The organism is Metabacillus mesotrionivorans (genome assembly GCF_052171315.1).
GTDB lineage: Bacteria > Bacillota > Bacilli > Bacillales > Bacillaceae > Bacillus_P.
Window position 1 is genome coordinate 1 of the sequence record NZ_JBQMFF010000015.1, and the last position, 54,786, is coordinate 54,786.

Consider the following 54,786-nt stretch of genomic DNA (forward strand, 5'->3'; position numbering starts at 1 on the left):
TTTTCCAGTAAACATTCTAACCAAATTAACCTACGATGTTACGAGTAAGGAGCTAGTTTCGTTCATGATAACTCGCTGCGCTTGCGGGGTCTCCAGTGCCCTCTTCATCCCCTAGAAAAGCGGAAGCGCCCGTTTTGCTCCGGCAGTCAGATAAGAAATCACCCGAAAAGTCCGGGTCCCGCCTTTTTGGGGGATTTTGTTCTGACAGAGGAGCCTGAGCGCTGCAGCTGGACAAGGAGTCAAGTGCCTTCCGCTGCAGTCCACTGGTGCTTTACGTTTAAATTCATAGAAGAGCCTGATTAAAAAGGAAGGTAAGAACACGGCATGGAGGCAAAAATCTCAACTTCCATTAGTACTTTCATTGTCTTGCTTTCGCAAAACATTTTGGATAAAAGAAGCTTTATTCTCTGTATAAGCCACTCTGTCAAACCGGTATTTATTTGCAAGGTACACTTTCAGGTCATGATATTTTCTTGCATCATCAGGATTTTCCCTTAAGTAATCTCTAAATAAAAGCTGATTCTTCCAGTGTTCTCCTTCAAATTCATAAAAATGCAAGTGGTGTGTACCTGCTCTCCACTGGCCTTTTCTAAAAAAACGTCTTTCGGGAAACTCTTTATGGTAAACAAATTCATATTCTATTTGTTTTAAAGGTTCTATAAATTCGCTGACTGTCTCAAGAATATTTACTCCGGCAGCAATATCTATGACAGGTTTGGCCCCAAGGCCCTCAACGGCTGTACTTCCAATATGTTCAATGGATTCAACCCTGTCTCTCAGTATTTCCTTTAGCTTTATCTTTTCTTGTTCGAATTGTCTTGCCCAATCTATGCTGTATTCTTCTATGACAATTTCTTTATCCACTTTTTTCTCCTTGATTACGTTACTCCATTGAACAGTACATACAAAAAAACAACCCCTTTTAAAGAGTTGCCTTTTTTAAATAATCCAATGCGTGCGAGACAGCTGATTTTCCCTGGTCGATGCAGTCGGGGATGCCGACTCCTGCATAGGAGGCACCGGCCAGGAACATGCCAGGATAGTTGTTCATGATTTTTTGTTTTACTTTATGGACTTCTTCCTGGTGGCCCACGTTGTACTGGGGCATGGCCTGTTTCCATCTTGAAACGACAGTGAATTCAGGTTTTTGATCCAATTTCATGATTTTATTCAAATCTTCCAGGACAGCTGAAATGATTTCGTGATCCGGCTGTTCTACAATGGCCTGGTCGCCTGCTTTTCCTACATATGCGCGGATAAGCGCTTTTCCTTTTGGGACGGTATGCGGCCACTTTCGGTGGGTCCATGTGCAGGCAGTGATCGTATAATCGCCGTTTCTGGAAATCACAAATCCCGTTCCGTTTCCTTCAATCGCGACAGCATCCTCAGGGAAAGCCATGGCTACCGTTGCAACAGAAGTAGAAGGCATTTCCTGCATGTACTGAAAGTTTTCCTTGTCCGGAAGCATGCCTGCAGTGTGCTGATGAGGAGTGGTCACAATTAAAGCGTCAGCTTCCATTCTCTCCCCGCTGCTTAGCTTTAAGGTATACTGAGCGCCTGATTTTTCAATGGCCTCAACTTTGATTCCTTTTAAAATCCGTGTATCTGTCAGCTTGCTTTCAGCAGCGTCAACTAAGCTTTGAAGGCCGCCTTTAACAGTTTGAAAAATGCCTTTCTTTCTTGCAGGCTCATGTTTTTGATTTGATGCAGGAAGGCCTTTTTTCATTCCCAGTATGAGGCTTCTGTGATCCTGCTCGACTTTATGGAATTGCGGGAAGGTGGACAGGAGGCTCAGCTTGTCGATATCGCCGGCATAAATTCCTGAAAGCAGCGGTTCGATCAGATTCTCAACCACTTCATTTCCAAGGCGTCTTCTGAAAAAATGCCCCAATGACTGGTCGCCCTGCTCTCTGCCTGCCGGCATGATAAAGTCGCCTGCTGCCCGCGCTTTTCCAAGAACGGAAAAAAGGCCTGTTGTGACAAACGGCATAATTTGAGTTGGTATGCCCATAACAGCACCGGCAGGGATTGGATGAAGCCGTTCTCCTACAAGTACGTATGATCTTCCCGTTGCGTTATTGACAAGCTCCGAACCCAGTCCGACGTCTCTTACAAACTGCGGGCCGCTCGTTTTCCGCTCCAGAAAAGAATCCGGTCCGCGCTCGATAATAAAGCCATCCTTATGAACCGTCTGAATCTTCCCGCCAAGCCGGGGACTTGATTCAATGAGAACCGTTTCAGCCTGCAGGTTTTGTTCGCGTATTTCTTTTTGCATGTAAAATGCCGCGGATAATCCTGTGATTCCCCCGCCAATGATGACAACTTTTTTCTTTTTGCCAGTCATTGTTTATCGCCTTCTTTTTTGTTTACTTTTGTGAATCACATATTTGAGCGGAGCTTCACTTGCTGAAACTCCGCTTCATTTCTACTTTTTCATGCCGAGTTCTTTAAGAACGACAGTTGAAAGACAGTCAATAAACTCTTTCTTTGCATTTGGCATTTCAGGACGGTAATAGTTCGCGCCCAGTTCATCTGTTATGATTTTGCATTCATAATCATTGTCATACAGAACCTCAAGGTGATCTGCTACAAATCCAACCGGAATGTATACGAATGTCCGGTACCCTTTCTGTTCAAAAAGGTCTCTTGTCAGATCCTGCACGTCAGGTCCAAGCCACGGCTCAGGCGTATTGCCCGCACTCTGCCATCCAGTTTCATAGTTCGTGATGCCTGCTGCTTTTGCAATTAGGTCTGCCGTTTCCTGCAGCTGTTCAGGGTAAGGATCTCCTGCAGCGATAATCTTTTCAGGAAGGCTGTGGGCAGATACAATAAGAACAGCCTTTTCACGTTCGTCTTCTGTCATCTGCGCATAGGTTTCTTCTACTTTTTTCGCCCAGTAATCAATAAACTTAGGCTCCTGGTACCAGCTTTCAACAGACGTAATCGCAGGTCCCCCGAGATTTTCGGCTTCCTGCTTTGCCCGTCCATTGTAGGACTTGACGCTGAATGTTGAGAAGTGGGGAGCAAGAACGATGCTGACAGCCTCTTCAATGCCGTCTTCTTTCATTTGTTTCACCGCGTCTTCAACGAATGGCTCGATGTGCTTCAGCCCAAGATACATTTTGAATACGACTTCATCCTGAACGGCATTCAAATGCTCTTCCAGTGATTTGGCCTGATCAAGCGTGATTTTAGCAAGCGGCGAAATGCCGCCGATTGCCTCGTAGCGGTCCTTTAAATCCTGCAGCATCTCAGGAGCAGGCGTGCGGCCGTGTCTGATATGTGTGTAATAGCGTTCAATGTCTTCTTCTTTATATGGTGTCCCGTATGCCATTACAAGAAGACCCATTGTTTTCTTTGTCATTTTCATACACCTCTTTTGGATTCGTTCTGATTCTTATTTTGCCATTCCCGAGGTCAGGATTCCAAATTAGATGCTCCGCGCACTCTTGGCATTTTTTGTATAGTCATGAATGAAAGCTGTCAGTCTTTTTAAAACGTCCGGATTAACAGACGGGAAAACGCCGTGTCCGAGGTTGAAAATATAGCCGTCCTGCTTCATTCCCTGGTCAAGAATATGCTTGGCGCGCTCTTCAATGACGTTCCACGGAGCAAGAAGAATAGCAGGATCAAGGTTCCCCATCAGCGTCTTCGTCAGACCCATTTCTCTTGCCTGATCAACCTGAAGTCTCCAGTCGAGTCCGACAACATCAAGCGGAAGGTCATGCCAGTCGCGTGCAAGATGGCTTGCCCCGACTCCGAACATGATCATTGGCACATTTTCTTCCTTCATTGCGGAAAAAATGCGCTCCATGACAGGTTTAATATAATAACGGTAGTCTGCTTCATTTAATGCGCCTACCCATGAATCGAAAATTTGGAACGCTTTTGCCCCTGCCTTGATTTGAGCCTTTAAGTAGACAATCGTCATTTCTGCGAGCTTGTCCATTAAAGCAAACCATGCCTTTGGTTCTGCATACATGAATGCTTTTGTTTTATTGTAGCTTTTTGACGGTCCGCCCTCAATCATGTAGCTTGCCATCGTGAAAGGAGCTCCCGCAAATCCGATCAGCGGCACGTTCAGCTGCTCCTGCGTCAAAAGCTTGATCGTATCAAGCACGTATGGAATGTCGCTTTCAGGATCAATTTCTCCAAGCTTTTCAACATCTGCGAAAGAGCGGATCGGATTGTCAATGACAGGTCCGATGCCGGACTTGATTTCTACATCTACCCCTATTGATGGAAGCGGTGTCATGATATCCTTATATAAAATTGCTGCATCTACGCCGTACTGCTCCACCGGCAATCTCGTTACATAGGCACACAGCTCAGGCTGATGCGTGATTTCAAACAGACTGTATTTCTCTTTAATCGCACGGTACTCAGGCTGCGAACGACCTGCCTGTCTCATATACCATACCGGAACGTGATCTGTTTTTTCTCCTCTGCACGCCTTAAGGAATGTATCATTAAACTGCAAATCCGTCATAAATCCTCAAATCCACCTTTCTATGTAAGCTGTTCCCCAACTAGAAACAGCGCTGCGCAGACAAACCGCGCCTTCCCTATGTTTTTGCTCCTTACACTATAACTGTTTCACAACTGGTTGTATAGATTTCACATTTAAATGTCAAAAAATTGACGTAATCAAGCAGCATGCGGAATCTGCATGCTGCTCATAGACCGGATGAAAAAAGCTCTGGTTTGACAGGATCTGATCCTTTGCCTTCCTGGTCTGTCTGCTCATTATACGGAACGACTTTGTATTCTGCGTTTGAAAAGAGATTGGAATAAGGAATCTCAAACGAATTCTCACCCTTAACAAACCCTACTAGCTTGTCTTTGCTTCCGCTTGTCTCATAAATTCTGTAGATGACGCGGTCATCTTTCTGCGCATCCCATTTTAAAGTGACGGTGAAAAGGCCAAGTGCTTTAAACGTATACCCTGCCTTTACTTCTCCCAGATTCTTCAGTCTGATCGGCTCTTCAAGATCTTCTACGCCGTCAGGCATCCGGAATGCCGCTTTCCGGCCTTTACCGGACTCATTCAGGATCTCTTTGAAAAGGCGTGTAGGATAGGAGCTTCCCTGCTTAAGATACTGCTTGCTGTCCGTGCGGTCATATCCCATCCAGAGAGCTCCGGAGACCGTCGGTGTATACCCGACAAACCATGCATCCTTTACAGCGCCCTTGACATCGGTAAAAGAAGTCGTGCCCGTTTTTCCGGCAAGCTCCCCCTCATAAGTTCCCGTACTTGCTGTCCCTTCACTCACAACCTCCTCGAGCATTCTCGTCATGTTCCAGGCGGTCTGTGCGGAAAAAATCCGTTTCTTTACGCGCTCTGGTGCCGATACTTCTTTAGCATCGCGGTCTGTAATCTTTTGGATAAAATACGGCTCACTGTATACACCGTATTGCGCAAAAGCTCTGTACGCGTTTGCCATCTGAAGAGGTGTTACTCCGTTTTTAAGTCCGCCAAGCGCAATGGAGAGGCCTTTGTCTTCAATGCTCAAGCCGGATTTTTCCAAGTATTTTTTGCTGGTTGAGACACCCATTTCATTTAATGTCCACACAGCCGGAGCATTTTTGGAGGCTGTTATCGCATCGTACATCGTAACCTCTTGATCATATTTGCGGTCGTTGTTTTTAGGCTGATAGCCATCATATGAGACAGGCTTGTCTTCAAGCAGGGAGTATGGCCCGAATTCCTCTTCCTCCATGGCAGGAGCATAAACGGCAATCGGCTTGAAAGTAGAGCCCGGCTGACGCTTTGTCGTCACGCGGTTGTACCCTTTTTGCACGTAATTCCGGCCGCCGATGGCAGCCTTGATACCGCCGGTCTTGTTGTCAATCAGCACAAATGCTCCCTCTGCGCCTTTTGTCGTTCCGGGGAAATACGCATCTTTTTGGAACAGTTCGTAGGCGGTCTTTTGCATGTCTGCATCAAGCGGCACTGTGACTGTATATCCGCCCCGCATCAGTTCTTCATTTGAGAGGTTGTACCTTTCTTCCGCTTCATCCATCACCATGTCGATATAGGAGGTAAGCCATGGAGTCTCAGATTCCTCAGAAATCGAAAGTCCGAGCGTCCTTCCCTGGGATCTGACAACTTCCTCAGCCGTCAGATAGCCCTGATCACCCATTAAAGAAAGGATGGTGTCCCTCCGTTCTTTGCTTTTTTCCGGATGAAGGACAGGAGAATAATTGGAAGGTGCTTTAGGAATTCCTGCAAGCATCGCTCCTTCTTCAACCGTCAGATCCTTTACCTCTTTATTAAAATAATAAAGCGATGCGCTCTGGATCCCGTATGCACCGTGGCCGAAATAAACCTGATTTAAATAAAGCTCAAGCAGTTTGCTTTTGCTGTATTTGTTCTCAAGGCTCATGGCAATGGCGGCTTCCTTGGCTTTCCTGAGCACAGATTTTTCAGTAGTCAAAAATGTGTTTTTTGCAAGCTGCTGGGTGATGGTGCTTCCGCCCTCCACCTTCCCGCCGGCAAGTAAATCCCTGTACAAAGCCCTTGAAATGGCTTTTAAATCGATGCCGTTATGTTCATAAAACCGTTTATCCTCAACAGCTATAAACGCTTCGCGGACATGAACGGGAATTTCTTTGATCGAGACAGGCTCCCGGTTCTGCAAATACAGTTCAGCCACCTTGCTGCCTTCAGGATCAACAAGTGTCGTCGTAGAATCCATCACAAGCTTTTTCTCATCAATGGAATAGTCTCCAATGACAAGGATGATGAGGTAAACTGCCAGGGCAATAATAGCTGTCAGCAGAGCTGCCAGAGCCGAAAGAATGACTTTTTTTCGCATTCTGTCACCTGCGTTCCGTAGATTTATACATGTTTAGTATTGTTAAAAAAAGGGTTGAATATGTAAGCAGAGGCTCATAATAGCCTTCTTTGTCCAGTCATTGTTATAATGAAACAAAAAGAGGTGTATGTAAAATGAACTTTTATGTCACATTTGGAACTCCGGAATACTTGGCAAAAACCGCCGCAGAACACGCAGATGAAAACATGCTGCTGATGCAGAATGAAGATAAGGGCATCCTACTTCATGAAAGCGAATCCGCTTCCCTTTTTAAAGAGCCTAAAAAATACGAAGTGCTTGATGGAGTGGGAAATTTCAAGACTGGCAGCTACGCCGTTTTGAACAATATTCCTGTCACTGACGAAGGCAGACCGCTTTTTGAACAGCGTTTCAAAGAGCGTGCCCGCATGATCGAAAACGAACCGGGATTTGCGGCAATCCGCGTCCTGAGACCTGTTCATGACGACACATACGTCATCTTAACTCTATGGGATAAAGAAGAATCATTTAAAGACTGGCAGCAGTCACAGTCCTACGCAAAAGCCCATAAAAAACGCGGAACAAGCGAGGGCATGGATCAAAAGCCGATTTTTCCGAGACCTTCTTACGTGACGACCTATCAGGCTGTAAAAGAATACTAAAGAGCAGCTCCTCCGTACATAGTGCGGAGGAGTTTTCATGTCTAATTGCGACACTATTTCCTTGGAAATGACACAATTCCTTCCTGTATATTTACCCATCTTTCATTTTCCGCTAACACTCACACCCGCTGATTCATGACATAACCTGTATAAAAAACCAGGCATTTATACAGGAGTGATTTCATGGGGGTTGAGTTAACACTCATTCACTGGGTTTATGTTTTGTTTATTATCAGCATTGTCGGATTTATGCTCTTCAGACGCGATACAACGATGGTCAGCATTATTGGCATTATTGTCATTTCCTTTGCAGCCAGTCAATCTGTGAGCCATTCCATTACAAGCGTATTTAACAGCTTCATATTTGCCATAACCGAGCTGCTTCCTACCATATTGGTCATCTCAATTATTGTGTCGATGAGCAGAATTTTAGAGATTACAGGAATTAATGAATCGATGGTTTCCCCGTTCACGAAGTTCATCAGAAATCCAACTCTTGCCTACTGGACCATCGGGCTGCTCATGATGGCGATTTCTTGGTTTTTTTGGCCTTCTCCCGCAGTTGCGCTGATTGGAGCCGTTCTTCTTCCGGTGGCGGTTAAAGCCGGTCTGCCGGCGCTCGGTGTTTCGATGGCCATGAATTTGTTCGGTCATGGCATAGCCCTGTCCGGAGATTTTGTCATTCAGGCAGCACCAAAACTTACCTCTGATGCAGCCGGTCTGCCGATAGGAGACGTGATTCAGGCTTCCATTCCTCTCGTGATTGTCATGGGAGCTGTAACCACCATTACGGCTTACCTGTTCCTGATGAGAGACCTGAAACGCGGCAAACCATTTCCCGCATTGACGATGCCTGTGCTGGAAGAGAAAAAAACACAGCTTCTGTCAGGCAAAATGAAACTTTTTATGGCCCTGCTGATACCTCTGCTGTTTGTCATTGACATCGTTTTAATGGCAAAGCTGAATCTTCAGGGGGGCAGCGCAACGGCTCTGATAGGTGGAACTGCTCTGGTAATTTTAATGGCCGTTTGTGTGCTTGCCCATAAAAATGCCAGTCTGGAAAAAACAACGGGTTACATGATAGAAGGGTTTCAATTTGGGTTCAAGGTTTTCGGTCCGGTCATTCCGATAGCCGCCTTTTTCTACCTGGGAGATGCGGGCTTTATCAAAATTGTAGGCGACTATCTTCCAAAGGCTTCACAGGGAATTGTCAACGACCTGGGGGTTGCACTCGCCTCTGTCGTTCCGCTCACAAAGGAGATTGGCGCCATCACCCTGACAGGCGTGGGCGTCCTGACAGGACTTGACGGCTCAGGCTTCTCAGGCATTTCCCTTGCAGGTTCCATTGCCAATCTTTTCTCTGCTGCCATTGGAACAGGTGCTGCAACGCTGACTGCTCTTGGGCAGATCACCGCCATTTGGGTAGGAGGCGGAACCCTTATTCCCTGGGCTTTAATCCCTGCAGCAGCCATATGCGGAGTTGATCCGTTTGAACTGGCCCGAAGAAACTTGCTCCCTGTGACAATCGGCCTTGTTGTGACAACTATTGTGGCGATGTTTTTGATTTAGGAAAGTGCGAACATAAAAAAAACAGGCATTCTCAACGCGAGAATGCCTGTTTTTTAAGCAGAAACGCCGCCCTTTTTCCTTTTTGCTGCAGCCAGCAGATTCTTCGCCCATTCATAAATAAGAATGGTCCCAAGTAGAAATACGAGACCGATGAAATATCCGCCAATCACATCTGTGGCATAATGCGAATTCGTAATGACGCGGCTGAGGCCAATCAGGGCCATTAAAAGAGCAACCGCGGCCCAGATTCCTTTTTTAAGAGCAGGAGACTTGATTTTTTCAATGATCATATAGGCAAAAAAACCATAAAAGATGACGCCTACCATGGCATGGCCGCTCGGAAAGCTGAACCCTTCTTCAAGATGAAGCGGTTCTGGCGGACGTTCTCTTGCGGTTATGTTTTTGAGAAATTTGTTTAAAACATCTCCAAGGTACACCGCCAATCCAATCATCAGCGGCTGAAGATAATGCCTGAATAAAAGAGTAAGAGCAATAATGGCTAATGCAAGCAGGCTGATGATGCCAGGTTTTGAAGCAAGGGTGCCTATTCCTTCAAAAAACGCAAGCATGCCCTCTGACTGCCGGATGTATTGAACATATTGAGAAGCTCCCTCATCTGCAGGTTTTATAAAAGCTGTGCTGATGAGAACGTACAGAATGAGAACTGCCAGAAGACATCCTCCCATAATAGAAATCTTTTTCACCTTTTCACACCTTTCAGATTTTAATCTTGTAATTTTCAAACAACTTCCCTAAAATTGACCTAATATCAGAATTTATTTTATCTTATGAATCATTTGGCGAATATATATTTTTTAAAAAGAAAGGATGAAGTAATTTGTTTCAGGAGATTTGTTCAGAACTTGATGCAGCCTTTGAGGAAATGGTTGAAATCAGACGCTACCTTCATATGAATCCCGAGGTTTCATTTATGGAATTCAAAACAGCAGCCTACATAGCAGAATATTATCAAAAGCTTGGCATTGAGCCCAGAACCGGAGTGGGAGGAAACGGCGTTGTAGCGGTGGTAAAAGGCGGACTGCCTGGAAAAACCATTGCCCTCCGCGCAGACTTTGATGCCCTGCCGATTCAAGACGAAAAGGATGTACCCTACAAATCGGCGGTTCCCGGTGTCACCCATGCCTGCGGACATGACGGTCATACAGCGACACTGCTCGTTTTGGCAAAAGTGCTGCACACGCACAGAGAAAATCTTGAAGGAAATGTGGTGTTTATCCACCAGCATGCAGAGGAGTACGCTCCCGGCGGTGCAAAAGCGATGATTGAGGACGGATGCCTTGATGGCGTCGATGTCATTTTCGGCACCCATCTATGGGCAAGCGAGCCTGCAGGCAAAATTCAGTACCGGACCGGACCGATTATGGCAGCTGCCGACCGGTTCCAAATTAAGGTGCAGGGAAAAGGCGGACACGGAGCGCAGCCGCAAAAAATGAAGGATGCCGTGGTCATTGGCTCCCAGCTCGTGCTGAACCTCCAGCAGATCGTCAGCCGAAAAGTGGATCCTGTTGAATCAGCCGTCGTTTCTGTGGGATCATTTATCGCAGAAAACCCGTTTAACGTGATTGCCGATTCGGCCGAATTAATCGGAACGGTTAGAACCTTTAATGAAGAAGTCCGCACTCAAATCGAGCAGGAAATTGAACGTACAGTGAAAGCCTCCTGCGACCTTTACGATGCATCCTATGAATATACGTTTGACAGAGGCTATCCGGCTGTGGTGAACCATCGCGAGGAAACAGAATTCCTTGCAAACCTTGCAGGAAACGTCCCTGGCGTGGGGGTTGTAGAAGAAAGTCCGATGCAAATGGGCGGCGAAGACTTTGCCTACTACCTGCAGCACGTAAAAGGAACCTTTTTCTTCACAGGTGCAAAACCGACCTATTCAGATACAGCCTATCCGCATCACCATCCAAAATTTGATATCGACGAAAAAGCGATGCTGATTGCAGCCAAAACCTTCAGCCTCGCCATTCTTCAATATCAGGCAGAACATGCTGCTGTGGCGGCTGGCAAGTAAAATAAACGGTGCTTCTGCACCGTTTTTTTCTTTGAATGCCTAAAACCGTATTCGAGGAAAAGACAAATATTGAATGCGAGAACCAAAAATCAGGAGGAAACTGGGAATTTTCAAGTAAACCCGTTGTTACGGCAAGTAAACAGGGCATTTTTTCTAGAAAAAGAGGCATTCCCGCAAGTAAATCATGGATGGCGGCAAGTAATACAAACTCTAGCTGCCATTAAAGGGCTTAATGCCCAAAATCGTCTTCGAGGGAAAGACAATTACTGAGTGCTAGCACTGTGAAATGGGAGGCATCTGAAATATTTCAAGTAATCCCGCTGTTACGGCAAGTAAACAAAGTATTTTTTCTAGAAAAAGAGGCATTCCCGCAAGTAAATCATGAATGCAGGCAAATAAGCGAACGCTCCCCTCGAAAAAAAGCACAATCCATTTAGATTGTGCCGAGTCTTCTCAGTCTGTAGCAATTCATGGCAGTCTCCCCGAGGTGCCTGACAAGATGATAATTGGCAACGCCTCCGACTACCGCTCCGATTCCGGGCATGACCTGCAGCAGTTTGACAAGATCGATGTGATCTCTGTATTCCTGCTGGAAGGTTTGCCAGTCGATGTCCTTAACCGTTTCCTTCCGCTCTTCCCAGTTCTCAATCAGATCGAATGTTTTTCTGCGGTGATCATCGCTTGAATAGGCAAGCTGGAAAACATAAAGCAGAAAGATCCTCTCTTCAACCTGCTTTGGGTCATATCCATAAAGTGTGGCAATTTCAAACAGACACTTCATTTTAATCCCGAGCAGTAAAGGAAAATCGGCTGCAGAAGCAAGCAGTCCGCCTGCACCTGTCCCCGCTCCCTCAACAGCAGCCGCCTTCTGAAAGGCAGAGATGGTTTGGCGCACCTTATTTTCCCGCTCTTCAAGCGAGATGCCTTCAAGCTTTTTTTCTGTCGTTGTCAAATTGGATCCGGCAAGCGTTGCTCCGACCATTTTTTTAATGCTTTCTGTAATGATCGTGTGTATTTTTGCAGGAATATGCGCGTTGATTTTGGTTTGCGTTTTTTTTGAAAGCCGCTCAAACCTGGAGGACTTTCTCAGCAATTTCTTTTTCCATTGAAAGAGATCCTCTTCAAGCTGCTGTTCATAAAGCATGTTTATCAGCTGCCTTTACTCTAATATACGCTGGCATCCATTTTAGCCAGCCTTTGTTTTACATACAGGTAAACAAATAAATAAGCAAACACGATGCCGGCTCCTAAAAGGATAATAGAAGGCATCCATTTTCCGGAAACAAGTGATACCACCGTCAGAATGAGATGCTGGAACAGAACGATACTGAAGAGCAAGTTCAGGAACTTCCCTTTTTTATGCTGCCTGTGAACGGGATACAGATCGGGCAGTGACAGCATATCAAAATGCTTATACAAACCGAGAATCTGGATGCCTGTCAAATACAGGACTAAAATAGCAATCGCAAGGACGCTGAACTGATTCGTCGGAATGATAAACAGAACGATGCTTCCGATAACGGTCAGCCTCAAAAAGATGCCGAGAAAGTCTCCGGACCGGAAAAAGGCGCGTGTGTAAAGGTAGGCGTACATATTTTCCTGTTTGTATTTAATCAGCGTAAGCAACCCGTCAAGCATCTTTCTCCGCTTGGCCTTTTTCTTAAGCTTCGGCACATCTGTAAAGAGATTGGCAATCCTGTAAAAGGACTGCTTCTTCTCAAGCTCGCGGTCAATGAGCGCTTCCCACTTGATCCCCTTTGCTGCTGTTGCTTTCTTAAAATAAAGATAGAGAACGGCCATGACGGCAAATACAACGATCGCATATAAATAAGCTTTAGATAGGATGAAATAGACGACCGCTGCATTTAAAGCAAAACGAACGGCAAGATCTGCTGCTTTGGCAGACGGTTCAGTATAAAAAGATATTCTGAAACTCATCAGCAAATTCCATGCTTTTGCAAGAAGAATCAGCAGGCACATGAACAGGTAGTCTGTTCCTGTAAAATTTTCAGCCCGGAATATCATCGGAGCGAATACAATCGCTGCAATAAAAAAGATGTACAGCTGGCTGAAAAAGCTGTAGACCGTTGCTTTTCTGAAATAGTCCGCCATTTTCACTTCAAGCGGCAGCAAAAAAACGAGATCTGCTTCCTTTAACAGCGTTCGGACGCTGGAAGCTGTGATAATCAGCGCAAACACAACGGTCAAAATCAGCAGGGCCGGAAAATCTTCAGGCATGGTTTTAAGCCATTCCTGGTAGGACAGCGCCCCTCCTGCACCTAAAAAAACAAGTACAAAAATGAGATGGTCATTGAACATATATTTTGTATAGGACTGCACTTCTTTTACATGAGCTTCAAGCCGTGTTTTCCATATCTGGTCGAGATTTTTCATTGCTGATCTTCCTTTGTCAGCTGAATATATAAGTCATCAAGCGATGCACCCTTCATCCCGAATTCATCCTGAAGCTCTGAAAGGGTGCCTTTTGCACGGATTTTGCCGTTATGTAAAATGATGAAGGAATCACAGTATCTTTCTGCTGTGGCCAGGATGTGCGTTGACATCAGAATGCCGGCTCCTTCCTGTTTCGCCTTGTTCATCATTTCAAGAAGCGCATTGATGGCAAGAGGATCAAGGCCGACAAACGGTTCGTCAATGATGTACAGTTCAGGCTCAACTAAAAAAGCGCACATAATCATGACTTTTTGCTTCATGCCTTTTGAAAAGTGGCTTGGAAACCACTTCAGCCTTTTTTCCATTCTGAATTCCTTAAGGAGCGGATCCAGACGGTTTTTGAATGTCTCGCGGCTTAATCCATATGCCATGGCCGTCAGTTCCAGATGTTCGTAAAGGGTTAATTCTTCATACAGAATCGGAGTTTCAGGAATAAAAGAGAACTGGCTGCGGTAAGCCTCAGGCTCATCCTGAAACGAAATGCCATTGATCGAGATGTCCCCTTTATGCGGTTCCATCAGCCCGATCACATGGCGTATTGTCGTGCTCTTTCCTGCACCGTTTAACCCAATCAGACCGACAATGGAATGCTTGTCAATTTCAAACGAAATATCTTTTAAAACGGGGTTTCGCGTGTAGCCTCCCGTAAGCTGGTTTACTTGTAATAAGCTCATCGTTTCGTCCCTTCGCCGTTTTCTTTTATCTTACCAAATCCGCCGGCCATTTTGCTAATTTCGCATGCATAATTGTGATTTACCTGGACATCATAATGGATGTAGAGGTGAGGAGCTGTCACAGACATTCATTCAAATGAGGTGTTTGTTAAAGACAGTTTAGTGAAGGAGTCCATGAGCTAGTTAACATCATGAATATTTCCATTTCGAGATGAGGTGTTTGCGGGCCGTTACTTTCAGTAATAGATGCTCTATATAAATTCATTTTCTGAATGAGGTGTTCGTCAAAGACAGTTATTGATTAGTTAAGACTCATTAGAGATACTCTTAACTGGGAGATGGTTGCTTTGAACCATGTTTAACAAATTCACTCTTTTTTTCCTTCATTTCCAAGCAAATGAGGGAGATGACAAAGAGATTTGCGAGCCTTGCCATTAAGCTGCGCCGGCTCTTCCTCCTCTGCAGAGCAGGGTGATCATTATGATCATCCTGTTTCTTTTTTTGCGGGTTTCTTTTTGCATTTGTGCTGCAGTGCTTTTTTTGCTTCAACCAGGGTTTATGCGGCCAAATCTTCTTAGAACACTTTCCTCCCTTTTCCAGCCAGAGTTTGTTGTAAAGCTTTTTAAGAACACTTTCCTCTCCTCTCCAGCCAAAGTTTGTGTTGCTAAACCCTTTTTAGAACACTTTCTTCCCTTCTCCAACTGGAGTTTGTGCGGCTAAACACCTTTTAGAACACTTTCTTTCCTTCTCTGACTGGAGTTTGTGCGGCTAAACACCTTTTAGAACACTTTCTTTCCTTCTCCGACTGGAGTTTGTGCGGCTAAACCTTATTAAGAACACTTTCCTCTCTTCTCCAACCGGAGTTTGTGCTGCAAAAGCAATTGAGGAACACTTCACACTCTTCCCCATTTTGAGTTTGTGCGACAGCAAATAAGAAACCCCTCCCAACTTTTGAATCCACTCAGCCAGCTATGGTACTATATGGATAAGCAAACCGTACCCACGAAAGGATGAATGGAATGAGCGGATGTATTTTCTGCAAGATCGTAAACGGGGAGATCCCGAGTGCAAAAGTTTTTGAAAATGAACATGTTGTTGCGTTTCTCGACATCAGCCAGGTCACAAAAGGCCATACTTTGGTCATTCCGAAAGTACATAAGGAAAATATTTATGAATTAACACCAGATATTGCCCGCAATGTTTTTGAAACCGTTCCTAAAATTGCAAATGCCATTAAAGAGCAGTTTCAGCCTGTAGGGATGAACATTTTAAACAATAACGGCGAAAAAGCCGGACAGTCCGTATTTCATTACCATATTCACCTGATTCCCCGCTACGGAAAAGGCGACGGTTTTGGAGCGGTCTGGAAAACCCATACGGAAGATTATACTCCTGATGACTTGAAGCAAATCGCTTCATCCATTCAGGAAGGCCTTCTATAACACCCGCTTACACAGCGGGTTTTTTCATTAGCTGAAATATTTTTTAAAAATTCCGACTCGTCTTTCTCATTTCATGTTAGGATATAAAAATAGAAATTTTAATCAATCACAGCGACAGAGTGAGGAGTGTTATTTTTCATGAAACGTACGCACAATTTTAATGCCGGACCTGCAGCCATCCCGCTTGCAGTTCTGGAAAAAGCACAAAGCGAACTTATTGATTTTAAAGGTACAGGCATGTCGGTCATGGAGCTCAGCCACAGAAGCAAACCATACGAAGATGTACATAACAAAGCTTCCGAACTGATGCGGGAGCTGATGGGCATCCCCGAAGAATATGAAGTTCTGTTCCTGCAGGGCGGAGCGAGCCTGCAATTTGCAATGATTCCGATGAATTTTCTCAAAAGCGGTTCACCTGCTCACTTTGTGATGAGCGGCGTCTGGTCTGAAAAAGCACTGGCAGAAGCGGAAAAGCTGGGAGAAACAGCAGTTATCGTTTCTTCAAAAGATCATCAATACACCTTTGTACCTGAAGAATTTGAAGATCCTTCAGAAGGAAGCTATGTCCACCTTACATCCAATAATACAATCTACGGCACACAGTGGAAGAACTTTCCGAAAACAAAACTTCCTTTAATAGCGGATATGTCAAGTGACATTATGAGCAGGAAAATTGATGTCAGCCAATTTTCCCTTATCTATGCAGGGGCGCAGAAAAACCTCGGTCCTTCAGGAGTCACAGTTGTGATCGTCAAAAAAGAATTGCTTGAGAATGCCAATCAGGACATCCCTTCCATTTTGAAATATGCGACTCACTCGAAACAGAATTCGCTTTATAATACACCGCCTACTTTTGCCATTTACATGCTTTCTTTAGTGCTTGAGTGGATCAAAGAACAGGGCGGGCTTTCAGCCATCGAAGAGCTGAACGAGCAAAAAGCACAGATCATTTATTCATGCATTGACGAAAGCGGCGGATTTTATAGGGGCCATGCGAAAAAAGAAAGCCGCTCGAACATGAACATTACCTTTACTTTGGAGAATGAAGAACTAACAAAAGCGTTTCTTAAGGAATCAAAAGAAAGAGGATTTTCGGGCTTAAACGGACACCGTTCTATTGGAGGATGCCGTGCTTCCGCTTACAACGCCGTACCTCTTGAAGCCTGCGAAGCGCTTGCAGCATTCATGTCGGAATTCCAGAAAAAACACGGATAATCTTTTTTACAAGGGAAGAAATACCTGTTATACTGTTTTTAAGTTCTCCCGCAATAAGACAGAGGTCATTATTGGGGAGGCCAAAAAAAGAGCTTAGACTGAGGAGAGTTGAGAAATGAATACAAGAGTACTAGTGGTGTTATCTTTGTTTGTCGCAATGGGTTTGGCGCTTCACGGCATTATTCCGCCGATCTTCGGAGGCATGAAGCCTGATATGATGCTGACGATGATGTTTTTAGGCATTCTGCTTTTCCCGCACATCCGCAACGTTTTCCTGCTTGGAGCAGTTACAGGGGTCCTTTCAGGCCTGACAACAAGCTTCCCCGGAGGACAGCTGCCGAATGTGATTGACAAAATTGTAACAGCCTTGGTTTTCTACGTGCTTGTACTGATGATTAAGAAATATGCTTCAACTGTAGCAGGAGCGGGCGTCTTGACAGCTGTCGGCACACTCGTATCAGGAACGGTATTCCTGACAGCAGCCTTTTTTATCGTAGGCCTGCCTGGCGGAGCTGGATTTACAGCATTATTTCTCGCAGTTGTTCTTCCTGCTGTTGCGATGAACACTGTGGCAATGGTCTTTATATACCCGATTGTGCAGACAATCCTTAAACGTTCGAAAATTGCACTTAATTAAACGAAAACCCGATCCTAAACGGTCGGGTTTTTTAAAACTTATATGGTATAAAATAAGATCCCAACTAGAAGTGCAATGGCTCCTCCGCCTGCAAGGACTGCTGCTTTTTGATGAACAATATGCTTAGGCGGATAGGAAGCGGACTGCTGAGCCAATCTCAGATAGTGAAACGATCCGGTAAACAGAAGTACGCTGAGTGCAAAAAACAGAAATATAACTCCGGCCACTCTTCCCCCTCCCCTTTCATGTCCTTACTCATACCTATGCAAAAACGGCATATGCTATGAGTAAAACAAGCGTTTATCTCCCTTAACAGAGGGTATTTAATAAGGAAAGACTTCCTTAGAGTCTATATGTACATAACAAAAAACTGGAGTGATACTTATGGCAAATGGAAAATCTTTAATGACAGGCCTGCTTGTAGGAGGCGTAATCGGAGGACTTGCGACCATCCTGACAGCACCTTCTTCCGGCAGGGACCTGCGGACTCAGTTAAAGCAAAACAAACAAAAACTCGAATCCATCCTCATACAGCTGAAAGATGACAGCATCTCCCTGAAAGACTCGGTTGTAAAGACAGCTCAAGAAAGCGCTGTCGTACTAAAGGATGTAACGGCTGATCTGCAGAAATCAATTCAGACCTGGCAGGAGGAAATTGAGCCGCATAAAGCAGAGCTTCAAAAAGAAATCAGCCAGATTGAAGAAAAAATAAAAGAGCTTGAGCAAACACTGAACAAATAGATTGTTTTTGTAGACAAACCAATATTTAAAAAAGAGCGGCAGATTTTCTCACAGGCCGTTCTTTTTTTTATGTGAGTAAAACAACGCTTTTCCGGTCTTTTTTACAATTTATTTAAAAATTTTGTAAATTTAATCTTTATTAATCTTTATTTTATTGGCATAATAGAATATAAGAGTAAAAGAGAAAAAGTAGGTGACTGGGGATGAAACGAAACGAACAGGATTATTCCATTAAAGAAGCCTTATTATTCAGCCAGAGAATCGCTCAGCTGAGCAAAGCTTTGTGGAAATCCATCGAAAAAGACTGGCAGCAATGGATAAAGCCCTATGACTTAAACATAAATGAGCACCATATTTTATGGATTGCCTATCATTTAAAGGGCGCTTCAATCTCCGAGATTGCCAAATTCGGGGTCATGCATGTTTCAACAGCCTTTAACTTTTCAAAAAAGCTTGAAGAAAGAGGCTATCTTGAGTTTTCGAAAAAGCAGAATGACAAACGGAATACGTACATTCAGCTGACAGAGCAGGGAGAAGAAATTCTTCTGAAGCTGCTTGAAGATTATGATCCAAGCAGAAATGCCGTTTTTAAAGGAGCCCTGCCCCTTCAAAACTTATACGGAAAATTCCCTGAGATTATGGAAATGATGTGCATCATTCGAAATATTTACGGGGACGATTTTATGGAGATCTTCGAGCATTCCTTTACGAACATCGAAAAGGAATTTGTTGAGGAAAACCGGAAGCTGAAAAAGCTTGCAGACCCAGAAGCTGAAACTGTTCCGGCTATTTCCGAATAATGTTTCTGAATTCACCCATCAGCGGCTCATAAAGGCCCTGTTTATGCAGGTGAATAATGGTGTCATCGACAGACAGCTTATAATTCAGCTGACCCGCAAAAAGAGTAAGAAGGCTTTCGTAATTCAGAAGCCCTTGCTCTTTTTGTTCTGCAAGCATATCTTCGAGTTCCCTGCATATACGATGGATCTCTTCAATTTCCTCTGCTGAAAGACCCGCCTTCATAACCGATACATAAAAGGGATATTTTTCTGCATCAGCCATCTTAATCAGCATCTTTTGATAATACTCCAAATTGGCCATGCGTTTTTCAAACGATTCCACTCCGTTCACTTCTTTCCTTCTGATTCGTTTCTATATTTTAAATCATTCGGACTCATTTAGGTAGGCTCATCTTTTGTAAAAGATTCCTATTTTTTATTTTAACCGTTTTCATCCGAAATTTCATATTGCAATTTCTGTTCAGGCATCGTAAAGTATGTAACGGAGCCGGACTGAGCTTCTATGTTTCAATACCAATTATGTCACAGACATGATTTTCGGACGGTGATTTTAATGAACTGCTGGAAAACCATTAATCTTTCAAAAGATTATGGATTCCATAAATTGTCTATATTAGCTGCATTCATCATGATGACTACGTTTATCGGCATCTATCTGCCATTAATGGTCGTTTTTCCATACATCCATCTTAAAGCAGATCACTTTCTCCTGCTGCTTTTGTTTGCATTCTGCGTCGTGCCCTGCCACAAACTGCTGCATGCCCTGCCGCTGTGGATGGCCGGATACCGCGTCTCACTTAAGTGCAGGCTTCAATCCTATTTACCGGTTATCTATTTAAAAACAAACTGCAATGTATCAAAAACGATGATGCTGCTGTCTCTTGCAGCGCCAATTGTGCTTGTGAACTCATCTCTTGCTGCCGGCTTGATTGCTTTTCCATCTTACCTGCATTATTTCAGTTTGGGAATCGCCTTTCATACCGGAATTTGTATAACAGACTTTATTTACATGAATCATCTGTTAAAGGCTCCCAAGGCCTGCTACATTGAAGAAGCGGACGAGAGCTTTGAAATCCTCTTCCAAAAATAAGATCATAACGTGGAGCAATGCCGAATAGGATAGGCTTGACTCCGGTTAAGGAAAGCAGCTCACTACTGAGATGCTTTTCTTTTGCTATTTATTAGGAGTCATTGCTATCTTTTTCATTGGATTTTTGGTAATGTTATATGTATCAGTGAGGAGAGGGGGAATCTCATATGATAGCTTTTTTCATTTTGTTTGCAGTGTTCATCTTATTCTATATCAATAAATTAACCAGCGCACTCTGCCTGGTAAGAGAGATTCCTGAAGACCGACAAACAAAAGTATTCCGGACAATCAATGTCCTGATCACCATCTTATTAGTTTCATCTTACATAGAAATCTTGTTTACTTAGATTTCACCATTATAAAAAGCTGTATGCAAACACCCGCATACAGCTTATACAATGATAGCTGACAGATAATCTGTCAGCTATTTTAGTTTTGGCTTACAGCCAAGCAGCACCAACAATGATCAACAAGATGAACAAAACTACGATTAACGCGAAGCCACCTCCAGCGTATCCTCCCATAATGACACCTCCTTTATACGTCGGTAAGATATACTATGCATGATCACTTTACAGCGAATAGGCGACTGTCTTTTGTTTGAAAATTTTTAGCCCTTCGCTTCCTAGTAAATATAAGAAGCACCAATAATGATCAATAAAATGAACAGAACCACCAGCAATGCAAAACCGTTTGAATATCCATATCCCATAATGAAAACCTCCCTTATCGGTGTTCCATACATCATATGGACGTTTTGACGATTTGACCTAGACGAATGCCCTGATTACCCTGGTCCTATTGCAAAACTTTTTAGTTCATGGCACAATGTGGTATAGTGTTCCAATTATTAGGCAGTCCGCTGCCTTGAGGATATTCCGCCCCTGCCTTTTTGCATGTACATACTTGTTTTCACACATAAACCCGCAGAAAAGGCGAAACATCCTTACTAAAAACAGAATCAGGAGTTGTATCAGATGAAAAGATTTGCTCTCGCATTAGCAGCAGCATCCAGTGTTTTAGCACTTGGCGCATGCAGTAACAATGATGGCGGTTCAGAAGTCATCGCTGAAACAAAAGCAGGCAACGTAACGAAGGATGAATTTTACGAAGCAATGAAAGACCGCTTTGGAAAAGATGTTCTGACAGAGCTTGTCCACGAAAAAGTATTAAGCGAAGACTACAAAGTAACGGACAAAGAAGTAGATCAGGAAATCGACAACTTAAAACAGCAATATGGCCCTCAATTTGAAGCAGTCATTCAGCAGCAAGGCGAAAAGACTGTTAAAGATATGGTAAAAGTGGACCTGCTCCGCAAAAAAGCAGCTGAAAAAGAAGTAAAAGTAACAGACGAAGACACAAAGCAATACTACGAAACACTTAAAGGCAAAGTAAAAGCAAGCCACATCCTTGTTGAAGACGAAAAAACAGCAAAAGAAATCAAATCACGTCTTGATAAAGGCGAAAAGTTTGAAGATCTTGCAAAAGAAGCATCTAAAGATCCTTCAGGACAAAACGGCGGCGACTTAGGCTGGTTTGGCGAGGGACAAATGGTTCCTGAGTTCGAAAAAGCAGCTTTCACTCTTAAAGAAGGTGAAGTAAGCGCTCCGGTCAAATCTGAATTCGGCTACCACATCATCAAAGTAACCGAAACAGTAAAACCTTACGAAGAAATGAAAAAACAGCTTGAAGCTGACGTGAAAAAACAAAAAGTAAGCCAGCCAGATGCTGTTCAGGGAGCTCTTGACAAAGCCCTGAAAGAAGCTGACGTGAAAGTGAAAGACAAAGATCTTGAAGATACATTCAAAGCTCCTGAAGCTGCTCCGGCTGAAGGTCAATAATAAAGAATTGTTACATGCCCCGAAGTGAATGCTTCGGGGTATTTTTGTTTGTATTGTTGTATCGTCGTTAAAAGCACGTGCTTACATATCCTGCAACTGCACATCCCTTCATGTTTTGTGACCTTCGCATCTTTGAACACTTAACGAAGGGCACATTCCTTCCTGTTTTGTGACCTTCACACCTTGGAACACTTCACGAAGGGCACATTCCTTCCTGTTTTGTGACATTCACACCTTTGAACACTTAACGAAGGGCCTAATCCTTCGCGTTTTGTGACCTTCACACCTTGGAACACTTAACGAAGGGCACATTCCTTGCCGTTTTGAGACCTTCACACCTTGGAACACTTCACGAAGGGCACATTCCTTCCTGTTTTGTGACATTCACACCTCGGAACACTTCACGCAGGACACAAATCTATATTTCATCACACACAAAAACAGCCGGGAACATTCGCTCCCAGCTGCTCTCTCATCATCTTCAGTTCTCTTCATCCTCATTCTTTTTCCGCGATTCGCGTTCTTTCATCATCCGTTCGATGTACACATTGCCCTCTTTTTCTATATAGGCTTCTTCAACGATTCTTTCTTTTCTCGTTGTTGAAAAAGCCATGTAGCCGCTGTATAAAATCCCAAGTACGCAGAGGTATACCCACCATGGCAGCAAAATCATGCCCTTTTTCCCCCTTTTCTTTGACAAGCCTCTTACTGCACTATATGTGAGAGCCTGGCCGATTATCCCTTTATCAAAAAAAAATTAAAAGCCCTCCTCTGAAAAAAGAGAAAGGGCTTTGTCATTATTTATGAAAGGAAGGTTTATAGAACGACCGGTTATCAAGAGCAAAAACCCGCTCCGTGTATTCGCCTGGTTTTACCCGTTCAAGCGCACGGTCAAGCATGTTCATTTTTGCATCGAGGTTATCGATGTAATGAAGAATTTCAGCTTCTTTGATCAGCGGCGGTTTAGGGCTTCCCCACTCCGCTTTTCCGTGATGGCTGAGGACCAGATGCTGAAGGATCACAACCTCTTCCCCTTCAATGCCAAGATGCTCTGCTGCTTTTGCGATTTCATTGACCATGATGGAAATATGTCCGATCAGGTTTCCTTCTACCGTATAGGTCGTTCCGATCGGGCCGGAAAGCTCTGTAACCTTGCCGAGGTCATGAAGGATGACACCTGCATACAGCAAATCTTTATCCAGACTGGGATAGAGAGATGCGATTGATTTCGCCAAATCCAGCATGGACACAACATGATAGGCAAGACCTGATACAAATTCATGATGGTTTTTCGTTGCAGCCGGATATTCCAGAAACTCGTTCTGATGCTTTTTCATTAAGTACCTTGTAATGCGCTGGATATTCGGGTTTTTCATTTCAAAGATGTACTGTGTGACTTTTTCCATCATTTCTTCCTGTCCGACCGGGGCCGTTTCAAGAAAATCCGATATTTTTACGTTATCAGCAGCGGATGCTGTGCGGATGTTGCGGATCTTCAGCTGATTGCGCCCGCGGTAATGATGAATGTCTCCATATATTTTAACAATGCTTTGCGAACTGTATGATGCTTCATCCTCAGGACCTGCATCCCAGAGCTTTGCTTCGATCTCTCCGGATTGATCCTGCAGAATAAGCGTTAAAAACGGTTTCCCGTTGCTTGCAATGCCTTTAGTGGATGTTTTAACAAGCAAAAATACGTCTGCCTGCTCTCCTACCCCGTAATGATTTATGCCTTTTGGCGTCATAATGCGGTCCCTCCCATAGTGACTCAGTATTCTGAGTATAGCATAATCAGTCTGTTTTATCTGCTGTAAACCGTGCGTCAGGAATGAGGAGACAGGCCCGCAGCCCTCTTCTTCTTTTCCAGGTCCAGAATTTCACTTTCATGAAACAGCTTTAACAAATGTTCCTGACAGGTGAAAAAGAGAATTTGATGGTGTTTAGACAGCTCTCTGAGCAGTTCCATCACCCTGCCTGTCCGTTCCCTGTCAAAATTCACAAATCCATCATCAATCAGCAGCGGCATGGCTTCAGATGTACTGATATGACATGCCAGCGCCAGCCGGATCGCGATATAAAGCTGCTCTGCTGTTGCCTGGGAAAGTTCGTGCGCTGCAAATCGGGTTCCATCTTTTCGTTCAACTGTCATGGTTTGTTCATTTTCAGGGAGAAAAACCCTCACATACCGTTCATTCGTCAGCCTGCTGAAGAAAGATTCAGCCTGCAGGAGCAAGCTTGGCAGCCTGACAGATCTGCTGTACTCTACCGTCTGGTTCAGCATATGTCTCGCAGCAGCAAGAACCGCCCATTGACGGGCAAGCTGCTTCACTTCTTCTTTTTGGAGCGCAGCCTTTTGTTTCAAGTCCGAATACAGCCCGGATTCTTCCATGTTTTTAATGTGTACTGTCAGCTCAGCAAGCTTCTTTTTAAGCTGGTTCTCTGTGTCTGCTGCAGCAATAAGCTCCTGCTCACATCTAGCCTTTTCTGCTGGATAGTCCTTTGAAAAATCGAGAGGTTCATGTGCCAGCAGGTGCTGCTTTGTCTTCAGCTGCTGCTGAATCCAGGAGGCTTTTTGTTTCACTGCTGCCAAATGCTCTGCCTCTTTCCCCTTTTCCCAAAACTCTTCTGTATTAACGGCGTCAGCAAGTGATAAAAGTTCTTTCTTTTTCTCGTCGAGCAGAATGATCTCGGCCTCAATCTTCTTAAGTTTATCTTCCGCTTCTGCTCTTTTTGCAGCAGCCGTTTCCCTCAGCCGCTTATTTTCTTCAGAATCCTTTAAAGTCTTTGAAAGGCCGTCAAGAAGGCTGCTGCACGCCGTACCGCCGATTTCAAAGGACTGTGCCAATGAAGCAACCTTTTTTTCATAAATTGTGAGTTCAGCTGAAAGTTCTTCTGCTTTTTTTTCAGCCTGTCTGAATGCCAGAATATCGTTCTGCAGATTTACAGCCGCCTGCAGGAGGTCAGGGAGGGCGAGAGGCGAAAAGGAACTGTCCATATGCAGGGCTTCAAACGCGCGCCGTGCCTGCTGATCAGCTGTATAGTATTCCTTTTCCCATTCATCAAAACTGGACACTGTCCGGTCATAAGCGCGCTCACTCTGCTTAAAAACCACTTCTTCAAGCTCGTATGATCGTCTGATTTGTTCATCCTTCCACAGCATTCCCTTTGCCGTTTCCATATCTGCGGTGTTTTCAGAGGTATGGTCCGCCGCATCCAGCTGCTTTTTTAATTCCTTTTCTTTGTTCTGAAGATGCTCTAGGAAAGACGTATCGGTTGTGCTGCTTTTCATTAAAATGAAGAAACCTGCCATGCCTAGACTCAGAAGCGCAGCCCCACTAAGCCACAGCCCCTCTGCAAACAGCCAGCCAGTGCAAAGAAGGATGATAAGAGCAAAAAACACGCCCAGCCCTTTCAGCCGGCTGTTCTTTTTTTTCACAGCATCTTTTTGCTTCTTAATTTCTGTCTGGACCTCGCGATGCTCTTCCCGAAGTTTATTCTTGTCCAAATTGGCCCGCTGCACCTCTTCAAGATTGCCTACCCGTTCCTCAAGCTGCCTTCTTTCTTCTTCCTCAAGCATTCCTTCGGCATAATCAGACAGTCTGCTTTCACTTTCTTCAAGGTTTTCCTTCACCCGTTCAAACTGCTGGTCAAGAAGGTGTTTCTTCTGCTGCAGGTGCTGATGTTTTCCTACAATTTCTCTAATTTCTTCTTTCACAGCTGCACCTGTGTTCAAATCAAGAATGCTGCTGCTGTCGATTTCATGGGAAAACAGCCGTTTTTTCTCCTCATGAATTCTGCTTTCAGCTTCTTCTTGTTTCGCCCTGGTCTGGCCATACTGAGCCCGTTTCATTTCCCAGACAGAATACTCTCCGCGCAGCCGTTCGATTTCTTCTTTATGCTCGAGAATACGTTCATCAGCCGGAACTTGTTCAATAGCCTCTGTTTGTTCGCGGATGATATTTTTCAGTGCCATATATTCAGACATGAGAGGAGATTCTCTTCCTTCAAGCTCCTCCATTCGCTTCTGGCCATTGGACGGAAAATGACTCTGTGCTTTGTCGAGTTCATTTTTGAGGGCAGCTTCTTCATGAAAAAGCGGAAGGGCTTCAACGATTTCGCCAATTCTTTTCGCTTCTGCTTCAAGCTCCCTTTTTTTCTCCGTGATCTCCCTTAATGACTGTTCTGCTGCTTCTTTTTCATTTATAAAATCACTGTAGGGTTCGAGCTGCTGCTTTGCCTTCATCACTTCGGTGTGGATATCTTTAAGGGCAGCAAGCGCTGCATTGATTTCAGGTTTTTTGCCGTTTGGCTTAAACAGCTGCTCCTGTTTTTTTGCAAGGCTCATTTCTGTCTGCAAAACAGCGTCCGTTCCAAGCAGGCCTGATGATAATAAAAATTTGCCCAAGTCGTCAGCACCGACTTTGCTTACCTGCTGAATACCATGAATATCAAAGGAATAAATGGACTGATACACCGTTTTATCAAAATAGGACAGCAGCTGCTGAAGAACATCTGCGCCGCCCGTTTCGCCATTTTCAAAATAAACCGTGACACCGCTGCCTGCTTTTCCCGGCAGCCTCTCAATTTTCACCCGTCCGTGCTGGACCGTCTCAGCCACGAGCGATCCCCCATATGCATTGACGTGCTTAGGCTCATATCTCTTTTCAAGCTGCACTTTTTGGGGGAAGCCAAACAAAATGCTCTGTATAAAGGACATGATGGTTGATTTCCCCGCTTCATTTTCACCGTAGATGACTTGAAAAGACGGAGAATCAAGCATAATCTCAGTGTGATGAAATTGTCCGTATCCGTATATGTTCAGTTGGATGATTTTCAAATGCTCCTCCGCCTCACAATCTTCTATGTTTAAAAAGTTCCTGAAAAATCAGGGTTTCTGCCTCTTTTTTGATCTGCTCTTTTTCTTCTTCCCCGAAATCCTGCATGTGTTTTCTATAAACAGGGTGATGTCTGAGCGGCTGCAAGGCATCATCAAATTGATCAAATTCCCGGATCATCTCTGTCAGGTCTTTCAGAAAATGAGAATCAAGCTGCAGGGTATCTGCGCTTGAAATTGGCATCGTTTCATTGATAACAGACGAAATCCATACAAAATTTTCTCTGTCGCTTTCTTCTTCGTTCCACTGTTCAAGCATGTCAGAGAGGACCGGTTCCTCTTTAAGGGCATGATAGAAATCAGTTGTACCGGTTAACCGGACCGTGACAACAACAGGTTCCCTGCTGCTTCTCATGTCATCCAGTCCCTGATGCAGGCGGTTCAGCATGTCCTGAAAGCTGCCGTCTGCTGAAAGCTGAAGTTCCTCCCACCTCACATCGTGAAGCTGCACAAATGAATAAGAGGTTTCCGCTTCCGTCATGGAAACGAGATAACAGCCCTTTTCACCTGTCTCCTTTCGGTTCCTGCCCTGTACATTCCCTGAATAAAGAATGGGAGGATCCTGTTCCCGAAGAGACATGCGCTTGTGTATATGCCCGAGCGCCCAGTAGTCGAATTCTTTCTGTAGCAGATCCCCTGCAGTAAACGGCGCATACGCATCATGCTCCGTATTTCCGCTGACAGAGCCATGCAGCAGGCCAATATGGAAATCTGCGCCTTTTTGTTTTTCAAAAGCTGCAGTCATGTTTTCATAGACGGCTCTCTCCGGATAGCTGCGCCCGTACAAATGAACAATCGTTCCATTCTTTTCAAACACCTTGCATTCAGCCTGCTTTTCCGAAAAGACATGTACATTTGCAGGCCAGCTTAAATCCAGCCACTTTCCGCTTAAATGATCATGATTTCCGTGAATAACGTACACGGGAATGCCGTTTTCGTCCAGCTTCTCAAACGCCTTCTTCAGCCTCAGCTGCGCTTTCAGGCTGCGGTCCTCCCCGTCGTACAAATCACCGGCAATCAGCATAAAATCAACTTTTTCATCAATTGCAAGCACCGTCAAACGGTCCAAAGCGGCAAACGTACTCTCCTTAAGCCTCTCAAAAATCGGACCTGCCAGCTGCTGCATCCCCAAAAAAGGACTGTCCACATGCAAATCAGCCGCATGAATAAATCGAATCCCCTTCATCTCGAACCTTCCTTTACTTTTCTCTTATTCTATATTGTACCATCATAGAAATACGAATGCACGTTCTGCACAGAAATGCGGAATCGCTCGTTTAACTCCGGGAAACAGCCTTTACTTGATGGTTCTTATAAGCCCGATAAGTGCCACCAACCTCTGAGTTTTTTGGATTGATGGTTCTTATCAGCCCGATAAGTGCCATCAAACCCTGAGTTTCTTGACTTGATGGTTCTTATCAGCCCCGATAAGTGCCACCAAACTCTGAGTTTCTTGGATTGATGGTTCTTATCAGCCCAATAAGTGCCACCAACCTCTGAGTTTCTTGACTTAATGGTTCTTATAAGCCCAATAAGTGCCACCAACCTCCTAGTTTTTTGGCTTGATGGTTCTTACAAACCCAATAAGTGCCACCAACCTCCTAGCTTTTTGGATTGATGGTTCTTGTAAGCTCAATAAGTGCCACCAAACCCTGAGTTTCTTGACTTAATGGTTCTTATCAGCCCGTTAAGCGCCACCAACCTTTAAGTTTTTGACCTGCCCACAAAAAAAACCAGAGCCCAACCGGCTCTGATTTCTTTTGCTTACTGATCCTTCGCAATATCCATTGCTTTTTTAATATCCTTGAAGGAGGATGACTTTCCATACATCAGCACTCCGCCTTTATACACTCTGGCACCAATGACGGCAAGAGCTGTGATTGTGGCAATCAACAGTCCGATCGACAGCGCCACTTCCCAGACAGGGACTGAAAGCATGCCGACTCTGAGAAACATGATCATCGGCGAAAATAGAGGGATAAAGGAAGTAACTGTAATGAATGTTGCCTCCGGATTACCAAGTCCGAACATGGCGATGAAAAAGGCTGCCATTATGATGAACGTCAGCGGCGAAATCATTTGCTGTACATCTTCGATTCTCGTAACGAGTGATCCGAGAAACGCAGCAAGGGTGGCAAAAAGAAAATAGCCGAGCAGGAAGAAAACCACTGCGTATACAAGAGTCCCAGCCGGTATATCCGAGAAGCTTAAGAAGCCTCCGCCTGCAAGTCCGCCGCTTTCAAGACTTTCTCTCATCGAATAGTAGCCTACCAGAATAATTAATCCAAACTGAGTCAGGCTGAGCAGTCCGATTCCAAGAAGCTTTGCAAACATCTGCTTGACCGGAGAGACGCTGCTGATCAGAATTTCCATTACTCTCGATGATTTTTCAACAGCAACCTCCATGGCAATCATGCTCGCATACAAGATGACGGCGAAATAAATAATGAAGAGAAGAACATAGACAAGTCCTCTTGCCTGATTTAATTCTTCCTCTGATTTCGCATTATCAAGAAGCGCTGTGCTTTTTACCTCTACAGGTGAAAATAACTGGTTCAGGTCCTCCTGCTCAAGGCCAAGGTTTGCCGTGCCCGCTGCAAGCTTCGTCTGCTGCAGGGCCTGTTCAAACGTGCCCGCAATACTTGAGTCCGCTATGCTTCTGGCAAAATAGGAACCTTGCGGAAAACCGTCTCCATCAAGAGTCAGAATGAAGTAGCCTTCCATCTTTTCATCAAGTACGGCTTTTTTCAGCTCATCCTCAGGCTGATCCGTTTTTTCGAGTTCCAAATTTTTATCAAGAGCAGCCGTATTCTGTTCAAAAATGCCATATAGCTGATCGCTCTCAGTCTGATCAATCACTGCTATTCTTTCAGCTTCTTGGTCTTCTTTATTAAAAAACTCAATAACAGTTTGCACGTTTGAGAGTCCGACAATCAGCAGGAGAATAATCCCTGTTGTGATTAAAAAAGATTTTGTCTTTAACTTGCTGACATACGTATGAAAAAGAATAATCCAGAACTTATTCATAGACTGCACCCGCCTTTTCAATGAAAATATCATTCAGGGACGGTTCTGCCAGTTCAAATTTCCGCACAAATCCTCTGCCGGACAGGGATGCAAAGATTTCCTGCGATATTTCCTCCCCTGTAACCTGAAGCTCTGCACCTGATGACGTCTGTCTGTATTTTGTCACGCCTTTCATATGCTGCAGATCATCCATTTCAAAATCCCCGTGAATAATGACATTCTTTTTGCCGAATGATCGTTTGATCTCCTTCAAATTTCCGTGAACAACAGGCTTTCCTCTGTGAAGGATGCACAGATGCTGGCACAGTTCCTCTACATGCTCCATCCTGTGGCTTGAGAAAACGATGGAGGTTCCCTGTTTTTTCAGATCAAGCACAGCTTCTTTCAGCAGCTCCACATTAACAGGGTCAAGACCGCTGAACGGTTCATCAAGGATCAATAGCTTTGGCCTGTGAAGAACAGCTGTTATGAATTGAATTTTCTGCTGGTTGCCTTTCGACAGGTCTTCTACTTTTTTGCCTGCATATTCAGGTACCCTGAATCGATCAAGCCATTTTTCCATTTCGGAAAGAGCTTCCTGCTTTTTCATCCCTTTTAGCCGTCCAAGGTAAATCAGCTGATCCCGCACTTTCACTTTTGGGTACAATCCCCGTTCTTCTGGCAGATATCCGATTGAATCGCTCGCATGATAGCCTATTGGTTTTCCGTCCCATGAAATATGGCCCTCTGATGGATTTAAAAGACCCAGTATCATCCTGAACGTCGTTGTTTTCCCTGCACCGTTTGCTCCAAGAAGCCCGAACATTTCACTTTCCGGAATGGCAAGCGACAAGTCGTTTACAGCTGTATGAGTCCCGAACCTTTTCGTAATGCCTTCTAGTTTTAATGTCATCCTGATTCCTCCTGTCCGTTTATGTACGTTCCGTGTCATACAAATGTTTCATCTATTGCAGGAAAAAAAGAAAAAAGTGAGAATACCTTAAAAGAAGCCTGATCAATCACAAGCAAAGGGGGCCATCATATGGGCTTGTATTACTTAACGGCATTTGGCAAAGACGGGGAAAAATTATTGGATGAAAGCTTTGAAGCAGCCACTGATCACGAAGCAAAACAAATCGGCACGCAGAAGCTCGAAGAAAAGGATGCACTGAAAAAAACGCACCGCTGCACGACCTCGAGCGGACAATTAATCCTTTTTGAAAGATAATATAAAAAATCGCTCAAATTATGAGCGATTTTTTATTTGTGTCCGAAAATCAAGCTGAGGCCTTTTACTTCCCCGTAAACTGTGGTTTTCTTTTTTCCAGGAAGGCTTTGATGCCTTCTTTATGATCTTCAGACTGGCGCATGTTGTACTGCGTTTCTTTTTCAAGTGTAAGAATTTGCTGAAGCTCCTCTTTGCCTGAGAATGAATAGATGTTTTTAGAAGCGATCATTGCTTTGACCGGTCTTTGGAGCATGCCGCCGACAAGCGTCTTTACTGTGTCCAGCAGATCCGCATCTGTCACCTGATCAACAAGACCGAGATTGAGGGCAGCATCTGCCGTCAGCTTTTCGCCGCTCCAGATTAAGTGTTTGGCTTTCGTTTCTCCAAGACGTTTCTTCATAAAATAATGGCCGCCGCCGTCAGGAACAAGGCCGATGCCGATGAAATTCATGGCAAGGACCGCGCTTGAATGTGCAACGACGTAATCTGCTGCAAGGGCAAGGCTGAAGCCCAGTCCTGCTGCAGGCCCGTGAATCGCGCTTATAGTCACTTTAGGCATCGTATGAAAGGTGGTGACTACCTCTGAAATCAGATCCATGACCTGTGAAAACCCTTCGTTATCCATTGAATTCAGCATCGTTTTAATATCTCCGCCGGCAGAAAAGCCTCTTCCGCTTCCGGAGAGAATGACGACATCCGCTTCACTTTCTGCCGCCTGTTTAAACGCCTGCAGCAATTCTTCAAGCATTTGCCCGTTCATCGCGTTTAGAACTTCCGGTCTGTTCATTTCAATTGTTGCATATCTTCCGTGCACCCCGTATGTAACTGTTTCCATGTTCATCCCCCTTGCTGATTTTTAAACCCATCCAGTTTATTATAGCTCATTCCAGACTGAATTGATATTATTTTCAGATAACTTTACATTCGCTCGATGATCGTTGCGGTTGCCATTCCATGACCGATGCAGATCGTCAGCAGTCCGTACCTTGCTTCTCTTCTGTGAAGCTCCTGAATCAGAGACGTCATCAGTTTGGCGCCCGTTGCGCCAAGAGGGTGTCCGAGTGCGATGGCGCCGCCGTTTACGTTCACTTTATCAAGATCCGCTCCAGTTTCCTTTTGCCATGCAAGTACAACTGGCGCGAACGCTTCATTGATTTCAAAAAGGTCGATATCGTTCACAGTTAATCCGCTTTTCTGCAGCACTTTTTGCGTAGCCGGGATCACTCCTTCAAGCATGTAGGTCGGATCAGATCCGACAACTGCCTGAGCGACGATCCTTGCTTTTGCTTTGAGGCCAAGCTCTTTCGCTTTTTCTGCCTCCATGAGCAATACAGCGGCTGCCCCGTCACTCATCTGGCTTGCGTTTCCGGCCGTGACCGCACCATCCTCTTTAAACACCGTTTTCAAGCCTGCTAGTGCTTCAAGTGATGTATCCGCCCGCGGTCCTTCATCCTGATCGAAGTCTATCTCTTCCCCGTCTTTATTCAGGCCCTTTAAAGGCACAATTTCAGATTGAAAGAGTCCTTTTTCTATCGCAGCGAGCGCCCGCTGATGGCTCCTTAATGCGTACTCATCAAGCTCTCTCCGTGAAATCCCATGTTTCTCTGCAATCATTTCGGCGGAGATTCCCTGATGGACAAAATGATATTTTTGATGGAGGCTCTCAGGAATGGTCTGCTCATTTCCATCGCTTAAAATCGGCACCTTTGTCATGCTTTCCACACCTCCTGCAATGACAATGTCCATATCGCCTGAACGGATTTCCTGGCATGCAAAATGGATGGCCTGCTGGCCGGAGCCGCACATCCGGTTAATTTGAACGGCCGGCACACTGACCGGGAATCCCGCATCAAGGAGAGCGAGCCGGCCAATGTTGAATCCCTGTTCAGCAATGGGAGAGACACAGCCCATCACAACATCCTCAATCAGATCTTTGGAAACGCCGGCTCTTTTCACTACTTCATCAAGCACGGCTGCAGCAAGATGAACAGGGTGTGTTTCACGCAGGGCCCCTTTTCTTTTTCCCACTGCGGTTCTGACAGCTTCAACGATGACTACGTCCCTGGTCATTTTTTCTCCCCTCCGTATGTGTAAAATCCTTTTCCGGTTTTGCGTCCGTAATGCCCCGCCTCAACAAGTTTTCTGAGCAGCTGCGGCGGAAGAAACCTGTCTCCGTAAGCATCTGCCATGCCGTTGCTTACAAACAGCATCGTATCAAGGCCGACCAGATCGGCAAGCTCAAGCGGTCCCATCGGATAATTCAGCCCAAGCCTGACTGCTTTGTCAATGTCTTCTGCACTTGCAATTCCTTCTTCATATATGCGGATGCATTCGAGCATATGGGCAGAGAGAGCCCTTGTCGTGACAAACCCCTGAGCGTCCTTAACAAGCACCGTTTCTTTCCCCGTTTCTTCAGAAAGCTGTCTGATGACTTCAATTGTTTCATCTGACGTATCCACGCCTCTTACAATTTCAATCAGTTTCATGACAGGAGCCGGATTGAACCAGTGCATGCCAATCACTTTGTCCGGCCTTTTCGTTGCGGCAGCGATTGCTGTGACGCTGAGCTCAGACGTATTTGTTGCCAGAATGACATTTGAGTCGGTACATCCATCAAGCTCGGAAAAAACGTTCTTTTTCAGCTCGAGATTTTCAGGAACAGCTTCTACAATAAGCTCTGCCTGTTTTACTGCATCTGCAAGCACCGTATACGTTTCAATGTTTGCCAGAGCTTGTGATTTCCCTTCATCCGTCAGATGTCCTGCTTTCACAAAACGGGAGAGACTCTTTTCAATGCCGGCAAGTGCTTTTCCCAGCACTTGCTCTGAAAGATCGTATAAATAAACGGTTTTCCCGGCTGCTGCAAATGCCTGGGCAATCCCGCTTCCCATCAGGCCAGAGCCAATGACGGCAATTTTTTGTATGCTCATAGAAGAATCCTCCTCTGCCTTTTATGCAAGATTCATATTTTTAACGATGATGGTTTTCATGATTTCATTTGTTCCTGCATAGATGGCGGAAACAGGTATGTCCCTGTACCTTCTTGCAATCTCGTACTCTTCCATGTAGCCGTAGCCCCCATGAAGCTGCATCACTTCAGCGGCTGTCTTTTTAGCCATGTCGGTGATCCAGTACTTGGCCATGGAAACGCGTGTGACCGCATTTTTGCCTGCAAGATGATCTTCAATGACCGAATCAAGAAATGTCCGGCCAATTTCAATTTCAGTGGCCATTTCAGCGAGCCTGAACTGAACGGTCTGAAAATCGCTGATTGATTTGCCGAACGCTTTTCTTTGCTTTGTGTAGTCTTTTGCGATGCTGAGCATTCTTTCTGCTGAAGTCTGCGCACCGATTGCAACAAGCAGCCGTTCCTGCTGCAGCTTTTCCATTAAGTAATAAAATCCCATTCCTTCCTCACCCAATAGATTCGCAGCAGGCACTTTGCAGTCTTCAAAAATAAGTTCAGCTGTGTCCTGGGCATGTAGCCCGACTTTTTCAAGCTTTCTGCCTCTTTTAAAGCCCGGAGTATCCCTCTCTACTACGATCAGGCTGATGCCTTTATGCGCTGGGACTGCCTTTGGATCTGTCTTGCAGACTACAATCACCAGATCAGATGAAATCCCGTTAGTAATAAAGGTCTTTTCGCCATTTAAAAGATAATAGTCTCCTTGTTTTTTAGCGGTTGTTTTTACTGCAGAGAGATCAGACCCCGCCCCCGGCTCTGTCATGGCGATGGCTGTGATTGTTTCTCCAGTCACGCACGTTGGCATGAACCGGTCTTTAAGCTCTTCTGAGCCGTAAGACTCGAAATACGGCACGGTAATGTCATTGTGAAGACTCACTCCGATAAAGCTTGACCCCACTTTTTCAAGCTCTTCGTTAATAATGACGGAATAGGAAAAATCAACGCCTGACCCGCCGTATTTTTCATCTGCCCATGGACACAGGAACCCCTGCTCCCCCATTTTGATCCATAATTCTCTCGGGATCATCCCGGCTTTTTCCCACTCATCATAGTACGGGACGGCTTCTTTCTGTAAAAACTTTCTCAGCGATTCCCTGAAAATATGGTGTTCTTTCTGCAAATACGAAGCTGCCATTTCGTTCATCCCCCTGTTTTATGCGCTTGGCTGTTCAGCAAGTTTTTCCCTTAATAAAAATTTCTGGATTTTTCCGCTTGCGTTTCGCGGCAATGCATCCACAAAATGATACTTCCGCGGCCTTTTATATGGCGCGAGCTTATCGCTTGTTCTGCAGAACTCATCAAGCTCCTCTTCTGTTAATCCGGCTTCTTTTCTCACAATGAAGGCCGTCACGCACTCGCCCCATTTTTCATGCGGTTCACCGAGAACGGCTGCATCGAGCACTCCTTTATGTTCGAACAGAACATCCTCGACTTCACGAGGATACACATTTTCTCCGCCGCTGATGATCATGTCATCCACCCTGTCGGCTACAAAAAGAAAACCGTCCCCATCAAGGAATCCAAGGTCTCCCGAATGATACCATCCTTTGTAAAGAGCTTTTTCAGTCGCCTCTGGCATATTAAAATACCCCGCCATCACACATGGTCCTTTGACGATAATTTCGCCGACCTCGCCTGGAGGCAGAACGTCATCAGGTTCTGACGGGCCTGATTCATTTGGTTTTACAATCCTGAGCTCATGTCCAAAGCACACTTTGCCGGCAGATCCCACCTTTGTCAGCTGCTCATCCTCTGAAAGGAATGTGACAGCAGGTCCCATTTCGGTCATGCCGTAAGCCTGGATTAAGTCTGTTCCTAACTTCTCCTTGCAGAGCTTAACAAGGGCAGGAGCCATTGGAGCGGCACCGTACAAGCCAAGTCTGAGTGTAGACAAGTCGTAGTTTTCAATCTTTTCCTGCAGCATCATATTCCACATCGTCGGCGCACCGAAGAAAACGGTGATTTTCTCCTCTTCCATCAGCTGCAGCACAAGCTCCGGCTCAAAATGGTGCAGAATCACGTTGCTTCCGCCAACCTGTACCCTCGGAAGAAAACAGCAGTGAAGCTCTGCACAGTGAAACATCGGTGCTGCTACAAGGCCTCTGTCGTCCTTAGTCAGTCTTTTGGCGGCAATGCACACATGGTTCTGCTCAATCATATCCCGATGTCTGTGAAGCACGCCTTTCGGGCGGCCAGTCGTCCCGCTAGTGTACATGATCGCATACAGATCATTTTCAGTAATATGCATCTCTTCAAGCCGGCTGTTTCCGTGTTTCACCTGTTCGTGATAACTTACCGCATAGGAAGGTGCTTCATTGTCGATAAACCAGAAGGAGATTTCGCTGAACTGCGAATGAATCTCGTCAATCTGCGGCTGCAGAGCACGCTCAAACAGGACAATGGCAGGCTTGGCATCATTCAGAATATAGGCGACTTCCTGTGACTTCAGCCTGAAGTTGATCGGATTGATGACAGCTCCAATTTTTGCGCTGGCAAAATAAGCCGTGCCAAGCTCGATTGTATTGAATAAATAGGTTGATATTCTGTCCCCTTTTTTAACGCCGGCATCAAGGAATGCATTGGCAAGCTTATTTACTTCCTTCTGCCACTCCGAATAGCTCCATCTGATGCCTCTGCGTACATCGTAAATGGCTTCCTTTGAAGGGTATTTTTCAGCAGTTAAATCAAACACTCGGCCGATTGTTGAATACATGGAAACTCCTCCTTTAGATAGAAAGCGTTTACAAAACAAGTGTGACTTCTATGTATGCCCTTTAATAACATTCCTCTCTTTTCTGAAAATTCCTTCAATGGATTTGTAAGTTTTGGGAAACTTGTATTTTGAAATGCATCGATTTTTGCCTGCATTTTCTTTTACTTGCCGATTTTGTCTGATTACTTGCATAACACGACATTTTAGTTGAAGAGATCGGGGTTTTACTTGCAGAAATGTGTAAGTTACTTGAGAATTTCCATCTGCCTCCTAATGCAAATCTTAGAAAAAGACAAAAAAATGACCAGCCGGCTGGCTGGTGTAAAGAACTAAATCATAGGGTATATGCCGTTCTCTCTCATTCTCTCTACTTATATTATACTCCTAATTAAACATTATTTATAGACTACTATTTCTGCAGGTCCCGTCCTATACTGTTATGTACAAATACAAAAAAAGAGGTGTATCAGTATGAGTGATAAGAAAAATGCGTTAGATAATGGTCCTTTCTTTCACGGTACGAAAGCAGCACTGAAAATTGGAGATCTATTAGAACCCCAGCATTTATCAAATTACCAGGACAAAAAATCCAACTATATTTATTTCACTGCAACACTGGATGCCGCTAAATGGGGCGCTGAATTAGCATCATCTAAATTACAAGAAAGAATATATATCGTTGAACCATTAGGAGATTTTGAAAATGACCCGAATGTAACCGACAAAAAATTTCCTGGAAATCCAACTCGTTCTTACAGGTCTAAAGCTCCTTTGAAAATAATAGCTGAGTTAAGTTCATGGGAAAGACATTCGGAAGAACAAATCAATCACATGCTGACAACTTTAAAAAAGTTACGTGAACAAGGACAAGCTGTCATTTACGATTAATCTTCAGCGACTATAAAAAAGCACAATTTCTCAATATCAGTCAACTTCTTAAACTTATCTTTAGTTACTGATTCATCCCATCTAACTAAAAAACCGCAACGATTTGTGTTGCGGTTTTTTAGTGCTGTTTTATAGATTTCCTTTTTAATACTCTTCCTCAAGCGTCACATCATGTTTTTCAGCAAGCGCCTCGAGGTCTGCGGTGTACTCTCTGATCATTTTACGCGCAGCTGCAAGTTTTTCGTTTGCTTCAATGATTTTTCCGCGATCCTGCTGTTCAAGGCCCGCGATGATCAGGATAAATCCTGCATGCTGAAGATTGGCTGCTTCGATATAGTGCTCATGAAGCACTTTCAGCTCTTTTGATTCAATTTCTACTTCTTCCAGGTCGGCAATGAAGGAATTGTAAACGGGTGATACTTCATCCACCATCACGGAATACATGACATCATCACTTGTGTAATTATCTCCTGACACACTGTCATAGGCTGTAATGGCCGACACTTCTTTTTCGGTGACCTCAGGAAGCACATCATTTACATACGTCAGCAATTCTTCCTGAACAGGATCGGCCGAACAGCCGGCAAGCATGAACGCAAACAACAGCAGACATCCGCCCAATCGTTTAATCATCTCCTGCCTCCTCTCACTCCTTAAAGCTATTCAGGCAGGAGATGTCTGATGTTAGGAGGATGAGCTGAAAATTTTTAGGATACTGAGTCTTATTGGCGTCCCGTCTGTGGTGTAAACCTGTAAATAACACGTTTAAGGGGAGTTAGATGAAAGAAGGAACATAATCATACAGCACAGAATACCTTAAAAATTTTAATAAATCTGATGAAAAAAGGGGGATTTCATGTGTTCGAGAAATCTGCATTAGATTACCTTTATCGTGAGAAAGATAATGTTACCCCTTTAGTAGTAATAATGTGCGGACTAGCCGGTTCTGGAAAAACGACCCTCTCTCAAAAACTGGAAAAGTCGGGTTTTGTACGCCTTTCTATAGATGAAGAAGTCTGGTCTGCCAATGGCCGGTACGGAATTGATTATCCAATTGAAAAATATAGAGAATATCTGAATCAGGCTCATTTAAGGTTACGGAATAAATTAGTAAGGCTAATTCACAATAAGGAACAAGTAGTGGTTGACTCCAGTTTTTGGAGAAAGGCTGAAAGGGTTGAATATAAGCAGCTAATTGAAGCTGCCGGAGGTAAATGGTGTATTATTTATTTGAAAGTGAGTCATGCTGATTTACTTAATCGTCTAAAGGTGAGAAGCAACCGGTTTGACGCAAATGCCGCCTTCCCAATAACAGAGGATATACTAACTGGTTTCCTGAATCGTTTCGAAGTTCCAAATGGCGAAGGAGAGATTGTCATTGAGTATTAAGCAGAACACATTCCAGTAATCATGCTTCCAAAAAAACACACCGCTAAATGCGGTGTGAATTCGTGTACTTATTTTAATTAGAGCCGGAGTTGTGAGTTAAGGATTTCCTTCACAAAAAGGAAAGTCTCAAGACTCAAACATTTCTTCAAGCAGCCTGATTTTTTCTTCTGTATAATGCTTGAAGCTGTCATTGTATGACTTCGGGTCTTTCGGATTTGCAAATTGCGTGATTTTTCCTGTTTCAGGGTGGATGAATTTGCTCGCAGCACCGCAGCCGATTCCGATAATGGTCTGCTGTTCTTCCATGATCATGATGTTGTAGATGCTGTCCTGGCCTTCGAGCGCGTACCCGACGTTTTCGAGGTTGCCCAGGATATTTTTCTGGCGGTACAAGTAATATGGCGTATAGCCATTAGCATCTGTCCACTGCACAGCGCGGTTCATCATCTCTTCGATTTCTCCGCGGTCTGCCACTTTATACCTTTGTTTGTTGCGCGTCATTTCTGATGCCCGTTTAAACGAAAGCGTGTGAACCGTCAGTGATTCCGGCATGAGCTTCTCGGTTTCAGACAGGGTGTAGTCAAATTCCTTCACTCCTTCACCCGGAAGTCCGATAATCAGATCCATGTTGATATTGTCCATGCCCATTTTTCTTGCTAAATGGAACTTATCAATGGTTTCTTGAACGGTATGATGGCGCCCGATCGCTTTCAGCGTTTCATCAATGTAGGACTGAGGATTGATGCTGATGCGGCTGATGTTCCATTTGTTCAGCACATCCAGCTTTTCTTCTGTTATCGTATCCGGACGGCCTGCTTCAACGGTCAGTTCCCGAATGTTTTCGACACCGGGGAATGCCGCGTACATTTCTTCATAGAGCATGTCCATTTCTTCTGCCGTAATGCTTGTCGGAGTGCCGCCTCCGTAATAGACGGTCGTGATTTTAATGCCCTTTTCCTTCAGCCATCTGCCCATTTCGCGGATCTCGTAGTGCAGTCCGCCAAGGAAGGAGTCAACAGAACCCTGTCTGCCGTTGATGGCGTAGGCAGGAAACGTGCAGTAGGCGCATTTTGTCGGGCAGAACGGGATGCCGATGTAGATGCTGACTTCCCTTGATAAGTCGTAAAGATCAGGCACAACACTCAGCTGTCTGTCGACAATCCTCTGCATGAGCGCGATCTTTTCGTCTGAAATTAAATACTCTTCTTTCAGCATGCGGTGTGCTTCTTCTTTGGACATGCCTTCGCGCAGCTTTTTGTGAAGCAGCTTCGTCGGCCTGATTCCAGTCAGAATTCCCCATTGCTGAATGATTCCGGTGTAATCCTGAAGAAGATTCAGATGCACGTATACGAGGGTATGCTTGATTTGTTTAAAAATCTCTTTATCCGTCAGCTGTCCGGATAATACTTTTTCATGCCGGGCTTCCCCGCTATATCCGTCCTGGCCGGAAAGCACGCCTTTTACAGAAACGCTTCCGTTTTTCCGTTCCACTTCGTAGGCAATCCGGATATCGGCTTCTTCCTCTTTAAAGAACAGCTCGGTTTCTTCATAAAACAAGTTTGATATTAACTGCAGCGGCCGGTGAAGACGTTCATCTTCTATGCCATTTATATAAAAACGCAAGACTCTCACCTTATCTTTATTGGATTCAAAACTTCTTTTAGTGTACAAAACATGGAGCGTGCGGTCAATTTTAATAACAAAAGCGCAAGCGCCAAGACCCGCTCCGATAGGCAGATAAGAATCCGGCAGAAAAGTCCGGGTTTGACTTTTTTGACGGATTTGTTCTGACAGAGGATCTAGGCGCTTGCGCTGGACGTAGAATTTCCTTAACAACGAAAAAACAGACGGCCGCTAAACCGTCTGTTCATTTTTAAAGCACATATTTTTTAATCGCTTCAGCGACTCCGTCTTCATCATTCGACAGTGTTACCCAGTCGGCAGCCTCTTTGACGGTATCCTGTGCATTGCCCATGGCGATGCCGAGTCCTGCCTCTTTGATCATGGCCATGTCATTCATGCTGTCTCCGCACGCCATGACATTTTCCATTGTGATGCCGAGAAGGCCGCACACTTTTTCAATGCCGCGCGCTTTGTTGACGCCCATCGTGTTGACCTCGAGGTTTGTCAGGCTTGAATTGGTGATCTCAAACTCTCCTCTGTCCTGAAGCTCTTTCAGGATGGTCTCGCGGGCTTTGTCGTCTTCAATCTCAAAGCCGAACTTCAGCCATTGATAGGCAGTCAGATCTTCCGGCATCTCATTAAAGAAAACCCGCTCTGTGCTTGTTGCCCAGTATCCGGTTTTGTGTGTTTTGGAAAGATCATACATCCAAGTGATTGCGTCGTTTTCCACAATGCTTCTGTGAACAAGTTCACCATGCTCATCCCAGATTTCGCTTCCGTTTACAGTAACAAGGTATGATTTTAGACTTAGAGATTTAGCAAGGTCTCTTAGTGTCGCCATGCTTCTTCCTGTGCTGATCACGACGTGCAGCCCTTTTTCTTCTGCTGCTTTTATAGCGGTGCGGTTCGCTTCTGAAATTTCTTTTTTCTCATTCAGAAGGGTGCCGTCCATGTCCAGTGCAATTAATTTTATATCCATTTTGTGAATCCTCCTATACCTTTTCAGCTCACTACATAATATCATGTCCATGAGGATTCACCAAAAGAATGGTCCTATACGCCGGCAGATTCCATGACATGGTATTCTTTAAACGAGTAGCTGAAAAGCTGGCGCTTGATCCTTCCTTTGTCACCGATCAGCCTGTACCAGCTTTGGCCCACATAAAGATGATTGGATAATAGAATTTCAAGCACATAGGCGATTCTGCTGTCTGCTTCTTCGCTCTCGATTTTCAATTTGCTTGAAAAAGCGAGAACAAAGTACGGTTTATCAGAATCGAGCTCAAGCACCTGCAAATGATAATGATCGCCATGCTTCCTGTTAAACTCCTCCAATACCTTCTCAAGACCGGCTTTTATGTCTATTTCGAATTTAGCAGCTTCATTCCAGTTTTCAACAAGCGCATCATAGAGCGACAGGGTCAGGATATAATGAGACGGATAGTCGGAAGGAGTGAATTCCTGCTTAGCATTTTGTTCTTCCAGCGGCACAATAATGAACTTTTCATAGTTTGAAAAGAAATCCCCTTTCATCTCTTTCCCTTCTTTCTTTAGTTAGTCATTCAAAACGATGTAATTGACCGAGAGACGCCAGCAAAAAAAAATAAAAATAATGGTACTTTATTATTTCTAAACATAACGCGAAATCCCTTCTCAAAAAATGAAAAGAGCTGTATGCAGTCCCCTCTTTCAAACAAGGGAATCTGCCAGCTCTTCATTGGTTGTAAGCAATAGATCTGTATGAACATACCGGGAATCAAACATGCTGTACAAGTCATCGATTGTGAGATTTTTCATTTTTACTAAAGTATCGTTATCCTGATAGACGTAGATTGTAAAATACCGGTTCAAATAGGCGAAAAACTCCTTCACGTCCACTCCTGATTTTCCAAAGTATTCACTGTTGAACTCAATAAACCCGAGAACACACCGGCTTTGTTCAAAAAGACGCTTCATGCCTTTCAGAACAAACGCTTCGTACCCTTCCACGTCAATTTTGAAGAGAACCGTCTGGTCCTGCAAGTCATTTTTAAACAGCGAATCAACTGTGATCGCCTTTACTGAGACCTGGTCAATCATACTGTGGGACGGTTTATAAGAAGCAGAAGAAGTTCCAGACCAGTGGTTATCAACGAAAAATTCCTTTTCCTCCCCGTCTTTATCAGATGCAAACGCATGAATGATCCTGATCTGCGCTGAATTAGGATGAGCATCCCTTGACTTTTGGATATATGTAAGCAAATTGCGGTTTGCTTCTATCCCGTAAATCTTGGCTTGCTTTGGGTAAGGAACGGAAAAGATGCATTCTCCGTAGTTGACGCCAATGTCTATAACGGTATCCGGCTGCAGGATTGTTACGGCGTTTTCCCAGAAAGACAGAAGTCTTTTTTGCGTGACGCCGCCGCTGATCAGCAGTGCCCTCCCCCGATTTTCCTTTGCGTCAACGTACAGGACGTTCGACGAGGGCATGACCACTTTGTCAGGAAGCTTCCTGATATCAAGCGTTTTGTATTTCAGCAGGATTCCTGCATCAATCAGCCCCTTCCAGAGCTTCGGGTAATGCTCCCACATTTTCATCAGAAACGGCTTGCGGACTGCTGCTTTGTTTATCATGATGAGCCTCCTTTTTCAGCATTCTTACGTATTTCTTATTAATCTATAAAAATCCTTTTAAAAGGGATACAGATTAACACAGAATTTACAAATGCTTTTGGAGGAAAAAGAACAAAAGCGGAAGCGCCTTGGTCAGATCCGATAGGCAGATAAGAATCCGGCGGAAAAGTCCGGGTCCCGCCTTTTTTGACGGATTTGTTCTGACAGAGGATCTAGGAGCTTACGCTTGCCGATGATAACTTTGTTATGTTATCCACAGCCTTTTATTCTTTGTAATTTCCTGGTTAACAATGAAAAAACCGCAGCTCCCGGCTGCGGTTTCCTAACGGTCCACCTTCAGTTTATCCAAAAATTCAATGCGGTGCTGTTTTCTGAAATGCTCTTTGACCATGTAGGCAACTCCCTGGTCATCGTTGCTTCTTGTTATCCAGTCCGCTGCTTTTTTTACAGAATGCGGAGCATTTCCCATTGCCACACCCAAACCTGCGAGCTCAATCATGTTCATATCGTCCCCTGCATCACCGATTGCAACCATTTCCTCCTGTGCAATGCCGAGATGCTGGCCGATCAGCCTTAAACCATTTTCCTTTGAAACTCCTTTTGCTGTTATCTCAAGCATGGAAGGGTTCTTCACTCTTACTGTAATACCTTCAAACGCATTGGCAAGAAGATTCTCTGCCTCAAGGCATGACTCTGTCTCAGAGAAATAAACATCAAGCTTAGGTGCAGCGAGCGGTTCATCCCTTAAATTTTCCCCAAGCGATTCGACGAATTGAACAGGATAAAAAAGCGGATCTTTCGGACTCAGCAGCGTTTTCCCCAAAATAGAAGAAGATACCTTTTTCCGGTTGCCAAGCGAAAACCGTTCGTGCACAATGCGCACGTTGCAGTCGAACGTTTCCAGCACCTGAACGAGGTTGAATGTCTTTTCCTCTGAGATCCTGTTTTCATACAGCGATCTGTCCACTTTATCAGAAACAAACGCTCCGCTGTGAGTGACAAGCAAATTATTTATCTTCAGTGCCTTTGCAAGTTTTTTTGCCATCTGAAAATGGCGGCTTGTCACGAGAGTCACATAAACTCCCTTGTTTTGCACATATTGGACCGCTTCCCTTGTTGAAGGTTCAAGACGGCCGTTTGAACGGAGCAGGGTTCCGTCAATATTTAATGCCAGTAGTCGGTAGATCACAGTGAATCCCCCTTCAGCTGATGTCTGATTTCTAATATAGGAATATGTCCTTTTGAACTGAAATAGAACGATAGAAAAGCAGATATGCCTTAACAGAAAAGGAAAGAGCCATGTAATCGCACAAACGCAAACAGCTCTGAGGCATGTGCCTCAGAGCTGTTCTATAAGTTAAAACCCCGATATTTGATTTTCTCCCATTGTTTCAGGTCCTGTTACCCGCAGGATCTGAACGCAAAACGGCACTGCCGGTCATCCCCATAACCGCAGACCAAAGAATAGGTATAATAAAAACGCTTACATTTATTATTACAATTTTTTTCCGTTTTGACAAGAGCTTTCCGCGAAAAAATGTAAGCGGTTAAATAGTTCTTTTATTTCGAAAAATCGAATTTTAAAGCGTCGATGGGGGATGGCAGCATTATTACGGAATGGCGCTACTCACGAGGATCCTTCTCCGTTAAAAGTGGCAGCACTACAGCGAGTGATGCCATTAACCAGGATCCTTCTCCAAAAAAGTGGCAGCACTACAGCGAGTGACGCCACTAACCAGGGTCCTTCTCCAAAAAAAGTGGCAGCACTACAGCGAGTGATGCCACTAACCAGGATCCTTCTCCAAAAAAAGTGGCAGCACTACAGCGAGTGATGCCACTAACCAGGATCCTTCTCCAAAAAAAGTGGCAGCACTACAGCGAGTGATGCCACTAACCAGGATCCTTCTCCAAAGAGAGTGGCAGCACTACAGCGAGTGATGCCACTAACCAGGATCCTTCTCCAAAAAAAGTGGCAGCACTACAAGGATTGGCGCCACTAACGAGGATCTGATTGATAAAATATCACATGCTCAACATTAAAAAGGATAGCTCCTCTTAGAAAGTTCCTTTCACATAAAAAAAACCGAACTAATTATTGCTAGTTCGGATTTTCCAATGTCTCAAATACGTAAGTCACATCTTCTTTTTATTACTGCTCAAGACTCCCGTAAAGCTCTTCAAGCGGCTTCATGATGATTTTGTTGAGTTCTGCAATTGTCATGCTCATGCGCTGTTCTGCTTCCATGAGCTTTGAGATTTTGTCGTGCTGCTGAACGAGGGCAACGGATTTTTGCGCCTGTTCGATTTCATCCTGTGTGATTTCCTGGCCGGACATTTGCTTTTGCTGAAGGTTCAGCTGAACATCTCTGAAGCTTTCAAACAGCGTGCGTGCCGAGCTGTCTGAGTTCACTTCATCATAAAGGTTTTTTAATGTTTTAAAATCATCGCTATCGCGAAGTGCTTTCTCAAGGCTGTAGCCTAAATCATATACATTTGCAGACATAATTGTCCTCCTAACATCTTTTCGCCTTTTATGCAGGCTCCTACCACTATAACAGACTATTCCCGGAATTTCATTTCGTGCCCATTGCGCTAGTTCAGCAGCATGACGATAATGCCCTGAAGTGCTCCGATCAGACCGCCAAGCAATGCGCCAAGATACGTGATCATCGTAAATTCGCGTCTTGAAATGCCAAGCACCATTTCTTCAAGCCGTGATACAGAAAAAGATTGAACCTGTTCTTTGACAATGTCGTGAAGGTGCATCTGTCCAAGCATGTGATCCAGGTTGTTGTGCAGATAATCAACGGCTTTTGCCGTCATTTTTGGAATCAGGTCCTCCTGTATCCATTCAGAGTAAGGCATTAAATACTGTGAAACCGGTGCGTTCAGCCGCTCTTTGATGCCGATTTCTTTGAGGATGGCTTCTTGTGCTGCATCAGCAAGATCTTCGAGCCTGAATTTTTCTGCCGCTTCGCCAACATTCAGATTCTGTATGTTTGCCCATTCTTTTTCGAGGACAGATGTAATCAGCCGCTTTGTTTCCCCGTTGCGGAGAAATTTCAGAACTTCCGGCTGCACTTTGTCAAATACACTTGTGTTTCCGAGGAACATCTGGACCATGCCGCCGAGCATGCCCCTTTCTGCCAGAAAATCATCAATCATCCGTCTCAAGCGCTGTTTACCTTCATCGCTCTGGAAATAGTCACTGCCTTTTTTCAGGATAAAATCTGCGGCCTGCGGAATGGACTGCTGAATTTTCTCAAGAAGTGTTTCCGGGAGAGCTTCTTTGATGGAAAGATCTTTATAATGAGCTGTTTTTTCTGCTATTTTTTCACCCAGCAGATCCTTAAGCCATCTTTCCGCCTTGTCATCCAGGTCCTTTATGCCAAAATCTGCTGCAAACTCCGTCACGGTTTTGCTGCTTGAAATCAGCTTTTCCGCTTCTTTGGCTGTCCATAATGTCAGTGTCTGATGAAACTCTTCATTAGCAAGCTTCCGCTTGATGCCGTCCGGAGTGAGGAGGTGCCCCACAACCATTTTCCCCATTTGATCTGCCAGTTCATCACGTCGTTTAGGAATCAGACCCGGAGTAAACGGAACCTTTTTCCCGAATAGATACTTTGCTTCATGCGGCTTAAATAGCATTTTGATGGCGAGATGATTTGTTACCCCGCCGATTGCCGCTCCAATCACGACCATGAATACGATTGTCATTAATGCTGTCATCTTCATCTACCTTCCAAAATCTCACCGTTTGAGTAATTTTTCATAAGATGCTTCTATCAGCTTCTGCCTATAGGAATATTATAGAGCTTGTTAGAAAAGTGAGCAAATGAGGGTTCTGTATGGTGACCGAAAAAATTCAGATTAAGGCCGCACGCAAGGAACTGCCGGGCAGATGCATTTATATCAGCCGGTCTTTACGCGAAGCGCTGAACATTCCTGCCGGCGCAAGAGTCCGGGTGATGTGCGGGAGGAATAGTCTTTTTGCACAGTTCGTAAGTATAAGGGAAGAATATTCTCTCGTCTCCATCCATCCGGAGCTTTTGAATGAACTTTCCCTGCCGCTGCACCCATTTGCCGTCAGCATGACGTATGACCGGAGAGTGAAAACCGTCAAGCTTGGACCTGTCATTGCGGTGCTGACAGAATGTGTAAAAGCAGGACTGCCTCAGTCACTTGGAAAAATGGATGGCTTTTGCAGGGAGCTTGCTTCCTGCAGTCTTGAGAAAGGTGTCCTTTTTTATGTGTTTGATCTTTCAGGCTATGAAAAATCCGAAATGCGGGGGTATACGCTTTTTCAGGACAAATGGCTGGAAAGCACAGTTCCTTTCCCCGATGCTGTTCACAACCGCCTTCACTCCCGCGCGCTGGAGCAGTCAGAAGCTTTTATGGAGATGTCTTCTCATTTCATCCGGGAAAGAGTTCCTTATTTCAATGACCGGTTTTTAAACAAATGGGAAGTCCATCAGATTCTAAGTCAGGCCGGAGCACTTGCGCCGCATCTGCCAAGAACAGAACTGCTTGCTTCAAAGGGGATCTTTGAAATGATGGTGAGGCTCTTCCCCGTCGTTTTTTTAAAGCCTGCAAGCGGCAGCCTGGGCAGAAGGATCTTCCGGATTTCACAGACAGATGAAGGCTATGAGCTTGATTATTCGACCTTCTCAGGCCACCTGCTCAGGCATTACGTATCGGCAGATGAGCTTTTCAGAAGCCTTTATCCGAGAATAAAAGAGGAAGCTTTTATCATTCAGGAAGGCATAAGCCTGTTGACGTTTCAGGACAGACCCCTTGATTTCAGGATTCTGTGCCATAAACGGAACATGGCGGAATGGGCGGTGACTTCGGCGGTTGCCCGCGTTTCTGCTGAAAATCAATTCGTGGCAAACCTTGCAAGGGGCGGGTCACAGCACCCCATTAAACGAATCCTTGAAGACTCATTTGCTGCAGATGACGCTTTTCACATCCGCAAGCTGTTAAATGAACTGTCCATTGAAATGTCAAAAGCACTCAGCATGTATGCGGGCGGGCTGTTCGGTGAATTCGGCGTTGATCTTGCCGTGGATTTGGAAGGACGTCCCTGGATTATTGAAGTGAACACGAAACCTTCTAAACATCAGGATGACCGGACGGCAGCCGGTCCGAGACCGTCGGCCCGCGCCATTATTGATTACTCCCTTTATCTTTGCCAAACCGGGAGAGAAAAAGATGAATCCGGAGGTGTTTTATGAGTTACCCAATCAGCCTGAGCTTTACTGACTCCTTGATGCTGACCCTCCCGTCTTCTTTCAAACATGAAGCAGCAGGCGAAATCAGCCAGGCCGTTTTTGGTTCTTCAGTACGCGGCTGCACGGTTGATTTTCATGATAAACATGAAATCAGACTGTCAAAGGATTTATTTGATCACCTTCATCTTCCCCTTCAGAAAACACAGGTTTTTGTGCACGGTGAATCTGTTTATTTCGGACCTCTTATCGGTATTTTCACTGCTGGTTTTACGGATTCCATCTTGAGGCCGATCGGCAGCCGTTCTCTCCTGTTTGCGAAATTTCTGACTGCTCAAAGGGATGCAGGCGTGGCAGCGTACGTTTTCGGCAGTCACTCCATTGACTGGCTTTCGGGCACAGTCAGCGCCTGTGTCTTTGATGACGATGGATGGAGGCGGACCACGCTTCCTATGCCGAATGTTGTGTATGACCGTCTGCCAAACAGGCAGATTGAAGACCATCAGGCCATACAGGAGATCAAAAGACGTTTGAGTTTAGAATATGGGATTCCTTGGTTTAATCCCGGTTTTTTTGACAAATGGAACATTCATCAGCTCCTGCTTGCGAGTCCTGAGGCATCAGCCTATTTGCCTGAAACATTGCCAGGTGCGGACGTGTCAGACATTCACCCTATGCTTGCCCGCTGCGGCAGTGTCTTTTTAAAGCCGAAAAACGGCAGTCTCGGCCGCGGCATCTTTCAGCTTATTTATGAACCGGAAAAAAAGGAGTACTACAGCAGGTACCGCTCCGGCGCTGACAGAAACATTTTGCGGAAGTACCAGTCTCTTGATGCCTTTTTCACCCATTCCTTCGGTGACCGGAATCCTGATGAGTATGTCATCCAGCAGCGCATCAAACTGCTGAAGTCAGGGAAGCAGAAAATGGATTTTCGTGTCCACACCAACAAAGACGGCAGCGGCCGTTTTCAAGTAACAGCCATCGCCGCGAAAGTAGCAGGGAAAGGAAGTGCCACTACTCATCTTGAAAACGGAGGGGCTGTCAGAACGCTTCATGAGCTTTTCCAGACTGAAGCTGAACGGAACTATGCCTTTCGATCACTTAAGAAAGCGGCACTTATTTTAAGTGAGGAGATTGACAAAGGCACCAGCGGCCACATAGGAGAAATCGGCTTTGACCTTGGCATAGATACAGACGGTGCGGTCTGGATGTTTGAAGCTAATTCAAAGCCAGGGAGATCGATCTTTTCACACCCTGACCTCAGAGAAGCAGACAGGATCTCTACTGAGCTGTCGTTTCAATACGCGAAGTATTTAACGAGGAAGGCGATTGTCGAGCCGGAGACTTTATATACATGACAGCGCGGCGGCCGCTTGTCGGTATTCTTGCGGGAGATGGAATAGCTGGTGCGGTCTTTCATGGAGACGGCGCCTTTTTCAAAAGTCTGCAGCATGATGTGCAAAAAGCCGGGGAATTATGCTGTGTTGTGACATTGAGTTCCTTTCATGAATCGGGTGTCAGCGCCTTTGTCTACAGCCGCAGGCATCAGCAGTGGGCAAAGGTCGAGCTGCCGCTGCCGCATGTCATCTACAACCGGCTGCCGGATCGTGCAGCAGAGGAAACGACTGGATATCGTCTGTTTATGACACGGATGAAAGCTGAAAAAATTCCGGTCTTCAACCCGTTTTTCTTCAATAAATGGGATGTCTATTGTCTTTTGAAACAGAAACTGAATACATCCCTCCCGCGGACACACAAAGTGACGTCTCATAATGACATCTTGGCCTTTATGAACGACTGTCCGTCCACCTACTTAAAGCCGGTGGACAGCAGCCATGGCCAGGGGATTTTTCGGATTCGCAAAGAATCAGCCGGGTTCAAGCTAACATCAGCTGACGGATCTGACACCTGCTATAAGGATTTAAGGACTGCCTCCCGTCCCTTTTTAAATAGGTATCTGATCCAGGAAGAAGCTCTTTCAGACACCTTCCTGGGCAGAAAATACGATTTAAGGGCACTTGTTCATTTAAGCTGCGGTGAGTTTACGATAACCGGCATTGGTGTTCGTGCTGCAGGCGGCCCAGCCCATCCGACAACGCATATGAAATATGGAGGAACTCTTCTTCCATTTGAATCTGTCAGGGAAAAGGCTGATTTGGATCACTTGCAGACCATCTTGAGCACAGCGGGAAACGAGCTTTCCAGAAGCTTCGGGCTGATCGGGGAATTTTCTGCAGATATCGGTCTGACAGAGAAAGGCCCGGTCATCTATGAACTGAACAGCAAACCGATGTCCTTTGATGAAGCTTCTATTGAGAAAAAAAGGCTGAGCAGGCTTCTTTCGCTCTTTTTTGAACTCAGCAAAGGAACCGCTTTCCAATTTCCCCGACTTCCATTAAGATAAATGTACAAGGGGGCGATGGCTGATGATTACACACTTCCAATGGAAGCCTCTTTTCAAACAGGCAAATTTGCCTGGATGGAGGGTTTCTTTTTATTTTAAAGGCATCCGTTATGATGCGGTCTATCATAAAAACGGTGAAATTGAATGGGAAAAGGCTTCTCCCGCAGCAGAAGATGAAGAGGCGATAAGGTCTCAGATTCATGAACTCATGCTCTTTCATGTCTATGACGGTTAATTTCCGCTTCCCCTCCGCACAATAGGGAAAAAGGAGGCGAAGCCATGAAAGAGGAACTGAAAGATACGGAGTATGAGGGCCGGGACAAAGCCTATCTGGATATCGACCGGATGATCAACGAAGGTTTATCAGGAGGTTCTGTCCACAGCAGATATCACTCCGCAAATATCGAAGAAGCCCGCGACCTCGAGCAGGAGGAGCCGCCGGCTAAAACAGAGAGCTAGGCTATCGCCTGCTCTCTGTTTTTTATATAATAAGGACAGAACCCTTTAACCGGCAGAGAAAGGAGACAGCCTATGATCGAAAAATTAGCAGCCCATTATAAAGATGCCTTTTCTCTTGCCTTTTCGCATGAAAAGAAAGGCTACAAGTGGTATAAAACAGATGAAGGCCAGGTTTTCGGCATATTAAGCGAAGCTGTAACTGAAGAAGAAAAAAATCTGCTTGCAACTCTTTATACACCCTATGACCCTGGTCTTGGAGAGCACAGCGAGCGCTCTCTCAAGTGGCTTCACTATTTGTACGGGGACGGCGGCCCCCCATTTAACCCCTCTGCAGATGCGGTCAGATGCTATTATTTTTTCAGCAGGCAGCCTGTTTCTGACAGGCAGAGCTTTGAAGAAGCGATGCAGGGATCGATTCCATCTTCTGTTATTCTTTGGATCAGCCAGCACAAGGGCATCATCTTTGAAGATCATCCCGAGCCCGTTATTGATAAAGAAAGCATCGACCAGTGGATTGATTCGTTCACAAGTGACTTTTTCATCGAGCTTTACGTCTGCATCGGACAGCTTAACAAACTTGATGCCGGGGTAAAAGAGAGAATTCGAACTGAACAGACAGGCTTTGAAGAGATCTGTCAGTCCTTCAGGATCAAACAATGCATCACCTTCTCAGAAGCTCTTCCCGTTTTCTTTTTAAACGGCAGTGTATCTGACCAGCTCTTCTCGGAATTCCTGACAGAATCACTGACAGACACAGAGCTTGTCCAGACACTCAAGGTGTACTTTGAATGCAACCTGAATGTCTCGCTTACTGCAAAAAAACTGTACATGCACCGAAACAGCGTGCAGTACCGGATTGATAAGTTCATTGAAAAAACAGGGCTTGATGTGAAGCATTTTCATGAAGCAGCAGCGGTTTCCCTCATGATGAAGTACATCGAGCAAATGGCTGATTGACTCTCTGTACACGTTGCACGAAAACCCTTACATTTTTTTGTGCAACCTGTCCATAGGCTTATCCTCTGAAATGGCTTACACTGAATCTATAAATAAAACGCTTTCACTTCAGAGGAGGATTCACATGGCTGAGCTTAAATTAGACCACATTTACAAAGTATATGACAACAAAGTAACAGCGGTTGAAGATTTCAACCTTCATATTCAGGATAAAGAATTTATCGTATTCGTAGGTCCGTCAGGCTGCGGTAAATCAACAACTCTTCGCATGATTGCAGGACTTGAAGAAATTTCAAACGGAGACTTCTCAATCGACGGCAAACGCATGAACGATGTTGCTCCTAAAGACCGCGACATCGCGATGGTATTCCAGAACTACGCGCTTTACCCGCATATGTCTGTATACGACAACATGGCATTCGGACTGAAACTTCGTAAATTCCCTAAAGACGAGATCGACCGCCGAGTTAAAGATGCTTCCCGCATTCTTGGCCTTGATCAGTACTTAGACCGCAAACCAAAGGCACTTTCAGGCGGTCAGCGCCAGCGTGTTGCACTTGGACGCGCAATTGTCCGCGACGCTAAAGTATTCTTAATGGATGAGCCGCTTTCAAACCTTGATGCTAAACTTCGCGTTCAAATGCGTGCTGAAATTTCAAAGCTTCACCACCGTCTGCAAACAACTACAATCTATGTAACGCATGACCAGACAGAAGCCATGACAATGGCAACACGCCTTGTCGTTATGAAAGACGGCATCATCCAGCAGGTAGGAGCTCCTAAAGAAGTATATGAAAAGCCTGAGAACCTCTTCGTTGGAGGATTCATTGGATCACCTTCCATGAACTTCTTTACAGGTAAACTGACTGACGGAAAGTTTGCAATCGGCACTCAATCCATCTCTGTTCCAGAAGGAAAAATGAAGTACCTCCGCGAACAGGGCTATGTAGGAAAAGAACTGATCATGGGTGTGCGTCCTGAGGATATCCACGATGAGCCGGTATTCATCGATTCATCTGCAGGATCAAAAATTCAGGCTAAAATTGAAGTTTCTGAGCTTATGGGTGCAGAAACAATGCTTTATTCTAAAATTGACGGACAGGACTTCATCGCACGCGTTGATTCACGCACAGATGTAGCACCTGACCAAATCATTGAGCTTGCGCTTGATATGAACAAAGCTCACTTCTTCGATAAAGATTCAGAAGCGCGTATTCGTCCTGCTAGTGAGAAATAAGAAAAGCGGAAACGAAAAAAACTGCCTGAGACAGCTCAGGCAGTTTTTTTATGCAGACTTACTCCTGAATCTCCCTTGCCTCTTCATGCAAACAGTTCATACATGAAAACAAATGCACACAGCGGTGTGCTTCAAGTGATTCCCGCACTCCGTCAAACAGCTTCATTGTATCTATCTCCATATACGCACTGTATTCATCAAGGTAATCTGTCATTTTCCCATGATCGATCATCAGAGTCTGGCAGTTTGGACAGCTTGCAGCGCCTGCTTCATCGCTGAATCCATTGCATAGCGGACACATATTCATTCTGATCACCTGCGGATGAGTTTTTTTCTATCTTCCCTTACTTTCTTCTACTTTATGTAACATGCAATTTTCCATAATATTTACCATTTCAGGTTCGTGCATAATACCGCTCATTCTACCCATAATACCTAGTAACAGCAACGAACAACCCGCTGCCAACTCACATAGTGGGTTAGCCGAGACGGCCATGAACCTCATGCACTGGTGCAACTCCAGAGAACCCAAAAAAAACTATACTACATCAAGGAGTGTTATTACATGGCACAATCACGCAGCAATTCTTCAAACCAACTAGTTGTACCTGGTGCACAACAAGCAATCGATCAAATGAAGTACGAAATCGCTTCTGAGTTCGGAGTTAACCTTGGACCAGAAACAACAGCTCGTGCTAACGGTTCTGTTGGCGGCGAAATCACTAAGCGTTTAGTTTCTTACGCTCAATCTAACATGGGCGGCAAATTCTAATAACACAACTGCATAACATGGCTTAAAGGACCCCCGGCATTCTGCCGGGGTCTTCTTTGTTTTTTTTTGAAGGTTTACCCGTTCCCTTGCGCTCCAGTTACTTGCTTAGCTCCGGGAGCCTCCTGATATGAACAAAACTGTCAAGGTTCCTCCCGCATACCGTTTTTACCTACCGCTGCTCTTCTTTCTGGTTAGCGGTCAAGTGCTTTCCTTGATGGCTAACCAGAGAGATGAAATCCTTCTCAAGCTAAAGGAGACGTGAATCCATTCTCCTCTCTCTTTTTAATGGCAGGCTGTTTTTATGCTGAATTTAAATCTCAAATCGTACCCGTTCCCTTTCGCTCCAGTCACTTGCTTTCCGCGGGGAGTGCCTGGAGCCTCCTGATATGAACGAAACTGTCAAGGTTCCTCCCGCACACCGTTTTTTGAACGTCTTTAATAAGAGAAGCG

55 protein-coding genes are annotated in these 54,786 nt (G+C 44.8%); 22 read left to right on the top strand and 33 right to left on the bottom strand.

What is annotated here, in order from left to right:
- Nucleotides 1-339: 339 nt before the first annotated feature.
- The 5 genes from ACTSEZ_RS20540 to ACTSEZ_RS20560 all read right to left on the bottom strand — a co-directional run bounded on the left by ACTSEZ_RS20540 (nt 340) and on the right by ACTSEZ_RS20560 (nt 6,818).
- Nucleotides 340-864 carry a GrpB family protein gene (locus ACTSEZ_RS20540; RefSeq protein ID WP_369736099.1) on the bottom strand — a complete coding sequence of 175 codons (525 nt, stop codon included), beginning with the start codon at nt 862-864 and terminating at the stop codon, nt 340-342.
- 58 nt (nt 865-922) lie between these two features.
- The gene (gene hemY, locus ACTSEZ_RS20545; RefSeq protein WP_369736100.1) at nt 923-2,344 is read right to left on the bottom strand and encodes a protoporphyrinogen oxidase; all 1,422 of its coding nucleotides are present in this window, start codon (nt 2,342-2,344) and stop codon (nt 923-925) included.
- A gap of 81 nt (nt 2,345-2,425) precedes the next feature.
- Nucleotides 2,426-3,364: a ferrochelatase gene (gene hemH / locus ACTSEZ_RS20550; protein WP_369736101.1), complete on the bottom strand. Its 939-nt coding sequence runs from the start codon at nt 3,362-3,364 to the stop codon at nt 2,426-2,428.
- 66 nt (nt 3,365-3,430) lie between these two features.
- Entirely contained in the window at nt 3,431-4,489 is a 1,059-nt protein-coding gene (gene hemE / locus ACTSEZ_RS20555) for a uroporphyrinogen decarboxylase (RefSeq protein ID WP_203289687.1), read from the bottom strand.
- A 187-nt stretch (nt 4,490-4,676) separates the two neighbouring features.
- Nucleotides 4,677-6,818: a transglycosylase domain-containing protein gene (locus ACTSEZ_RS20560; protein WP_369736102.1), complete on the bottom strand. Its 2,142-nt coding sequence runs from the start codon at nt 6,816-6,818 to the stop codon at nt 4,677-4,679.
- 134 nt (nt 6,819-6,952) lie between these two features.
- Between ACTSEZ_RS20560 and ACTSEZ_RS20565 the strand changes: the two genes are divergently transcribed.
- Nucleotides 6,953-7,459 (top strand): antibiotic biosynthesis monooxygenase family protein, encoded by a 507-nt coding sequence (locus ACTSEZ_RS20565; RefSeq protein ID WP_369736103.1) that lies wholly within the window; start codon nt 6,953-6,955, stop codon nt 7,457-7,459.
- A 183-nt stretch (nt 7,460-7,642) separates the two neighbouring features.
- On the top strand, nt 7,643-9,028 hold the full coding sequence (locus ACTSEZ_RS20570; RefSeq protein WP_369736104.1) for a hypothetical protein: 1,386 nt from the start codon (nt 7,643-7,645) through the stop codon (nt 9,026-9,028).
- 53 nt (nt 9,029-9,081) lie between these two features.
- Here ACTSEZ_RS20570 and ACTSEZ_RS20575 read toward each other — a convergent pair whose 3' ends face one another.
- Nucleotides 9,082-9,732 carry a phosphatase PAP2 family protein gene (locus ACTSEZ_RS20575; RefSeq protein ID WP_369736105.1) on the bottom strand — a complete coding sequence of 217 codons (651 nt, stop codon included), beginning with the start codon at nt 9,730-9,732 and terminating at the stop codon, nt 9,082-9,084.
- Between the two features lie 134 nt (nt 9,733-9,866).
- On the opposite strand from ACTSEZ_RS20575, the gene ACTSEZ_RS20580 reads away from it, so the two are divergent.
- Nucleotides 9,867-11,066 carry a M20 family metallopeptidase gene (locus tag ACTSEZ_RS20580; RefSeq protein ID WP_369736106.1) on the top strand — a complete coding sequence of 400 codons (1,200 nt, stop codon included), beginning with the start codon at nt 9,867-9,869 and terminating at the stop codon, nt 11,064-11,066.
- 433 nt (nt 11,067-11,499) lie between these two features.
- On the opposite strand, the gene ACTSEZ_RS20585 is transcribed toward ACTSEZ_RS20580, so the two are convergent.
- From ACTSEZ_RS20585 to ACTSEZ_RS20595, 3 genes are read right to left on the bottom strand one after another with little or no spacing between them, the layout of a single operon-like run.
- Complete coding sequence (locus ACTSEZ_RS20585; protein ID WP_203289684.1) at nt 11,500-12,210, bottom strand: EcsC family protein; 711 nt, start codon at nt 12,208-12,210, stop codon at nt 11,500-11,502.
- A 20-nt stretch (nt 12,211-12,230) separates the two neighbouring features.
- A complete protein-coding gene (locus ACTSEZ_RS20590; RefSeq protein ID WP_369736107.1) occupies nt 12,231-13,460 on the bottom strand; it encodes an ABC transporter permease in 1,230 nt (409 codons plus the stop codon).
- On the bottom strand, nt 13,457-14,194 hold the full coding sequence (locus tag ACTSEZ_RS20595) for an ABC transporter ATP-binding protein (RefSeq protein ID WP_369736108.1): 738 nt from the start codon (nt 14,192-14,194) through the stop codon (nt 13,457-13,459). Before ACTSEZ_RS20595 ends, ACTSEZ_RS20590 begins: the two co-directional genes overlap by 4 nt.
- 1,019 nt (nt 14,195-15,213) lie before the next feature.
- On the opposite strand from ACTSEZ_RS20595, the gene ACTSEZ_RS20600 reads away from it, so the two are divergent.
- The 3 genes from ACTSEZ_RS20600 to ACTSEZ_RS20610 all read left to right on the top strand — a co-directional run bounded on the left by ACTSEZ_RS20600 (nt 15,214) and on the right by ACTSEZ_RS20610 (nt 17,488).
- Nucleotides 15,214-15,636: an HIT family protein gene (locus ACTSEZ_RS20600; RefSeq protein ID WP_369736109.1), complete on the top strand. Its 423-nt coding sequence runs from the start codon at nt 15,214-15,216 to the stop codon at nt 15,634-15,636.
- Nucleotides 15,637-15,774: 138 nt separating this feature from the next.
- Nucleotides 15,775-16,851, top strand: a complete 1,077-nt coding sequence (gene serC / locus ACTSEZ_RS20605; RefSeq protein ID WP_369736110.1) for a 3-phosphoserine/phosphohydroxythreonine transaminase — start codon at nt 15,775-15,777, stop codon at nt 16,849-16,851.
- Nucleotides 16,852-16,966: 115 nt separating this feature from the next.
- Complete coding sequence (locus ACTSEZ_RS20610) at nt 16,967-17,488, top strand: tryptophan transporter (protein WP_369736111.1); 522 nt, start codon at nt 16,967-16,969, stop codon at nt 17,486-17,488.
- A 38-nt stretch (nt 17,489-17,526) separates the two neighbouring features.
- On the opposite strand, the gene yhzF is transcribed toward ACTSEZ_RS20610, so the two are convergent.
- Entirely contained in the window at nt 17,527-17,715 is a 189-nt protein-coding gene (gene yhzF / locus ACTSEZ_RS20615) for a membrane protein YhzF (protein ID WP_369736112.1), read from the bottom strand.
- Nucleotides 17,716-17,872: 157 nt separating this feature from the next.
- Here yhzF and ACTSEZ_RS20620 point away from each other — a divergent pair, with 157 nt between their 5' ends.
- Entirely contained in the window at nt 17,873-18,229 is a 357-nt protein-coding gene (locus ACTSEZ_RS20620; protein ID WP_369736113.1) for a YtxH domain-containing protein, read from the top strand.
- Between the two features lie 203 nt (nt 18,230-18,432).
- Entirely contained in the window at nt 18,433-19,029 is a 597-nt protein-coding gene (locus ACTSEZ_RS20625; protein ID WP_029283689.1) for an HTH-type transcriptional regulator Hpr, read from the top strand.
- Here the strand turns inward: ACTSEZ_RS20625 and ACTSEZ_RS20630 are convergent.
- Nucleotides 19,016-19,360 (bottom strand): DUF1878 family protein, encoded by a 345-nt coding sequence (locus ACTSEZ_RS20630; RefSeq protein WP_369736114.1) that lies wholly within the window; start codon nt 19,358-19,360, stop codon nt 19,016-19,018. The genes ACTSEZ_RS20625 and ACTSEZ_RS20630 overlap by 14 nt on opposite strands.
- A 222-nt stretch (nt 19,361-19,582) precedes the next feature.
- Here ACTSEZ_RS20630 and ACTSEZ_RS20635 point away from each other — a divergent pair, with 222 nt between their 5' ends.
- Together ACTSEZ_RS20635 and ACTSEZ_RS20640 are read left to right on the top strand one after the other, a co-directional pair.
- The gene (locus tag ACTSEZ_RS20635) at nt 19,583-20,119 is read left to right on the top strand and encodes a DUF3267 domain-containing protein (RefSeq protein WP_369736115.1); all 537 of its coding nucleotides are present in this window, start codon (nt 19,583-19,585) and stop codon (nt 20,117-20,119) included.
- A gap of 167 nt (nt 20,120-20,286) precedes the next feature.
- A complete protein-coding gene (locus ACTSEZ_RS20640) occupies nt 20,287-20,466 on the top strand; it encodes a hypothetical protein (protein WP_029283683.1) in 180 nt (59 codons plus the stop codon).
- A gap of 93 nt (nt 20,467-20,559) precedes the next feature.
- Here ACTSEZ_RS20640 and ACTSEZ_RS20645 read toward each other — a convergent pair whose 3' ends face one another.
- Both ACTSEZ_RS20645 and ACTSEZ_RS20650 read right to left on the bottom strand, forming a co-directional pair.
- Nucleotides 20,560-20,643, bottom strand: a complete 84-nt coding sequence (locus tag ACTSEZ_RS20645) for a YjcZ family sporulation protein (protein ID WP_035319514.1) — start codon at nt 20,641-20,643, stop codon at nt 20,560-20,562.
- A 101-nt stretch (nt 20,644-20,744) separates the two neighbouring features.
- Nucleotides 20,745-20,831 (bottom strand): YjcZ family sporulation protein, encoded by an 87-nt coding sequence (locus ACTSEZ_RS20650; protein WP_369736145.1) that lies wholly within the window; start codon nt 20,829-20,831, stop codon nt 20,745-20,747.
- A gap of 265 nt (nt 20,832-21,096) precedes the next feature.
- On the opposite strand from ACTSEZ_RS20650, the gene ACTSEZ_RS20655 reads away from it, so the two are divergent.
- A complete protein-coding gene (locus ACTSEZ_RS20655) occupies nt 21,097-21,960 on the top strand; it encodes a peptidylprolyl isomerase (protein ID WP_369736116.1) in 864 nt (287 codons plus the stop codon).
- Between the two features lie 481 nt (nt 21,961-22,441).
- Here the strand turns inward: ACTSEZ_RS20655 and ACTSEZ_RS20660 are convergent, their stop codons facing one another.
- From ACTSEZ_RS20660 to ACTSEZ_RS20685, 6 genes are all read right to left on the bottom strand, one after another.
- Complete coding sequence (locus ACTSEZ_RS20660; RefSeq protein ID WP_029283679.1) at nt 22,442-22,633, bottom strand: sporulation YhaL family protein; 192 nt, start codon at nt 22,631-22,633, stop codon at nt 22,442-22,444.
- 124 nt (nt 22,634-22,757) lie between these two features.
- On the bottom strand, nt 22,758-23,705 hold the full coding sequence (yhaM, locus tag ACTSEZ_RS20665) for a 3'-5' exoribonuclease YhaM (protein ID WP_369736117.1): 948 nt from the start codon (nt 23,703-23,705) through the stop codon (nt 22,758-22,760).
- 77 nt (nt 23,706-23,782) lie between these two features.
- Nucleotides 23,783-26,797 carry an ATP-binding protein gene (locus tag ACTSEZ_RS20670; RefSeq protein WP_369736118.1) on the bottom strand — a complete coding sequence of 1,005 codons (3,015 nt, stop codon included), beginning with the start codon at nt 26,795-26,797 and terminating at the stop codon, nt 23,783-23,785.
- Between the two features lie 13 nt (nt 26,798-26,810).
- The gene (locus tag ACTSEZ_RS20675) at nt 26,811-28,040 is read right to left on the bottom strand and encodes a metallophosphoesterase family protein (protein ID WP_369736119.1); all 1,230 of its coding nucleotides are present in this window, start codon (nt 28,038-28,040) and stop codon (nt 26,811-26,813) included.
- 578 nt (nt 28,041-28,618) lie between these two features.
- Nucleotides 28,619-29,881: an ABC transporter permease gene (locus tag ACTSEZ_RS20680; RefSeq protein WP_369736120.1), complete on the bottom strand. Its 1,263-nt coding sequence runs from the start codon at nt 29,879-29,881 to the stop codon at nt 28,619-28,621.
- Entirely contained in the window at nt 29,874-30,773 is a 900-nt protein-coding gene (locus tag ACTSEZ_RS20685) for an ABC transporter ATP-binding protein (protein WP_369736121.1), read from the bottom strand. The genes ACTSEZ_RS20680 and ACTSEZ_RS20685 overlap by 8 nt, the downstream gene beginning before the upstream one ends.
- 129 nt (nt 30,774-30,902) lie before the next feature.
- Here ACTSEZ_RS20685 and ACTSEZ_RS20690 point away from each other — a divergent pair, with 129 nt between their 5' ends.
- On the top strand, nt 30,903-31,088 hold the full coding sequence (locus ACTSEZ_RS20690; RefSeq protein ID WP_369736122.1) for a YhzD family protein: 186 nt from the start codon (nt 30,903-30,905) through the stop codon (nt 31,086-31,088).
- A gap of 64 nt (nt 31,089-31,152) precedes the next feature.
- On the opposite strand, the gene ACTSEZ_RS20695 is transcribed toward ACTSEZ_RS20690, so the two are convergent.
- The 5 genes from ACTSEZ_RS20695 to ACTSEZ_RS20715 all read right to left on the bottom strand — a co-directional run bounded on the left by ACTSEZ_RS20695 (nt 31,153) and on the right by ACTSEZ_RS20715 (nt 36,766).
- Nucleotides 31,153-31,923, bottom strand: coding sequence for an enoyl-CoA hydratase (locus ACTSEZ_RS20695; RefSeq protein WP_369736123.1), 771 nt, complete (start codon nt 31,921-31,923; stop codon nt 31,153-31,155).
- A gap of 83 nt (nt 31,924-32,006) precedes the next feature.
- The gene (locus tag ACTSEZ_RS20700; RefSeq protein ID WP_369736124.1) at nt 32,007-33,158 is read right to left on the bottom strand and encodes a thiolase family protein; all 1,152 of its coding nucleotides are present in this window, start codon (nt 33,156-33,158) and stop codon (nt 32,007-32,009) included.
- Nucleotides 33,155-34,018 carry a 3-hydroxyacyl-CoA dehydrogenase family protein gene (locus tag ACTSEZ_RS20705; RefSeq protein ID WP_369736125.1) on the bottom strand — a complete coding sequence of 288 codons (864 nt, stop codon included), beginning with the start codon at nt 34,016-34,018 and terminating at the stop codon, nt 33,155-33,157. Before ACTSEZ_RS20705 ends, ACTSEZ_RS20700 begins: the two co-directional genes overlap by 4 nt.
- A 21-nt stretch (nt 34,019-34,039) precedes the next feature.
- A complete protein-coding gene (locus ACTSEZ_RS20710; protein ID WP_369736126.1) occupies nt 34,040-35,188 on the bottom strand; it encodes an acyl-CoA dehydrogenase family protein in 1,149 nt (382 codons plus the stop codon).
- An 18-nt stretch (nt 35,189-35,206) separates the two neighbouring features.
- The gene (locus ACTSEZ_RS20715) at nt 35,207-36,766 is read right to left on the bottom strand and encodes a fatty acid--CoA ligase (protein WP_369736127.1); all 1,560 of its coding nucleotides are present in this window, start codon (nt 36,764-36,766) and stop codon (nt 35,207-35,209) included.
- A gap of 471 nt (nt 36,767-37,237) precedes the next feature.
- On the opposite strand from ACTSEZ_RS20715, the gene arr reads away from it, so the two are divergent.
- Nucleotides 37,238-37,654, top strand: a complete 417-nt coding sequence (gene arr / locus ACTSEZ_RS20720; protein ID WP_369736128.1) for an NAD(+)--rifampin ADP-ribosyltransferase — start codon at nt 37,238-37,240, stop codon at nt 37,652-37,654.
- A 144-nt stretch (nt 37,655-37,798) separates the two neighbouring features.
- Here arr and ACTSEZ_RS20725 read toward each other — a convergent pair whose 3' ends face one another.
- A complete protein-coding gene (locus tag ACTSEZ_RS20725) occupies nt 37,799-38,287 on the bottom strand; it encodes a hypothetical protein (protein ID WP_369736129.1) in 489 nt (162 codons plus the stop codon).
- Between the two features lie 225 nt (nt 38,288-38,512).
- Between ACTSEZ_RS20725 and ACTSEZ_RS20730 the strand changes: the two genes are divergently transcribed.
- A complete protein-coding gene (locus ACTSEZ_RS20730; RefSeq protein ID WP_369736130.1) occupies nt 38,513-39,043 on the top strand; it encodes a P-loop nucleotide/nucleoside kinase family protein in 531 nt (176 codons plus the stop codon).
- 126 nt (nt 39,044-39,169) lie between these two features.
- Here the strand turns inward: ACTSEZ_RS20730 and ACTSEZ_RS20735 are convergent, their stop codons facing one another.
- The 7 genes from ACTSEZ_RS20735 to ACTSEZ_RS20765 all read right to left on the bottom strand — a co-directional run bounded on the left by ACTSEZ_RS20735 (nt 39,170) and on the right by ACTSEZ_RS20765 (nt 47,008).
- The gene (locus ACTSEZ_RS20735) at nt 39,170-40,666 is read right to left on the bottom strand and encodes a coproporphyrinogen III oxidase (RefSeq protein WP_369736131.1); all 1,497 of its coding nucleotides are present in this window, start codon (nt 40,664-40,666) and stop codon (nt 39,170-39,172) included.
- Nucleotides 40,667-40,916: 250 nt separating this feature from the next.
- Complete coding sequence (locus ACTSEZ_RS20740) at nt 40,917-41,645, bottom strand: Cof-type HAD-IIB family hydrolase (protein ID WP_369736132.1); 729 nt, start codon at nt 41,643-41,645, stop codon at nt 40,917-40,919.
- Between the two features lie 74 nt (nt 41,646-41,719).
- The gene (locus ACTSEZ_RS20745) at nt 41,720-42,199 is read right to left on the bottom strand and encodes a hypothetical protein (RefSeq protein ID WP_369736133.1); all 480 of its coding nucleotides are present in this window, start codon (nt 42,197-42,199) and stop codon (nt 41,720-41,722) included.
- Nucleotides 42,200-42,355: 156 nt separating this feature from the next.
- Nucleotides 42,356-43,279: an FkbM family methyltransferase gene (locus ACTSEZ_RS20750; RefSeq protein ID WP_369736134.1), complete on the bottom strand. Its 924-nt coding sequence runs from the start codon at nt 43,277-43,279 to the stop codon at nt 42,356-42,358.
- Between the two features lie 322 nt (nt 43,280-43,601).
- A complete protein-coding gene (locus ACTSEZ_RS20755; protein WP_369736135.1) occupies nt 43,602-44,468 on the bottom strand; it encodes a Cof-type HAD-IIB family hydrolase in 867 nt (288 codons plus the stop codon).
- A gap of 960 nt (nt 44,469-45,428) precedes the next feature.
- The gene (locus ACTSEZ_RS20760; RefSeq protein WP_369736136.1) at nt 45,429-45,782 is read right to left on the bottom strand and encodes a YlbF/YmcA family competence regulator; all 354 of its coding nucleotides are present in this window, start codon (nt 45,780-45,782) and stop codon (nt 45,429-45,431) included.
- An 89-nt stretch (nt 45,783-45,871) separates the two neighbouring features.
- Nucleotides 45,872-47,008 (bottom strand): DUF445 domain-containing protein, encoded by a 1,137-nt coding sequence (locus ACTSEZ_RS20765; RefSeq protein WP_369736137.1) that lies wholly within the window; start codon nt 47,006-47,008, stop codon nt 45,872-45,874.
- A 119-nt stretch (nt 47,009-47,127) separates the two neighbouring features.
- On the opposite strand from ACTSEZ_RS20765, the gene ACTSEZ_RS20770 reads away from it, so the two are divergent.
- The 7 genes from ACTSEZ_RS20770 (at nt 47,128) to ACTSEZ_RS20800 (ending at nt 53,564) form a co-directional block, all read left to right on the top strand.
- The gene (locus ACTSEZ_RS20770; protein WP_369736138.1) at nt 47,128-48,513 is read left to right on the top strand and encodes a YheC/YheD family endospore coat-associated protein; all 1,386 of its coding nucleotides are present in this window, start codon (nt 47,128-47,130) and stop codon (nt 48,511-48,513) included.
- Nucleotides 48,510-49,865 (top strand): YheC/YheD family endospore coat-associated protein, encoded by a 1,356-nt coding sequence (locus ACTSEZ_RS20775; RefSeq protein ID WP_369736139.1) that lies wholly within the window; start codon nt 48,510-48,512, stop codon nt 49,863-49,865. Before ACTSEZ_RS20770 ends, ACTSEZ_RS20775 begins: the two co-directional genes overlap by 4 nt.
- Nucleotides 49,862-50,911: a YheC/YheD family protein gene (locus ACTSEZ_RS20780; RefSeq protein ID WP_369736140.1), complete on the top strand. Its 1,050-nt coding sequence runs from the start codon at nt 49,862-49,864 to the stop codon at nt 50,909-50,911. The genes ACTSEZ_RS20775 and ACTSEZ_RS20780 overlap by 4 nt, the downstream gene beginning before the upstream one ends.
- 22 nt (nt 50,912-50,933) lie before the next feature.
- Nucleotides 50,934-51,146 (top strand): YheE family protein, encoded by a 213-nt coding sequence (locus ACTSEZ_RS20785; protein ID WP_029283618.1) that lies wholly within the window; start codon nt 50,934-50,936, stop codon nt 51,144-51,146.
- Between the two features lie 44 nt (nt 51,147-51,190).
- Complete coding sequence (locus tag ACTSEZ_RS20790; protein ID WP_369736141.1) at nt 51,191-51,370, top strand: hypothetical protein; 180 nt, start codon at nt 51,191-51,193, stop codon at nt 51,368-51,370.
- Nucleotides 51,371-51,442: 72 nt separating this feature from the next.
- Nucleotides 51,443-52,327 carry a PucR family transcriptional regulator gene (locus ACTSEZ_RS20795; RefSeq protein ID WP_369736142.1) on the top strand — a complete coding sequence of 295 codons (885 nt, stop codon included), beginning with the start codon at nt 51,443-51,445 and terminating at the stop codon, nt 52,325-52,327.
- 124 nt (nt 52,328-52,451) lie between these two features.
- Nucleotides 52,452-53,564, top strand: a complete 1,113-nt coding sequence (locus tag ACTSEZ_RS20800; RefSeq protein WP_369736143.1) for an ABC transporter ATP-binding protein — start codon at nt 52,452-52,454, stop codon at nt 53,562-53,564.
- Between the two features lie 58 nt (nt 53,565-53,622).
- Here ACTSEZ_RS20800 and ACTSEZ_RS20805 read toward each other — a convergent pair whose 3' ends face one another.
- A complete protein-coding gene (locus ACTSEZ_RS20805; protein WP_369736144.1) occupies nt 53,623-53,871 on the bottom strand; it encodes a hypothetical protein in 249 nt (82 codons plus the stop codon).
- 258 nt (nt 53,872-54,129) lie between these two features.
- Between ACTSEZ_RS20805 and ACTSEZ_RS20810 the strand changes: the two genes are divergently transcribed.
- Nucleotides 54,130-54,336, top strand: a complete 207-nt coding sequence (locus ACTSEZ_RS20810) for an alpha/beta-type small acid-soluble spore protein (protein WP_029283608.1) — start codon at nt 54,130-54,132, stop codon at nt 54,334-54,336.
- The last annotated feature ends 450 nt before the right edge of the window (nt 54,337-54,786 follow it).

Bases quoted from the DNA above. Each gene is read 5' to 3' on its own strand.
- hemY (WP_369736100.1), bottom strand. From the start codon at position 2,344: ATGACTGGCAAAAAGAAAAAAGTTGTCATCATTGGCGGGGGAATCACA.
- hemH (WP_369736101.1), bottom strand. From the start codon at position 3,364: ATGACAAAGAAAACAATGGGTCTTCTTGTAATGGCATACGGGACACCA.
- hemE (WP_203289687.1), bottom strand. From the start codon at position 4,489: ATGACGGATTTGCAGTTTAATGATACATTCCTTAAGGCGTGCAGAGGA.
- ACTSEZ_RS20560 (WP_369736102.1), bottom strand. From the start codon at position 6,818: ATGCGAAAAAAAGTCATTCTTTCGGCTCTGGCAGCTCTGCTGACAGCT.
- ACTSEZ_RS20565 (WP_369736103.1), top strand. From the start codon at position 6,953: ATGAACTTTTATGTCACATTTGGAACTCCGGAATACTTGGCAAAAACC.
- ACTSEZ_RS20570 (WP_369736104.1), top strand. From the start codon at position 7,643: ATGGGGGTTGAGTTAACACTCATTCACTGGGTTTATGTTTTGTTTATT.
- ACTSEZ_RS20585 (WP_203289684.1), bottom strand. From the start codon at position 12,210: ATGCTTTATGAACAGCAGCTTGAAGAGGATCTCTTTCAATGGAAAAAG.
- ACTSEZ_RS20590 (WP_369736107.1), bottom strand. From the start codon at position 13,460: ATGAAAAATCTCGACCAGATATGGAAAACACGGCTTGAAGCTCATGTA.
- ACTSEZ_RS20595 (WP_369736108.1), bottom strand. From the start codon at position 14,194: ATGAGCTTATTACAAGTAAACCAGCTTACGGGAGGCTACACGCGAAAC.
- ACTSEZ_RS20600 (WP_369736109.1), top strand. From the start codon at position 15,214: ATGAGCGGATGTATTTTCTGCAAGATCGTAAACGGGGAGATCCCGAGT.
- serC (WP_369736110.1), top strand. From the start codon at position 15,775: ATGAAACGTACGCACAATTTTAATGCCGGACCTGCAGCCATCCCGCTT.
- ACTSEZ_RS20610 (WP_369736111.1), top strand. From the start codon at position 16,967: ATGAATACAAGAGTACTAGTGGTGTTATCTTTGTTTGTCGCAATGGGT.
- ACTSEZ_RS20620 (WP_369736113.1), top strand. From the start codon at position 17,873: ATGGCAAATGGAAAATCTTTAATGACAGGCCTGCTTGTAGGAGGCGTA.
- ACTSEZ_RS20625 (WP_029283689.1), top strand. From the start codon at position 18,433: ATGAAACGAAACGAACAGGATTATTCCATTAAAGAAGCCTTATTATTC.
- ACTSEZ_RS20635 (WP_369736115.1), top strand. From the start codon at position 19,583: ATGAACTGCTGGAAAACCATTAATCTTTCAAAAGATTATGGATTCCAT.
- ACTSEZ_RS20640 (WP_029283683.1), top strand. From the start codon at position 20,287: ATGATAGCTTTTTTCATTTTGTTTGCAGTGTTCATCTTATTCTATATC.
- ACTSEZ_RS20645 (WP_035319514.1), bottom strand. From the start codon at position 20,643: ATGGGAGGATACGCTGGAGGTGGCTTCGCGTTAATCGTAGTTTTGTTC.
- ACTSEZ_RS20650 (WP_369736145.1), bottom strand. From the start codon at position 20,831: ATGGGATATGGATATTCAAACGGTTTTGCATTGCTGGTGGTTCTGTTC.
- ACTSEZ_RS20655 (WP_369736116.1), top strand. From the start codon at position 21,097: ATGAAAAGATTTGCTCTCGCATTAGCAGCAGCATCCAGTGTTTTAGCA.
- ACTSEZ_RS20660 (WP_029283679.1), bottom strand. From the start codon at position 22,633: ATGATTTTGCTGCCATGGTGGGTATACCTCTGCGTACTTGGGATTTTA.
- yhaM (WP_369736117.1), bottom strand. From the start codon at position 23,705: ATGACGCCAAAAGGCATAAATCATTACGGGGTAGGAGAGCAGGCAGAC.
- ACTSEZ_RS20675 (WP_369736119.1), bottom strand. From the start codon at position 28,040: ATGAAGGGGATTCGATTTATTCATGCGGCTGATTTGCATGTGGACAGT.
- ACTSEZ_RS20680 (WP_369736120.1), bottom strand. From the start codon at position 29,881: ATGAATAAGTTCTGGATTATTCTTTTTCATACGTATGTCAGCAAGTTA.
- ACTSEZ_RS20685 (WP_369736121.1), bottom strand. From the start codon at position 30,773: ATGACATTAAAACTAGAAGGCATTACGAAAAGGTTCGGGACTCATACA.
- ACTSEZ_RS20690 (WP_369736122.1), top strand. From the start codon at position 30,903: ATGGGCTTGTATTACTTAACGGCATTTGGCAAAGACGGGGAAAAATTA.
- ACTSEZ_RS20695 (WP_369736123.1), bottom strand. From the start codon at position 31,923: ATGGAAACAGTTACATACGGGGTGCACGGAAGATATGCAACAATTGAA.
- ACTSEZ_RS20700 (WP_369736124.1), bottom strand. From the start codon at position 33,158: ATGACCAGGGACGTAGTCATCGTTGAAGCTGTCAGAACCGCAGTGGGA.
- ACTSEZ_RS20705 (WP_369736125.1), bottom strand. From the start codon at position 34,018: ATGAGCATACAAAAAATTGCCGTCATTGGCTCTGGCCTGATGGGAAGC.
- ACTSEZ_RS20710 (WP_369736126.1), bottom strand. From the start codon at position 35,188: ATGGCAGCTTCGTATTTGCAGAAAGAACACCATATTTTCAGGGAATCG.
- ACTSEZ_RS20715 (WP_369736127.1), bottom strand. From the start codon at position 36,766: ATGTATTCAACAATCGGCCGAGTGTTTGATTTAACTGCTGAAAAATAC.
- arr (WP_369736128.1), top strand. From the start codon at position 37,238: ATGAGTGATAAGAAAAATGCGTTAGATAATGGTCCTTTCTTTCACGGT.
- ACTSEZ_RS20725 (WP_369736129.1), bottom strand. From the start codon at position 38,287: ATGATTAAACGATTGGGCGGATGTCTGCTGTTGTTTGCGTTCATGCTT.
- ACTSEZ_RS20740 (WP_369736132.1), bottom strand. From the start codon at position 41,645: ATGGATATAAAATTAATTGCACTGGACATGGACGGCACCCTTCTGAAT.
- ACTSEZ_RS20745 (WP_369736133.1), bottom strand. From the start codon at position 42,199: ATGAAAGGGGATTTCTTTTCAAACTATGAAAAGTTCATTATTGTGCCG.
- ACTSEZ_RS20750 (WP_369736134.1), bottom strand. From the start codon at position 43,279: ATGATAAACAAAGCAGCAGTCCGCAAGCCGTTTCTGATGAAAATGTGG.
- ACTSEZ_RS20760 (WP_369736136.1), bottom strand. From the start codon at position 45,782: ATGTCTGCAAATGTATATGATTTAGGCTACAGCCTTGAGAAAGCACTT.
- ACTSEZ_RS20765 (WP_369736137.1), bottom strand. From the start codon at position 47,008: ATGACAGCATTAATGACAATCGTATTCATGGTCGTGATTGGAGCGGCA.
- ACTSEZ_RS20770 (WP_369736138.1), top strand. From the start codon at position 47,128: ATGGTGACCGAAAAAATTCAGATTAAGGCCGCACGCAAGGAACTGCCG.
- ACTSEZ_RS20775 (WP_369736139.1), top strand. From the start codon at position 48,510: ATGAGTTACCCAATCAGCCTGAGCTTTACTGACTCCTTGATGCTGACC.
- ACTSEZ_RS20780 (WP_369736140.1), top strand. From the start codon at position 49,862: ATGACAGCGCGGCGGCCGCTTGTCGGTATTCTTGCGGGAGATGGAATA.
- ACTSEZ_RS20785 (WP_029283618.1), top strand. From the start codon at position 50,934: ATGATTACACACTTCCAATGGAAGCCTCTTTTCAAACAGGCAAATTTG.
- ACTSEZ_RS20790 (WP_369736141.1), top strand. From the start codon at position 51,191: ATGAAAGAGGAACTGAAAGATACGGAGTATGAGGGCCGGGACAAAGCC.
- ACTSEZ_RS20795 (WP_369736142.1), top strand. From the start codon at position 51,443: ATGATCGAAAAATTAGCAGCCCATTATAAAGATGCCTTTTCTCTTGCC.
- ACTSEZ_RS20800 (WP_369736143.1), top strand. From the start codon at position 52,452: ATGGCTGAGCTTAAATTAGACCACATTTACAAAGTATATGACAACAAA.
- ACTSEZ_RS20805 (WP_369736144.1), bottom strand. From the start codon at position 53,871: ATGAATATGTGTCCGCTATGCAATGGATTCAGCGATGAAGCAGGCGCT.
- ACTSEZ_RS20810 (WP_029283608.1), top strand. From the start codon at position 54,130: ATGGCACAATCACGCAGCAATTCTTCAAACCAACTAGTTGTACCTGGT.